General features: G+C 72.6%; 54 protein-coding genes (1 of these 54 running past the window's edge). 21 read left to right on the forward strand and 33 right to left on the reverse strand.

The window, feature by feature from the left end; genetic code table 11:
• Nucleotides 1-1,225: cell wall metabolism sensor histidine kinase WalK (locus KBY47_RS08895; protein WP_210920443.1), on the forward strand; the 1,225-nt coding region annotated here is incomplete at its 5' end.
• Nucleotides 1,226-1,323: 98 nt separating this feature from the next.
• Nucleotides 1,324-3,201, forward strand: coding sequence for a long-chain fatty acid--CoA ligase (locus KBY47_RS08900; protein WP_210920635.1), 1,878 nt, complete (start codon nucleotides 1,324-1,326; stop codon nucleotides 3,199-3,201).
• A gap of 90 nt (nucleotides 3,202-3,291) precedes the next feature.
• Here KBY47_RS08900 and KBY47_RS36995 read toward each other — a convergent pair whose 3' ends face one another.
• The gene (locus KBY47_RS36995) at nucleotides 3,292-3,972 is read right to left on the reverse strand and encodes a response regulator transcription factor (protein ID WP_210920444.1); all 681 of its coding nucleotides are present in this window, start codon (nucleotides 3,970-3,972) and stop codon (nucleotides 3,292-3,294) included.
• A 116-nt stretch (nucleotides 3,973-4,088) separates the two neighbouring features.
• Here KBY47_RS36995 and KBY47_RS08910 point away from each other — a divergent pair, with 116 nt between their 5' ends.
• On the forward strand, nucleotides 4,089-4,493 hold the full coding sequence (locus KBY47_RS08910) for a PaaI family thioesterase (RefSeq protein WP_210920445.1): 405 nt from the start codon (nucleotides 4,089-4,091) through the stop codon (nucleotides 4,491-4,493).
• Between the two features lie 13 nt (nucleotides 4,494-4,506).
• Nucleotides 4,507-5,193: a TetR/AcrR family transcriptional regulator gene (locus KBY47_RS08915; RefSeq protein WP_210920446.1), complete on the forward strand. Its 687-nt coding sequence runs from the start codon at nucleotides 4,507-4,509 to the stop codon at nucleotides 5,191-5,193.
• A 14-nt stretch (nucleotides 5,194-5,207) separates the two neighbouring features.
• Here the strand turns inward: KBY47_RS08915 and KBY47_RS08920 are convergent, their stop codons facing one another.
• The 4 genes from KBY47_RS08920 to KBY47_RS08935 all read right to left on the reverse strand — a co-directional run bounded on the left by KBY47_RS08920 (nucleotide 5,208) and on the right by KBY47_RS08935 (nucleotide 9,332).
• Nucleotides 5,208-6,233 (reverse strand): substrate-binding domain-containing protein, encoded by a 1,026-nt coding sequence (locus KBY47_RS08920; RefSeq protein WP_210920447.1) that lies wholly within the window; start codon nucleotides 6,231-6,233, stop codon nucleotides 5,208-5,210.
• Between the two features lie 111 nt (nucleotides 6,234-6,344).
• Nucleotides 6,345-7,223, reverse strand: a complete 879-nt coding sequence (locus KBY47_RS08925; RefSeq protein WP_308405093.1) for a potassium channel family protein — start codon at nucleotides 7,221-7,223, stop codon at nucleotides 6,345-6,347.
• A gap of 144 nt (nucleotides 7,224-7,367) precedes the next feature.
• Nucleotides 7,368-8,291: a nitroreductase family protein gene (locus tag KBY47_RS08930; protein WP_210920636.1), complete on the reverse strand. Its 924-nt coding sequence runs from the start codon at nucleotides 8,289-8,291 to the stop codon at nucleotides 7,368-7,370.
• Nucleotides 8,292-8,420: 129 nt separating this feature from the next.
• Complete coding sequence (locus KBY47_RS08935; RefSeq protein WP_210920449.1) at nucleotides 8,421-9,332, reverse strand: DUF1918 domain-containing protein; 912 nt, start codon at nucleotides 9,330-9,332, stop codon at nucleotides 8,421-8,423.
• Nucleotides 9,333-9,514: 182 nt separating this feature from the next.
• Between KBY47_RS08935 and KBY47_RS08940 the strand changes: the two genes are divergently transcribed.
• Nucleotides 9,515-10,750, forward strand: a complete 1,236-nt coding sequence (locus KBY47_RS08940; protein WP_210920450.1) for a PP2C family protein-serine/threonine phosphatase — start codon at nucleotides 9,515-9,517, stop codon at nucleotides 10,748-10,750.
• Nucleotides 10,751-10,758: 8 nt separating this feature from the next.
• Here the strand turns inward: KBY47_RS08940 and KBY47_RS08945 are convergent, their stop codons facing one another.
• The gene (locus KBY47_RS08945) at nucleotides 10,759-11,517 is read right to left on the reverse strand and encodes a restriction endonuclease (RefSeq protein ID WP_210920451.1); all 759 of its coding nucleotides are present in this window, start codon (nucleotides 11,515-11,517) and stop codon (nucleotides 10,759-10,761) included.
• Nucleotides 11,518-11,757: 240 nt separating this feature from the next.
• On the opposite strand from KBY47_RS08945, the gene KBY47_RS08950 reads away from it, so the two are divergent.
• Nucleotides 11,758-12,687 (forward strand): amidohydrolase family protein, encoded by a 930-nt coding sequence (locus tag KBY47_RS08950; RefSeq protein ID WP_210920452.1) that lies wholly within the window; start codon nucleotides 11,758-11,760, stop codon nucleotides 12,685-12,687.
• A 54-nt stretch (nucleotides 12,688-12,741) separates the two neighbouring features.
• Here the strand turns inward: KBY47_RS08950 and KBY47_RS08955 are convergent, their stop codons facing one another.
• Both KBY47_RS08955 and KBY47_RS08960 read right to left on the reverse strand, forming a co-directional pair.
• Nucleotides 12,742-13,413 carry a DUF2278 family protein gene (locus tag KBY47_RS08955; RefSeq protein ID WP_210920453.1) on the reverse strand — a complete coding sequence of 224 codons (672 nt, stop codon included), beginning with the start codon at nucleotides 13,411-13,413 and terminating at the stop codon, nucleotides 12,742-12,744.
• Nucleotides 13,414-13,534: 121 nt separating this feature from the next.
• The gene (locus KBY47_RS08960; protein ID WP_210920454.1) at nucleotides 13,535-13,681 is read right to left on the reverse strand and encodes a hypothetical protein; all 147 of its coding nucleotides are present in this window, start codon (nucleotides 13,679-13,681) and stop codon (nucleotides 13,535-13,537) included.
• Between the two features lie 165 nt (nucleotides 13,682-13,846).
• Here KBY47_RS08960 and KBY47_RS08965 point away from each other — a divergent pair, with 165 nt between their 5' ends.
• Nucleotides 13,847-14,539 (forward strand): ABC transporter ATP-binding protein, encoded by a 693-nt coding sequence (locus tag KBY47_RS08965; RefSeq protein ID WP_210920455.1) that lies wholly within the window; start codon nucleotides 13,847-13,849, stop codon nucleotides 14,537-14,539.
• Here KBY47_RS08965 and KBY47_RS08970 read toward each other — a convergent pair.
• From KBY47_RS08970 to KBY47_RS08980, 3 genes are all read right to left on the reverse strand, one after another.
• Nucleotides 14,536-15,501, reverse strand: coding sequence for an ABC transporter ATP-binding protein (locus tag KBY47_RS08970; protein WP_210920456.1), 966 nt, complete (start codon nucleotides 15,499-15,501; stop codon nucleotides 14,536-14,538). The genes KBY47_RS08965 and KBY47_RS08970 overlap by 4 nt on opposite strands.
• A gap of 62 nt (nucleotides 15,502-15,563) precedes the next feature.
• On the reverse strand, nucleotides 15,564-18,284 hold the full coding sequence (locus KBY47_RS08975) for an FtsX-like permease family protein (protein WP_308405094.1): 2,721 nt from the start codon (nucleotides 18,282-18,284) through the stop codon (nucleotides 15,564-15,566).
• Complete coding sequence (locus KBY47_RS08980) at nucleotides 18,281-21,541, reverse strand: ABC transporter permease (protein ID WP_308405095.1); 3,261 nt, start codon at nucleotides 21,539-21,541, stop codon at nucleotides 18,281-18,283. The genes KBY47_RS08975 and KBY47_RS08980 overlap by 4 nt, the downstream gene beginning before the upstream one ends.
• Nucleotides 21,542-21,825: 284 nt before the next feature.
• Between KBY47_RS08980 and rph the strand changes: the two genes are divergently transcribed.
• Nucleotides 21,826-24,423 carry a rifamycin-inactivating phosphotransferase gene (rph, locus tag KBY47_RS08985; protein WP_210920457.1) on the forward strand — a complete coding sequence of 866 codons (2,598 nt, stop codon included), beginning with the start codon at nucleotides 21,826-21,828 and terminating at the stop codon, nucleotides 24,421-24,423.
• A gap of 73 nt (nucleotides 24,424-24,496) precedes the next feature.
• On the opposite strand, the gene KBY47_RS08990 is transcribed toward rph, so the two are convergent.
• Nucleotides 24,497-24,874: a hypothetical protein gene (locus KBY47_RS08990; RefSeq protein ID WP_210920458.1), complete on the reverse strand. Its 378-nt coding sequence runs from the start codon at nucleotides 24,872-24,874 to the stop codon at nucleotides 24,497-24,499.
• 177 nt (nucleotides 24,875-25,051) lie between these two features.
• Between KBY47_RS08990 and KBY47_RS08995 the strand changes: the two genes are divergently transcribed.
• The 3 genes from KBY47_RS08995 (at nucleotide 25,052) to KBY47_RS09005 (ending at nucleotide 26,604) form a co-directional block, all read left to right on the forward strand.
• Nucleotides 25,052-25,321, forward strand: a complete 270-nt coding sequence (locus KBY47_RS08995) for a hypothetical protein (RefSeq protein ID WP_247694437.1) — start codon at nucleotides 25,052-25,054, stop codon at nucleotides 25,319-25,321.
• Between the two features lie 55 nt (nucleotides 25,322-25,376).
• Complete coding sequence (locus KBY47_RS09000) at nucleotides 25,377-25,961, forward strand: dihydrofolate reductase family protein (RefSeq protein ID WP_210920459.1); 585 nt, start codon at nucleotides 25,377-25,379, stop codon at nucleotides 25,959-25,961.
• 145 nt (nucleotides 25,962-26,106) lie between these two features.
• The gene (locus tag KBY47_RS09005; RefSeq protein WP_210920460.1) at nucleotides 26,107-26,604 is read left to right on the forward strand and encodes a hypothetical protein; all 498 of its coding nucleotides are present in this window, start codon (nucleotides 26,107-26,109) and stop codon (nucleotides 26,602-26,604) included.
• Nucleotides 26,605-26,633: 29 nt separating this feature from the next.
• Here KBY47_RS09005 and KBY47_RS09010 read toward each other — a convergent pair whose 3' ends face one another.
• From KBY47_RS09010 to KBY47_RS09045, 8 genes are all read right to left on the reverse strand, one after another.
• A complete protein-coding gene (locus tag KBY47_RS09010; RefSeq protein ID WP_210920461.1) occupies nucleotides 26,634-26,984 on the reverse strand; it encodes a metalloregulator ArsR/SmtB family transcription factor in 351 nt (116 codons plus the stop codon).
• Between the two features lie 75 nt (nucleotides 26,985-27,059).
• On the reverse strand, nucleotides 27,060-27,413 hold the full coding sequence (locus KBY47_RS09015; protein WP_210920462.1) for a zinc ribbon domain-containing protein YjdM: 354 nt from the start codon (nucleotides 27,411-27,413) through the stop codon (nucleotides 27,060-27,062).
• Between the two features lie 51 nt (nucleotides 27,414-27,464).
• The gene (locus tag KBY47_RS09020; protein ID WP_247694438.1) at nucleotides 27,465-27,923 is read right to left on the reverse strand and encodes an ATP-binding protein; all 459 of its coding nucleotides are present in this window, start codon (nucleotides 27,921-27,923) and stop codon (nucleotides 27,465-27,467) included.
• Entirely contained in the window at nucleotides 27,920-29,602 is a 1,683-nt protein-coding gene (locus KBY47_RS09025) for a SulP family inorganic anion transporter (protein WP_210920640.1), read from the reverse strand. Before KBY47_RS09025 ends, KBY47_RS09020 begins: the two co-directional genes overlap by 4 nt.
• Nucleotides 29,603-29,855: 253 nt before the next feature.
• Nucleotides 29,856-30,044 carry a hypothetical protein gene (locus tag KBY47_RS09030; RefSeq protein ID WP_210920641.1) on the reverse strand — a complete coding sequence of 63 codons (189 nt, stop codon included), beginning with the start codon at nucleotides 30,042-30,044 and terminating at the stop codon, nucleotides 29,856-29,858.
• Between the two features lie 14 nt (nucleotides 30,045-30,058).
• Nucleotides 30,059-30,652: a transcriptional regulator gene (locus tag KBY47_RS09035; RefSeq protein ID WP_210920463.1), complete on the reverse strand. Its 594-nt coding sequence runs from the start codon at nucleotides 30,650-30,652 to the stop codon at nucleotides 30,059-30,061.
• A gap of 131 nt (nucleotides 30,653-30,783) precedes the next feature.
• A complete protein-coding gene (locus KBY47_RS09040; protein ID WP_210920464.1) occupies nucleotides 30,784-31,047 on the reverse strand; it encodes a DUF2630 family protein in 264 nt (87 codons plus the stop codon).
• A 121-nt stretch (nucleotides 31,048-31,168) separates the two neighbouring features.
• A complete protein-coding gene (locus tag KBY47_RS09045) occupies nucleotides 31,169-34,183 on the reverse strand; it encodes a glycosyl hydrolase (RefSeq protein WP_210920465.1) in 3,015 nt (1,004 codons plus the stop codon).
• 253 nt (nucleotides 34,184-34,436) lie between these two features.
• Between KBY47_RS09045 and KBY47_RS09050 the strand changes: the two genes are divergently transcribed.
• Nucleotides 34,437-35,054 carry a DUF998 domain-containing protein gene (locus KBY47_RS09050; RefSeq protein WP_210920466.1) on the forward strand — a complete coding sequence of 206 codons (618 nt, stop codon included), beginning with the start codon at nucleotides 34,437-34,439 and terminating at the stop codon, nucleotides 35,052-35,054.
• Nucleotides 35,055-35,097: 43 nt separating this feature from the next.
• On the opposite strand, the gene KBY47_RS09055 is transcribed toward KBY47_RS09050, so the two are convergent.
• On the reverse strand, nucleotides 35,098-35,556 hold the full coding sequence (locus KBY47_RS09055) for a DUF6234 family protein (RefSeq protein ID WP_210920467.1): 459 nt from the start codon (nucleotides 35,554-35,556) through the stop codon (nucleotides 35,098-35,100).
• Nucleotides 35,557-35,671: 115 nt separating this feature from the next.
• Nucleotides 35,672-36,232: a TetR/AcrR family transcriptional regulator gene (locus KBY47_RS09060; protein WP_210920468.1), complete on the reverse strand. Its 561-nt coding sequence runs from the start codon at nucleotides 36,230-36,232 to the stop codon at nucleotides 35,672-35,674.
• A gap of 113 nt (nucleotides 36,233-36,345) precedes the next feature.
• Between KBY47_RS09060 and KBY47_RS09065 the strand changes: the two genes are divergently transcribed.
• From KBY47_RS09065 to KBY47_RS09085, 5 genes are all read left to right on the forward strand, one after another.
• Entirely contained in the window at nucleotides 36,346-37,029 is a 684-nt protein-coding gene (locus KBY47_RS09065) for an SDR family oxidoreductase (protein ID WP_210920469.1), read from the forward strand.
• Between the two features lie 315 nt (nucleotides 37,030-37,344).
• A complete protein-coding gene (locus KBY47_RS09070; protein WP_210920470.1) occupies nucleotides 37,345-39,003 on the forward strand; it encodes a PP2C family protein-serine/threonine phosphatase in 1,659 nt (552 codons plus the stop codon).
• A 47-nt stretch (nucleotides 39,004-39,050) separates the two neighbouring features.
• On the forward strand, nucleotides 39,051-40,133 hold the full coding sequence (locus KBY47_RS09075; protein ID WP_308405111.1) for a cobalamin B12-binding domain-containing protein: 1,083 nt from the start codon (nucleotides 39,051-39,053) through the stop codon (nucleotides 40,131-40,133).
• Entirely contained in the window at nucleotides 40,130-40,498 is a 369-nt protein-coding gene (locus tag KBY47_RS09080; protein ID WP_210920471.1) for an STAS domain-containing protein, read from the forward strand. Before KBY47_RS09075 ends, KBY47_RS09080 begins: the two co-directional genes overlap by 4 nt.
• A gap of 114 nt (nucleotides 40,499-40,612) precedes the next feature.
• On the forward strand, nucleotides 40,613-41,440 hold the full coding sequence (locus KBY47_RS09085; RefSeq protein WP_210920472.1) for a DUF1206 domain-containing protein: 828 nt from the start codon (nucleotides 40,613-40,615) through the stop codon (nucleotides 41,438-41,440).
• Nucleotides 41,441-41,522: 82 nt separating this feature from the next.
• Here the strand turns inward: KBY47_RS09085 and KBY47_RS09090 are convergent, their stop codons facing one another.
• Both KBY47_RS09090 and KBY47_RS09095 read right to left on the reverse strand, forming a co-directional pair.
• On the reverse strand, nucleotides 41,523-42,974 hold the full coding sequence (locus KBY47_RS09090) for an NAD(P)/FAD-dependent oxidoreductase (protein WP_210920473.1): 1,452 nt from the start codon (nucleotides 42,972-42,974) through the stop codon (nucleotides 41,523-41,525).
• 27 nt (nucleotides 42,975-43,001) lie between these two features.
• A complete protein-coding gene (locus KBY47_RS09095; RefSeq protein WP_210920643.1) occupies nucleotides 43,002-43,475 on the reverse strand; it encodes a VOC family protein in 474 nt (157 codons plus the stop codon).
• A 151-nt stretch (nucleotides 43,476-43,626) separates the two neighbouring features.
• Here KBY47_RS09095 and KBY47_RS09100 point away from each other — a divergent pair, with 151 nt between their 5' ends.
• On the forward strand, nucleotides 43,627-44,622 hold the full coding sequence (locus KBY47_RS09100) for a D-cysteine desulfhydrase family protein (RefSeq protein ID WP_210920474.1): 996 nt from the start codon (nucleotides 43,627-43,629) through the stop codon (nucleotides 44,620-44,622).
• Nucleotides 44,623-44,766: 144 nt separating this feature from the next.
• Here the strand turns inward: KBY47_RS09100 and msrA are convergent, their stop codons facing one another.
• The 3 genes from msrA to KBY47_RS09115 form a co-directional block, all read right to left on the reverse strand.
• On the reverse strand, nucleotides 44,767-45,279 hold the full coding sequence (gene msrA, locus KBY47_RS09105) for a peptide-methionine (S)-S-oxide reductase MsrA (protein ID WP_210920475.1): 513 nt from the start codon (nucleotides 45,277-45,279) through the stop codon (nucleotides 44,767-44,769).
• A 408-nt stretch (nucleotides 45,280-45,687) separates the two neighbouring features.
• Nucleotides 45,688-45,867, reverse strand: coding sequence for a hypothetical protein (locus KBY47_RS09110; protein WP_210920476.1), 180 nt, complete (start codon nucleotides 45,865-45,867; stop codon nucleotides 45,688-45,690).
• 169 nt (nucleotides 45,868-46,036) lie between these two features.
• Nucleotides 46,037-46,609 carry a TetR/AcrR family transcriptional regulator gene (locus tag KBY47_RS09115; protein WP_210920477.1) on the reverse strand — a complete coding sequence of 191 codons (573 nt, stop codon included), beginning with the start codon at nucleotides 46,607-46,609 and terminating at the stop codon, nucleotides 46,037-46,039.
• A 218-nt stretch (nucleotides 46,610-46,827) separates the two neighbouring features.
• Here KBY47_RS09115 and KBY47_RS09120 point away from each other — a divergent pair, with 218 nt between their 5' ends.
• A complete protein-coding gene (locus KBY47_RS09120) occupies nucleotides 46,828-47,547 on the forward strand; it encodes a hypothetical protein (RefSeq protein ID WP_210920478.1) in 720 nt (239 codons plus the stop codon).
• Between the two features lie 271 nt (nucleotides 47,548-47,818).
• On the opposite strand, the gene KBY47_RS09125 is transcribed toward KBY47_RS09120, so the two are convergent.
• The 3 genes from KBY47_RS09125 to KBY47_RS09135 all read right to left on the reverse strand — a co-directional run bounded on the left by KBY47_RS09125 (nucleotide 47,819) and on the right by KBY47_RS09135 (nucleotide 50,161).
• Entirely contained in the window at nucleotides 47,819-48,391 is a 573-nt protein-coding gene (locus tag KBY47_RS09125) for an ABATE domain-containing protein (protein WP_210920479.1), read from the reverse strand.
• Nucleotides 48,392-48,476: 85 nt separating this feature from the next.
• Entirely contained in the window at nucleotides 48,477-49,502 is a 1,026-nt protein-coding gene (locus tag KBY47_RS09130) for an alcohol dehydrogenase (protein ID WP_210920480.1), read from the reverse strand.
• A gap of 140 nt (nucleotides 49,503-49,642) precedes the next feature.
• Nucleotides 49,643-50,161, reverse strand: coding sequence for a helix-turn-helix domain-containing protein (locus KBY47_RS09135; RefSeq protein WP_210920481.1), 519 nt, complete (start codon nucleotides 50,159-50,161; stop codon nucleotides 49,643-49,645).
• A 143-nt stretch (nucleotides 50,162-50,304) separates the two neighbouring features.
• Here KBY47_RS09135 and KBY47_RS09140 point away from each other — a divergent pair, with 143 nt between their 5' ends.
• Nucleotides 50,305-51,699, forward strand: coding sequence for an MFS transporter (locus KBY47_RS09140; protein WP_210920482.1), 1,395 nt, complete (start codon nucleotides 50,305-50,307; stop codon nucleotides 51,697-51,699).
• Between the two features lie 243 nt (nucleotides 51,700-51,942).
• Here KBY47_RS09140 and KBY47_RS09145 read toward each other — a convergent pair whose 3' ends face one another.
• On the reverse strand, nucleotides 51,943-52,602 hold the full coding sequence (locus tag KBY47_RS09145; RefSeq protein ID WP_210920483.1) for a 1,4-alpha-glucan branching protein: 660 nt from the start codon (nucleotides 52,600-52,602) through the stop codon (nucleotides 51,943-51,945).
• A gap of 50 nt (nucleotides 52,603-52,652) precedes the next feature.
• Nucleotides 52,653-53,210, reverse strand: coding sequence for a hypothetical protein (locus KBY47_RS09150; protein WP_210920484.1), 558 nt, complete (start codon nucleotides 53,208-53,210; stop codon nucleotides 52,653-52,655).
• A 165-nt stretch (nucleotides 53,211-53,375) separates the two neighbouring features.
• On the opposite strand from KBY47_RS09150, the gene KBY47_RS09155 reads away from it, so the two are divergent.
• On the forward strand, nucleotides 53,376-54,170 hold the full coding sequence (locus tag KBY47_RS09155) for an SDR family NAD(P)-dependent oxidoreductase (protein ID WP_210920485.1): 795 nt from the start codon (nucleotides 53,376-53,378) through the stop codon (nucleotides 54,168-54,170).
• Between the two features lie 180 nt (nucleotides 54,171-54,350).
• Here the strand turns inward: KBY47_RS09155 and KBY47_RS09160 are convergent, their stop codons facing one another.
• Nucleotides 54,351-54,992, reverse strand: the 3' portion of a protein-coding gene (locus KBY47_RS09160; protein ID WP_210920486.1) for an oxidoreductase. It continues 282 nt past the right edge of the window; only the last 642 of its 924 coding nucleotides appear in the window; its start codon lies off the right edge, out of view; its stop codon occupies nucleotides 54,351-54,353.

A 54,992-nucleotide genomic window follows, 5' to 3' on the forward strand; every position in this document is an offset into this window, starting at 1 on the left:
GCTCGGCGCCCTCCTCGGCACACCCCTGGGCACGGTCGCCGTCGACGCGGACAACAGGGTTCTCCTGAGCACCGGTTCCGCCTCCCGGGCCGCCGACGAGCTGGCCGCGCTCAGCCTGACCTCGCCGGCGGGCAGCGTCGTCACACTGGAGGGGGGCGACCTGAGCGCCGTACGCATTCCCAGCCCCGGCCTGAGCATCGACCGCGGACCCGGCCAGAACACGGTCGAACCGGCCGCCGTCATCCTCTCGATCGACACCTCGGTGGACGACGCGACCACGGCTACGCTGATCAAGCGTCAACTCGCCCTGGTTGGCGCCGCGTTACTGGCCCTGCTGGGCCTGTCCGTCGTCGTGCTGCGGCTCGGGATGCTCCCGCTGGTCCGCATGGCCCGCAGCGCCGACGCCATCGCCGCGGGCTCCCTGACCGAACGCCTTCCCACGCACCGCAACGGCAGCGAAGCCGACCTGCTCGCCAAGGCCGTGAACCGGGCCTTCGACGCCCAGGCCCGCGCGGAAGCGACCGTCCGCTCCCTGGCCGCCGACACCTCCCACGAACTGCGCACCCCCCTGTCCACGATCTCCGGCTGGCTCGACCTGCACCGCCAGGGCGGCCTCTCCGGCCCCGGCCTGGAGACCGCGCTCGAGCACATCGAGAACGAGGTGGGACGCATGCGCCTGCTCGTGGAGGACCTCGCGCTGCTCGCCCGCCTGGACGCGGGCCGCCCCGTCGAACAGGACAACGTCGACCTCACCACCCTGGCCACCAGCGTCGTCGAGGACGCCCAGATCATCTACCCCCAACGCGACATCACCCTGGCACCCGCACCCCCCGCCATCGTCACCGGGGACGCCAACCGCCTCCAACAGGTCCTGCGCAACCTCGTCGGCAACGCCGTCCAGCACACCCCCACCCAGACCTCCGTACGCGTCGAGGTCACCCTCGACCGTGAGCATGTGCAGCTGAGCGTCATCGACAACGGCCCCGGCATCTCCCCCGAAGACCTGCCCCGCGTCTTCGAACGGTTCTGGCGCGCCGAGGCCAGCCGCAGCCGCACCTACGGCGGCTCCGGCCTCGGCCTGGCCATCGTCGAGGCCATCGTCCACGCCCACCACGGGCAGGTGACCGTCCGGTCGGACCTGGGCGTCGGCACCACGGTCGTCATCCGGCTCCCCGTGGCGATCGCCCGCACTAGCCCGTACGGCGCTCAGTCACCGCCGGACTGATCCGCCGCCCCCTCACCACAACCCGTCGTGTGCCGCGGTCCCAGCGCGAGGGCCGCGGCCCTCACCCCTATCCGGAGGATGTCGTGTACGAGGATGTCATGTACGAGGTACGGAAACTGATCGAGAACCGTCCGCAGTCGGTCGCCCGTCTCTTCCTGGAACGCGTGGCGGGCACACCGGACGCCGAGGCCTACCGCTACCCGGTGCCCGCAGCGTCCGGCGAAGGCCCCGACGACTGGCGGTCGTTGACCTGGGCGGGGGCCGCCGAACGGGTCTTCGACATCGCGGCCGGTCTGATCGAGCTGGGGGTACGGCCCGAGGAACGGGTGGCGCTGGCGTCCTCGACGCGGATCGAGTGGATCCTCGCCGACCTCGGCATCATGTGCGCGGGCGCGGCGACCACCACGGTCTACCCGCAGACCAACGCGGACGAATCGGCGTACATCCTGTCGGACTCCGGGAGCCGGGTGCTCATCGCGGAGAACGCCGCACAGGTGGCCAAGGCGGTCGAGAAGCGCGCCGGGCTGCCCGAACTCGCCCGTGTCGTCGTCATCGACCCTGCGGGCTCCGGCACGGGCGAGGACTGGGTCATCGGCCTGACCGAACTGGAGGCCCTGGGCAGGGAACGCCGGAGGCGTGACCCGCGGCTGATCGACGACCGGGTCGGCGCGATCACCAAGGACCAGCTGGCGACCCTCATCTACACCTCCGGCACCACCGGCCGTCCCAAGGGTGTCCGGCTGCCGCACGACAACTGGTCGTACATCGCGAAGGCGACCGCCGCGACGGGGCTGATCCTCGCGACCGACGTGGAGTACCTGTGGCTGCCGCTCTCCCATGTCTTCGGCAAGGCGCTGACCTCCACCCACATCGAGGTCGGCCATGTCGTCGCCGTCGACGGCCGCGCCGAGAGGATCACCGAGAACCTTCCGGTCGTACGGCCGACGTACATGGCGGCCGTGCCGCGCGTCTTCGAGAAGGTCTACAACGGCGTCGCCGCCCGGGCGCGGGCCTCCGGCGCCGCGAAGTACGCGGTCTTCCGGTGGGCGGCCCGAGTGGGACGCGAGTACGCCCGGACCCGGCAGGACGGCCTCCGCCGCACCGGCACGGCATCCGTGCCGTTCTCCCTGTCCGCCGCACACCGGGTCGCGGACGCCCTGGTGTTCGCCAGGATCCGCGAGGCGTTCGGTGGCCGGTTGCGCATCTGTGTGTCCGGCTCCGCGGCGCTTGCCCCGGAGATCGGCTACTTCTTCTCCGGTGCGGGCATCCACATCCTGGAGGGCTACGGGCTCACCGAGTCCTCCGCCGCGTCCTTCGTCAACCCGGGCGAGGCGTACCGCACGGGGACGGTGGGCAAGCCGCTGCCCGGCACGGAGGTCCGGATCGCCGACGACGGCGAGATCCTGCTGCGCGGCCCCGGCATCATGGAGGGCTACCACAAGCTGCCCGAGAAGACCGCCGAGGTGCTGGAGCCGGACGGCTGGTTCCACACCGGCGACATCGGCGAGCTGTCGCCCGACGGCTACCTGCGCATCACCGACCGCAAGAAGGACCTCATCAAGACCTCCGGCGGCAAGTACATCGCGCCCGCCGAGGTCGAGGGACAGTTCAAGGCGGTGTGCCCCTACGTCTCCAACATCCTCGTGCACGGCGCCGACCGGAACTTCTGCACCGCCCTGATCGCGCTCGACGAACCGTCGATCCTCCAGTGGGCGGGCGAGAACGGCCTGGAGGGCAAGTCGTACGAGGAGGTCGTCGCCGCGCCCGCCACGGTCGAACTGATCGACGGGTACGTGCGGCAGCTCAACGCCGGGTTGCAGCGCTGGCAGACCATCAAGAAGTTCCGGCTGCTGCCCCGCGACCTGGACGTGGACCGTGGTGAGATCACGCCGAGCCTGAAGCTGAAGCGGTCGGTGATCGAGGGCGCGTACGGGCATCTGATCGAGGAGATGTACGCGGGGGCGCGGGAGGCGTAGGCACGGGGGTGGCGGGGGACTCGCGGCGGCCGGTCGCGCAGTTCCCCGCGCCCCTTGTGCGTCGGCCCGCGCCCCGTCCTTGAAAGGGCCTCAGGACGCTGTGCGCAGGGCGTTCGCGATGAAGCTGGTGTGGGTGATGCCGGGGACGACGAGTCCGCTCTCGTAGGCGAAGGCGATCAGGTGTCCGCGCTGGCGGATTCCCAGCTTGCTGAGCATGTGCGTGATGTGGGTCTTCACGGTGAGCGGGCTCAGGCCCAGGTCGCGGGCGATGGAGGCGCTGTCCTGACCGCTCGACAGCATGGTGAGTATCTCGCGTTCGCGGCGGGAGAGGTCCCGGGTGAGTTCGGGTGTGACCCGTGGCTGCGCCTTGCTGACGGCCGGGGCCGTTCCCAGGGCGACGACGAGTCCGCCCCGGCTCACGGTCTCCAGGGCCGCGATGAGCTGCGCCGCGCTGATGTCGGCGGCGACGATGCCGGTCGCGCCGGCGCGTACCTGGGCGTCGACCTCCTGCGCGTTGGGCGCGCCGAAGACGACGGTACGGGCCGCCGCGCGGACCTCGCGGATCAGGGCGGTGAACTCGTGCGGTTCCGCCGGGTGGAGGGAGTGGTCGAGCAGGACGATGTCGGCAGCCGCGCCGACGTCGAGGAGGTCCCTGAGGTCCTCGCTGTGCGCGACGGTGCCGGTGACCCTCATGGCGTCGCTCGAGTCGATCACCTTGGCGAGGGCGGCCCGTACCAGGGTCGGCCCACCAGCGACGATTACCTTCTTCACGGTCTCATCCTTCACACCGCACTTGACGGTCGGCCCGCGGTCAGCCTGAGCGTTTCTTGACGGTTGTGTGTTAACGCCGATAAGTTATCGCCACTAACCTGAATGGGGGGCAACCAGTGCTCACACTTGCGGCGGAAGACGTCTACGCGCTGGCGCCGTACGCCAAGACGCTCGGGGTCCAGTTCGACGAGATCACCGCCGACGGCGTGCGAGCCACGTTGGCGCACGACCACTCCCTCTCCACGGTGGGCGGTGGCCTGCACGGCGGAGCCCTGATGGGGCTCGCCGATGTGAGTGCCGCCGTGTGCGCCGCTCTGAACGGCCCGGACGGCGCCGCACCGGCCACCGTGGAGTCGACGACGCATTTCCTTCGCCCGGCACACACCGATGTCGTGGCGACGGCCCGGCCCTTGCGGGTGGGGCGCAACACCGTCATCGAGGTCGATGTGCACGACTCCCACGGGGGACTGTGCGCCCGGGTGACCCAGATGGTCACTGCCGTGAAGGCGCGGACGTCTTGACGGACGGCCTTCTGTGACCGGCCCCAGAGCCCGCGCCGCCAAGGGCCAGGGCGGGCTGCTTCGCGAGCAACTCCTCGACATCGCGGCCCAGTTGCTGGAGAACGACGGAGCCGAGGCGGTGACGATCCGCGCGGTGGCGACGCGTGCGGGAGTAAGCCCGCCAGCCGTCTACCTCCACTTCGCGTCGAAGAGGGAACTCGTCCACGCGACCTGCCTACGGGTATGGAGTTCCCTCTTCGTCGAGTTGGAGGCGGTGTCCCGGGAAGTCCCGGACCCGGTGACGGCGCTCCATGAGACCTGCGTCGCCTACATCTCGTTCGGGCTTCGGCATCCCTCCCAGTACCGCCTGGTGATGGACGGCGAGGCCAGCGAGGCCAGCCGCCAGAACGAAGACGCCTGCTTCCGCTACTTCCGCGACAAGGTCGACGCCTGCCGCGACGCTGGAGTACGGATCGAGAGCAGAACGGAAACCACCAGACTCCTGTGCGCCGGCGTGCACGGAGCGGTCTCCCTGCTGATCCACCAGGACCGTGAAGCCTGGCCCCCGGACCCCACCCGCTACGTCGAACAAGCGGCCTCCGCAGCCGTCCACGGCACCCTCCTCACGGCGTCTCGGGCACCCAAGCCGTCGATGACCTCCCTGACCCGGCCGCGCCGAACCTCAGCTGCCGGCAAGCGCCGGAACCCCTCCCCCGGGTAAGGCGTCCGCCCGCTTCACCGGGGCGGTGCGGCCGTGGAGCCCCGTTGCACCAGGGTGGTGCGCAGGAGTGTTCGTTTGCGGGTGCCACCGGCGATGCGGTCCAGGAGCATGGCGGCGGCCTGGCGGCCCTTCTCCACGATCGGCTGGTGGATCGTGGAGAGGTCGGCCAGGGCGGCCACGGGGGCGTCGTCGTAGCCGATCACCGAGAGGTCGTGCGGCACCGCCATGCCCCGTTCGCGCGCGACGCGCGTCGCCGCGGCGGCGTGCACGTCGGAGAGCGCGACGACCGCCGTCACGTCCGCGTGGTCGAAGAGGGTCATCGCCGCCTGGGCGCCCGCCGCGTCGTCGATGCCCGCCGCGTCCACGATCCGCAGGTCCGACAGTTGCAGACCGGCGTCGCGCCAGGCCTTGAAATGACCGGCCAGCCGTTCTCTCGCGTTGCGCTCGGTCGCCCTGCGCGCCTCGGCCAGGCTCACCAGGCCGCCCTCGCCGTGGACGAACAGCTTGTCCACGAGGATGCCCACCCTGCGGTGACCGAGCCCCAGCAGGTGCTCCATCTGGAGCCGGGCACCACGCCGGTCGTCGATGCCGACGTACGGCAGGCCACTGCCGCGCGGCGAGTCCACCGACACCGCCGGCATCCCCGAGGCGGCCAGCGCGTCGGCCAGCGGGTGCTCCTCGGGCATGTTGTGGAGCACGATCCCGTCGACCAAGCCGCGCAACGCCCTGGAGTTGCGCACGTCCTCACCCGCCGACAGCAGCGTCAGGGCCACGTCCTCGAGGTCGCCCACCTCCGCGATCCCCTTCATCAGCAGGATCGTCGACGGGTCCTCCAGCGCGTCGGCCACCGAGTCCATGACCACGACACCCACCGCGCCCACGCGCCCGGAGCGCAGACTGCTGCCCACGGCGTTGGGCCCGGCGTACCCGAGCTGGGCGGCCACGGCGTAGACATGCTCGCGCTGGGCCTGCGAGACCCGGCCCAGGTTGTTGTAGACGTACGACACGGTCGCCTGCGAGACCCCCGCCGCACGTGCCACGTCCTTCATGGTCACCAACGCGCTGCCCAGCCCTCCGACGATGCCGCGGGCCTCCGCTGCCCGGCCCGGCCCCATCCTAAATTCGCCCCCGTGGCGGGCGACCCCGTCACCTCAGGGCTTTGCCAGGTCGCGCCCGTGGTCGGCGGCGTACGCGGCGAAGACTTCCGTCGTCGTGCCGCCGGTGTGCAGGAAACGCTCGTCGAGCAGCTCGGCGAAGTCATTCAGCGCACCGGCGAGCAGGTCACCGGCCAATCGGACGTCCGGCCGCTGGGACGCCTGGCCCCGCCGGGCGAGGGTGACGGCGAAGCCGACGGTGGACGCCAGCGACGACCGGTCCTCACCGTCGTGGAAGTAGTAGGCCTCGGCGTACTGGGTGTAGTCGATCCGGACGCGTACGACCTCGGTGGCCAGACCGTCCAGCAGCAACGCCCCCGCCGTGCAGTCGATCTGCTCCGGTGCCGGGTCCGAGTCGCGCAGCAGGGCCAGCCGGATCGCCAGGACCCTTCTGCGGGTCAGCGCCGGGTACACCTCCAGCACCCAGGAGACGGTGGCCGTCAGGAGGACGAAGCCGACCAGGGCCTCCAGCGGCGAGACCACACGAAGCCAGCCGTCGCCGGGAGCGATGTCTCCCAGCCCCAGCGTGGCCACCGTGACGAGCGACAGGTACAGGGAGTCCAGCAGCGCGGGCTCCTGCGCCGCCTCGGAGCCGGGTGAGAAGGCGAACGCATCCGGCATGTGCGGCCAGTACACGATGGCCCAGCCGATGACGATCGTGAAGGCCCACATGCACACCACGGTGACCATGGCGAGCGGGCCGACGAGGCCGACCACCCGCCTGCGGCTGCGGGAACGCCGCGCCAGGCGCCACATCGCCGTCATGACGAGACGGCTCAGGCCGCCGTGGTGGGTGGGGTGCCAGAGGGTGTGGAAGAGGTCCCGCAGGGTGAGCATGACGAGCCCGGCACCGATCGACGAGACCAACCACTCCACCGATCTCTCCCACGCCTCGCCCTCCCGACCCGAACCCCCGCGACTGAGCCTATGGCCTGACCGGCGCATCCGGCCGCAGAGGCAGGGCGTGGACGACCGTGGCGTCCACGCCTCCTCACCGGCGGTGGGTGACGACCGAACCGGTCACGGCAGGACCTCGAGTACGTCGGAGGCGGGGCGGCGTGGTGTGCCGGGGCCCTCGGGGCCGTATCCCAGGCGCAGGATCAGCTGGACGTGGCCCGTGCCGGACACCGGGTCGCGCAGTGCCCAGCGCAGGTCCGTCCATTCGACGGGCTGGGTGGCGATGGAGCTGGACAGGCCCTCGAGGGTGGCCAGCAGCAGGACGCGTTCCACCGCCTGACCGGCGCGGAGCCAGTCCTCCGGGTGGTCGCGGGGGGTGCTGAGCAGAGCCAGCTGGGGGTTCTGCTCGAAGTCCGCGGCGTCGCGGCCCGCCACCTCGCGGAGGCCCGCGAGATCGCGCATGGGGGACTTTCCGCCGCGTTTGCGCGGCCCGAAGGCGTAGTACGGGACTCCGTCGTCGGCGGTGTCCGCCGACGCGGCGTCGAGACGGGTCCACCGGGCCAGGTCGGTGTCTCCGCCGGGGTCGGTCATGTTGCGTGCCTCGGACTCCCGGGCCAGTTCCAGCACCTCGTCCAGATGCCATGAGGCCGGGAAGGTCAGCGCCGCTCCCTCGGCGCGCGCGGCCTCGCCGAGGGCCTCCCGCAGGGGCTGCGGGATCTCCCTGTCGTCGAACGGGAAGCGGCTGCTGTGACGCTGCCGGATCGCCGGATACAGCGCGCCCAGGCCGCTGTCGTCGGCGGCGGCGCCGGTCAGCCGTACGCTCGCGACCAGCGCCCGGTCGGTGGGGTCCGGCAACAGCAGGGTCTCCGGGTGCAGGCCCTCGTGGACCGCGGCGACCCTCAGGTTCAGCAGGGCGGCCCCGCAGCCGATGTGCAGGCCACGGGCGTCGGGGTCGGCGTGGGGCATGGTGCGCCCGAGGTCGGCACGGATCTCGAAGGTGCGGCTGCCGCGGTGGTAGCGGAAGCGCCAGGGCTGCGCGTTGTGCATCGACGGAGCCGCCGCCGCGGCGTCGGCGAGAGCCGTCACCTGGGCGTCGGACGGTGCTGGTCGGCTCACCGGAGCCTCCCCTCGAAGTGGTGGCGGCGGGACGGGCCCTCCTCGGTGGCCCGCGGCCGTCTACTGGTCGGCCGGGACGATACGGCGGCCCGTGAGGCTCTCGGGCCGGATGGAGACCCACATCTCGCGGTCGCCGCCCGGCCAGGGCGTGGAGTGGGCACGCAGGGCGAGCGTGCGTACGGCGTCGGGGTCGGTGACGGCCTCGGCGAGGCCGACGGCGAGCACGCTCCAGCCCTGGCTCATCGCCTCGTCCACGTGGTCGACCTCGAAGGCGACCTCCGTTCCGACAGCCGCCGCGGGCACGTGGCCGGGCGCGGTCCTGAAGACGATCGCCTCGTCCACCACCTCGTAGTTGACCGGGACGACCGCGGGGCGGCCGTCGGACGCCGACACCGCGATGCGCCCCACACCGTAGGAGGACAGCAGGTGGCGGCACTCCTCCGGTCCCATGTCCCGCAGTCGAGGGCGCAACAACGCCTGGCCCTGGCCCGGCGGCAGGTCCGTGCCTCCGCCGCGCAGAACCGCGGCGGTGGTGCCCAGTACGTCGGCCAGTCTGATGAGCGTCGCCACGCTGGGGTCGGCGGGCTGCTCCTCCAGGTAGGCCAGGTAACCGAGCGACATACGGGCCCGGTGGGCGGTCTCCTCCCGGCTGAGCCCCCGCCTGGCGCGGGCGACGGCCACGCGTCGGCCGATGTCGCCGGGGTTGGACGTCCCGGTCGGCGGGGCAGCCGCGGGCACGGCTCCCGCCTCGCCGAGATCCGAGGCAGGAGCAGCGCGCCGGTGGTGCTCCACGGGGCGGATGCGCGCGTCGGGCCCGGGGAACACGAGCGTCACCTCGTCCGTGTCCGACCAGCGCACGTCGTAGGGCGGAGTGCCGTCCTCGTGGTGGAGCCCGACGATCTCGCCGTCGCGCCTGGTGGCACCGGTCGTCGTGCTCTCGATGACGAGTTGGTCCCCCAGGTGAGCTCGCATGGTCGCCGCCCTCTCCGCGGAATGGTGCTGTATCCAACGTGCCACGCGCGCCCTTCCACCGCACGGAATGCCTGACTGCAACCCCTACGGGTGAAGGAACTCGGACGAACGAGCCCGGGCACTGGATCGCCCGTAGATTGGGAAGTCCAGGCAGTCGCGCTCGCGGCGACGGAGAGCGCGTGATGACAGCAGACATCGATTTCACGGCGTTCTTCGACGCCGCACCAAGCCCGTACCTGGTGCTGGACGCGGACCTGGTGATCCGCTACGTCAACCCGGCGTGCCTGCGGACCGCGGGCCGGACCGAGGACGAGCTGATCGGGAAGTTCTTCTTCGACGCCCTGCCGGAGAACCCCGGCTGCCTCGACAACGCGGAACGAAACCTCGAAGCCTCCCTGCGTCGGATGCTGGACACCGGGAATCCGGGAACCGCGGTGCTCCAGCGATACGACGTTCCCGCCGCCGATCAGCAGGACAAGCTGGAGGAGCGATGGTGGTCCGTGAGCCACACCCCCCTCTGCGGACCTGACGGCGCGGTGAGCTGGATCATCCAACAGGTCACGGACGTCACCGCCTTCGTCCACTCACGCCGGGCACGTCAGCTCAGCGAGGAGTCGGCCGAGCGAGCCGAGAGCCTGACGGCCGAGCTGTACGCGCGCGCCCGCGAGCTGCACCGGCTGAACCAGGAACTGCGCCAGGCCCACGCCCGCGAGCAGCAGATCGCCGTGGCCCTGCAAGAAGCCATGCTCTCCGTCCCCGACCTGGACCGGCACAGCAACATCGCCGTGCGTTACCTGCCCGCGACCGCGTCACTGAACGTGTGCGGCGACTGGTACGACGTCGTCGACCTGCCACCCGACCGCTACGCCGTGGCGGTCGGAGACGTCGTCGGTCACGGCCTGCACGCCGCGGCCATCATGGGCATGCTCCGCAGCGCCCTGAGCGCCGTCATCCGCGCCATTCCCAGCCCCGCCCAGGCCCTGGAAGTCCTCGGCCTCTACGCCCGCTCCGTGGACGGCGCCATGGCCGCGACCGCGGTCAAGGTACTCATCGACACGCGCAGCAGACTGATCATCTACAGCAACGCCGGACATCCACCGCCGGTCCTGCTGCACCCCGACGGAACCTGCGACCTGCTGGACCAGGCCACCGACCCACCACTCGGCGCGCGCGAGCACCATGTCCCCCGCCCTCAGGCCGGGCTCTCCTACAACCGGGGCGACATCCTCGTGCTGTACACCGACGGCCTCATCGAGCGCCGCGGCGAGGACATCGACGTCGGCCTGGATCGCCTGACCACTGCCCTGGCCCAGGACCGAATCCTCGCCCCTGACCCGCTGGCCGACGCGCTGCTGACCCGGCTCGACGTCGCCGGGGGCGTCTCCGACGACATCGCTCTCGTCGTCATCCGCCTGTAGCCCCGCACTCAGCCGGCGGGAACCTCCTGCCAGGGTGACGGTGCCGTGCCCGTCACCCATGCGTGCAGCGCCTCCTCGTCGACGCACACGATGCCGCACTGCTCCGCGTACTCCAACGCGGGCAGGGTGAAGCCGCTGGTCGTGACGACAAGGGCGAGGTCGGCCCCATGGACCGCGAAGCAGGTACCGCCGAAACGCTGGAGGTCCTGGGAGCCGACCTTGTTCCCGTCGCCGTACCACTTGCACTGGACCACCAGCCGTCGTCCGTCGGGTGTGGAGGCCACCACGTCGGCGCCCAGGTCCCCGGCCCCGCCCACGACTTCGACGTCGGTGCAGCCGTCACGCCGGCACAGGGCGGCTATCTCCGCCTCGAACTCCGCGGGGTCCTCGGCCGGACACGGTTCCTCATCGACCGTCAGGCAGGGCTCCTCAGCGACACCGATCCCTCTTCCGTCCCGCACAGGCGGCGCGTCGAGGGCGTCCACGGTCGTCCGTGCCGCCCGCTCCAGCGTCTCGGTGGCCTCACGTGCGAGACGGGCGGCGGAGAGCCTGCGACGGCGGTGCGCCCAGCGCAGCAGGACGGCGACGCCCACGCCCGCGAGCGCGAGGATCCACTCGGGCCGGTGGTCGAAGGCCCTCGCCACCGCTCGCGCGACGGTTCCGGTCAGCACCACGAGGAGGGCGAGCAGCACGAAGAAGGCGGTCGTGACACGCAGACTGAATCGCCGTTCACGCTTGCGTCCCGTGGGATGGACGGGCGGGGTCATCGTGGTGGTACCTCCCGGGAGCCGCCGACACCTGCGACAACCCGTCTGCCCAAGATCGCAAACTTCAACGCGGCACGGCGAAAGGGCTGTTCGCGGCCCTCGGCGTACACCGGCGTCGCACGACCGGCTCCGCACGGTCAGCGCCCCCGGGCCCGAAGCTCGCGGCGTGACACATCCCTCACCCGCCGCACGCGGTCAGGGGCTGGACCCGGCCCCCGTCCGGAGCCGATCGTGGACGCCATGGAGGATCACGGCAGGTCACCCGTCGACCAGGCAGGCACCGCCCAGTCCGGTACTGAGGAGGCCGACGAGGTACGCCGCTTCTGGACCCGGCTCGGCCTGCCCGGACTGGTCGACGTGCACACGCACTTCATGCCGGAGCGCGTGCTGCGGAAGGTCTGGGACTACTTCGACGGGCTCGGCCCGCTCACCGGCGGCATCGAGTGGCCGATCACCTACCGGGCCGAGGAGGAACAACGGGCGGCCCTGCTGCGGGACTTCGGCGTCCGTGCCTTCACGGCGATGCTCTATCCGCACAAGCCGGGCATGGCCCGGTGGCTGAACGACTGGGCCGTCGACTTCGCCCGCCGCACCCCCGGCACGCTGCACACCGCCACCCTCTTCCCCGAGCCGGACGTACGGGCGTACGTCGGCGAGGCCGTCGAGGCGGGTGCCCATGTGTTCAAGGCGCACGTGCAGGTGGGGGCGTACGACCCGGCCGACGAGCGCCTCGACGGCGCGTGGGGCCTGCTGGCCGAGGCCGGGGTTCCCGTGGTCATCCACTGCGGCTCCGGGCCCGCCCCCGGCAAGCACACCGGCCCCGAGCCGATCGCCCGGGTGCTGGCACGCCACCCGCGGCTCCGGCTGATCGTGGCCCACATGGGGATGCCCGAGTACGAGGACTTCCTGGACCTGGCCGAACGGTACGAGGAGGTGCGGCTGGACACGACCATGGCGTTCACCGACTTCACCGAGCGGCTGGCGCCCTTCCCCCGCCGGTCCCTGCCCCGGCTCACCCACCTCGCCGACCGTGTCCTGCTGGGCTCGGACTTTCCCAACATCCCCTACCCGTACCTCCACCAACTCCGGGCCCTTGAGCGCCTGGGCCTGGGAGACGACTGGCTCCGCATGGTGTGTCACGACAACGGGGCGCGGCTGTTCGGAGTGTGAGGGCGCGGGAGCGGCCGGAGCGATGACCGGCGCGATGGTGTTGCGGGCGGTGGCTCACGTGAAGGGGTGTCCATCACCGTCGGTGTGGCCTGCCTGGCTGGAGAACTTGTTGAGGAAGACGTCATAGCGGCCGTCGGGGCGGTGGGTGATCGTGGCCCCGTCCTGCCAGATGCCGTTCTCCGGCCACCACTGGGAGCCCGCCGGGTCGCCCTGGTTCTGGTGGATGTTGTGCATGCCGATGTCTCCGTGGGCCCCCGGGCCGAAGGGCTCGCCGAAGACGAGGATGCGCTGTCCGGGGGCGAGGATGCCCTCCAGCGCGGTGGCGGCGTCGGTGTTGCTGCCCGCGTGCCACGGCCGGGAGCCGAACAGGTCGAGCAGCTCCTGGAGCCAGGACGGCGGGCGCCGCTCGAACAGGACGCCGGACCGGTCCACCAGCGCGGGATGACGCAGGTAGTCCAGGGCACCGGACATCGGCTGACGATCCAGCTCGTGGTAGCCGGGGGGCAGCGTCACGGCCGGTTCCAGGGCGGCGGCGTCCAGGGTGAACGTCTTCCACCGCACCCCCACGGTGGACTTGTGGCTGTCGACGTCGACAGCACAGTGGTAACGCCCGTCGGGCGCGTCCACCTCCAGGTTGACGTGGAACCAGCGGCCCTGGTCGTCCGGCTGGTCGCGATGGTGTCCGTGCAGGGTTCCCGAGAGCACGCCGTAGCGGTCGAAAGGCATGCCGTCAGTGAATCACCACGCACACGTCACGTCATTCTGTGGTGACGCTCCGTGCCGCACGAGCGCGGCGCCGGGCGGGGTGCCGTCGTGCCGTGGGACCGGCGGCGGCACCCCCGCCCCGTCACCGGTGGGTGCGCAGCTTGCTCATGAGCCGCTGGGCCTGGGCGCGGCGGCGCGGATCGGCCGCGCTGCGACGGGCCTGGCCCATCGCGCGCCGACCCTGCGGGCTCCTCGCGAACCGCTTGATCCGTTCGAGTATCGCGGACACGTCACTCCTCCCCTCAGGGTGCCCGGCCCCGCACCGGGCTGCATGGGTTCCCGGATACCCCGGGACGGGCGTTCCAGGCCGGGGCGGGCCCGTGCTTGGCCGCTCCCCGCCCCGGATGAGACACTGGCGCGCCGCGGAATCAGCGCGATCACAACGGGGGGCGGGATGAGCCGGGCGGGGACCGCGACCATGCTCGAGGTGGCGGACGTACACAAGTCGTACGGTCATGGCGCGAACGCCGTGCACGCGCTGCGGGGCGTCTCCTTCGAGGTCCCGCGGGGGGAACTCGTCGCCCTCAAGGGACGCTCGGGCTCCGGCAAGACCACCCTGCTCAACATCGTCGGCGGTCTGGACGAGCCGGACAGCGGACGCGTCACCGTCGACGGGCTGAACCTGCGGGACCAGGGCGAGGACGCCCTCCTCGCCCTGCGCCGGGAACGCATCGGCTTCGTGTTCCAGTCGTTCGGGCTGATCCCCATCCTCACGGCCGCCGAGAACGTGGGTGTGCCGCTGCGGTTGCGCAGGGCGGATCCGGACGAGCGGCGGGAGCGTGTCGAGCTGCTGCTGTCCCTGGTCGGGCTCACGGACCATGCCGCGCAGCGTCCGGGCGAGCTGTCAGGTGGACAGCGGCAACGCGTCGCCATCGCCCGCGCCCTGGCCAACAGCCCCTCGATCCTCATCGCCGACGAGCCGACCGGCCAGCTGGACGCGGAGACCGGCCACTCCGTGATGGAACTGCTGCGTGCGGTCGTCCGCAGCGAGAGCATCACCGCGCTCGTCGCCACCCACGACACGACCCTCCTCGACCTCGCAGACCGTGTGCTGGAGCTGAGGGACGGCGAGATCACCGAGTCCTAGGGCCGGCGGTCGCTCTCCGCGTCGTCCGGACGGACGGCGATGTGGTCGGGTTCCAGTTCCAGGGCGACGCGGTCGCGCATGCCGAGGGCGCGGGTGTACTCGGCGGGCAGCTGGAGGCGTCCGGCCCGGTCGAGCATGGCGTACTCGCGGGCGACCACGTTCTCCTGGCCGGTGGCCGAGTCGACCTCGCTGCGTCGCAGCACCTCCGTCGATGTACGGCCGTCGCGGATGGCAACCGTGCGGCGGACCTCACCGGCGACGGACTGGTCGTGGGTGACGATCACGATGGTGGTGCCGAGTTCCTCGTTGGCGGTGCGGAACGCGGCGAAGACCTGTTCGGCGGTGTGGGAGTCGAGTTCACCGGTGGGTTCGTCGGCGAGCAGGACCGCGGGGTCGTTGGCGAGTGCGACGGCAAGGGCGACACGCTGCTGCTGGCCGCCGGACATCTGGTGCGGGCGGCGGTCGCGGCAGTCGGCCACGTCCAGCAGGCCGAGGAGTTCCATGGCGCGCTCGGCGCGGGCCCGGCGTCCCCCGCGGGCGCGGGCGAGTTGCAGGGGCAGGGCGACGTTCTGCGCGGCGGTGAGGTACGGCAGGAGGTTGCGGGAGGTCTGCTGCCAGACGAAGCCGACGGTCCGGCGGCGGTAGGCGAGGCGTTCCCGGGCGGAGATGGTGAGCAGGTCGTGGCCCGCGACGCGGGCGGCTCCGGCGGTGGGCTTGTCCAGTCCGGCGAGGATGTTCATGAGGGTGGACTTGCCGCTGCCGGAGGCACCGACGAGGGCCATCAGTTCGCCCTCGCGCACCAGCAGGTCGAGGCCTTGCAGGGCCTGGACCTCCACGCCGTCGGCGGAGAAGATCCGTACCAGTCGGTCGCAGCTGATCAGGGCGTCGTGACCGTAGGCGGCGGCGTCGCGCGCGGCGAGGGCGCGGTCGGCCAGCTCGTGGAAGGTGGGGCTGCTGGTCATCGGCTGCTCCTGGGCTGACGGAGGGACTCGGGCCGGTGCGGTGTAGGGGTTTTGTGCACGGTCTAGCGGTCACCCAGCCTCAGTTCGCGCACCGAGCCACGTCGGCTGGTCCACCAGGCCTGCCCGGCGGGCACACCGAGGGACAGCAGCAGCACGGTGAGCGCCGGGACCGCCAGGGAGAGCGGGTCGGTGCGCAGCGCGGCCCCGTCGAGGGCGGACGGGGAGGCCAGGGCGAGGGTGGTGAGGTCGACGCCGGGCGCCAGCAGGTGGATGGCGGCCCAGCCGGTCAGCATGCCGCCCGCGGCGGCGAGGAGCGCCTGCGGGAGGGCCGTGAGGATCAGCAGTCGGCGGCCCTGGGAGCGGCTCATGCCCATCGTGCGCAGCCGGGCGAGCAGGGCCCTGCGTTCGGGTGCGGTGCGCAGCACCGTCAGTACCAGGGCGAGGACGGCGTAGCCGCCGCCCGCGACGACGGCGGCGCCGTACAGGCGTTCCGCGCCGGACTGCAGGGGTGAGTCGACGTGCCCGGCGCGTTCCTCGGCGCGCAGCCGGACGGTTCCCGCGCCGCCGTCCGCAACCGCGCGCAGTTCCCGGCCGTTCAGGGCGTCCCCTGTCAGCAGCAGGGCCGTCGGGCGGGCCGCTTCGCGGGGAAGTCCGGCGCGGTCGACGATCAGGAAGTCGTCGCCGATGACGGCCGGAGTGTGCCGCCGGACCTCGGCGATGCGTACGGTGACGGAGGTGCCGTCCGGGAACAGGACGGCGTAGGGGCCGGTGCCGTACTCCTCGGCGACCCGCGGCGAGGCCAGGGCGGGCAGCGGCCCGTCGGTGTCCCCCTGCCGCAGGCGCGCCGCGTCGAACGGGCCGAGGCCCGTGTGCCGCGCCAGGCGGGCGTACGCGTCGGGGTCCACCCCGGCCAGCGGCACCGGCTGGCTGCCCTGCTCCGGCCTCGCCTCGTAGGCGACGCTCGCTTGCGCCGTGTCGTGTACGCCGGGCAGTCGGCGGACGCGGTCGGGCAGGTCCGGGGGCAGCGCGCCGGTGGCGTTCTCGACGCGGGCGTCGGCGCCGACGGCGACGAGCGCGGCCTGGTCGCGGGCCTCCGTGACGCCCGCGAGGACGGAGCCGCCGAACGCGGCCGTGGTCAGGGCGCTGAGCAGGGCGAGCAGTGGCAGCACGGCGAAGCCGGAGGCGCGGGCCGCCTGCGCCAGCGACAGCGGGATGACCACGCCGCGCATCCGTGCCGTCGCCTTGCCCAGCGCGCGCAGGGGCAGGGGGTGGAGGCGGGCCAGCAGCAGCGCGGCGACGACGCCGGTCAGCAGCGGGGCGGCGGCCACCAGACCGGTGCCGCCGGAGCCCTGGCGGCGCAAGGCGACGACGGCGCCGCACGCGATCACCAGCACGGTGAGTTCCGCGACCGTTCGGCGCCGCGACGGGCGAGCGGTGGTGAGGTCGTCCCGGCCGTCGTGCATCCGGACCGTGCGGTGCGCCACGACCGCGCGCACGGGGAGCGCGACGCAGGCGAGCAGGGTGACGGCGAGGGCGGCGGCGACGGCGGGCGCGGTGCGGGCGCCGGGCAGCAGGAGCAGTGCGGCGGTCAGTCCGAGGGCACCGGCCGGTACGGCGACCACCGCCGTCTCCGCCAGCAGCCGGAGGGCGAGGCCGGGCAGCGCGGCGCCGCGGGCGCGCAGCAGGGCCAGCTCGGCGCGGCGGCGGTCGGCCGCCACGCCACCGGCCATGGCCAGGACGATCACGGCGAGGCTGCCGGTGCCGACGGCGGCGAGGAGCAGCAGGGGTTCGATCCCGGACCGTAGTCCGGAATGGTTGGTGAGGACCTCGTCGAGGGACGTCTGGGACTCCAGGCGCTCGTCGACGGCCTCCCGCAGGCGCTGCACTCCCGGGCCCGATTCCAGCGTGGCGACGGCGGCGGCCAGCCGATCGATGTCGTGGCCGCGCAGGGCGGTGACGTCGGGGGCCACCTGCCAGTAGCGGTGGGGGCGGCCGGGGGTGCCCAACAGGGCCGGGCCCGCGTCGGGGGCGAGGAGCAGACCGCCGAGCCAGTAGACCTCCGACGGCGCGCTGCCGGGGCGGCGGGCCAGCGCGGGGGCGCGCAGCACCGGCACGGTCGACCAGTAGGCGCCCGCCGGGGAGCGCGGGACGACGATGCCGGTGATCCGGACGGCGAGCGGGCCGCGGCCCGAGCCGGGTACGTGGATCACCGAGCCGACCCGGATGTTCAGCGTCCGGGCGGTGTCCTTGGTGACGGCGGCCTCGACCCGCGGGGTCGCTGCGGTGACGGGTCCGCCCGTGGTGCGCGGCAAGCGGCCCTCGCTGAGCCGGGCGTGGGCGGCCAGGTCCTGCTGGGCGGCGAGCACCAGTTGGGCGGGCATCCCGGCGGGCTGGGGCAGCCAGGGGTCCGGCACCTCCAGGTTGACGGTGGTGCGGACGCCGTACGACGACTGCGCGGGGTCGGCGACCAGCGGCGCCCGCACGGTGGCGAGGACCTCGGCGCGGGCCTCGGCGAGCGGACCGGGGCGCAGGACGGCCTCGGCCTCCTCGATCGTGTCCACCCAGGGCGGCGGGGCCTGCACCTGCACGCTCGTCCGGTCGGGCAGGGCCTGCTCGACCGCCCGGCGCAGTCCCGCGTCGCCGTACCGGTCGACGGCGAGCGGGTACGCGGCGGCGAGCGCGGCGGTCACGGCCACCAGCAGCGCGAGCGCCAGGGACGTACCGGCGAAGGCTCTGAGCCGGGACGGCAACCCGGCGTGTGCGTGCGGGGGCCGCGCGGTCACTGCGTCACCTCTTCCCTGAGCGTCACCACGGGTCTGGCCCGCCGCGGTGCGAGGGCGGCGGTCACCAGGGCCGGGCCCGCGGCGAGGGCCGCCAGCAGCGCGGCGAGGGGCGGCAGCGGGAGTTCCACCAGGACCGGCGGGAGCGGCCGGGTGGCCTGACCGGTCAGGACGACGAGGGGGACCAGCGCGTACGTCAGCACCGCGCCCAGGGCGGTGCCGACCAGCAGCGCCAGGGCCACCAGCACGCCGTGCTCCATGGCGACCAGCCGGGCCAGCCGGCGGCGGGGTGTCCCCAGGGCGCGCAGCACGGCGAACTCGCCGTCGCGGGCCCGCATCGCCCCCGCCGCGCTCACCGCGAAGCCGAGCGAGGCGAACAGCACGGTCACCGCCGCCGCCGCGAGCAGCGCGGTCTCGGGGGCCGCCCCGAACGGGTCGTCGCGCAGCTCCGCCGCTATCTCGTCGCGCACCACCACCTGCTCCGGTGCGATGTCGGGCAGTCCCCGCACGGCCGCCGCCGCGGCAGCGGGCGCCGTCGTGCGCAGCCACCACTCGGTGGGCTTCAGACCGGTTCCGTAGCGGGCTTGCAGCACCCGGTCGACGGACCGGAGATCGACGAGGAGGGCGCCGCCGTCCTGGGCGGTGGCCTGCGTCGTGGGCAGGGCACCGGCGGTGCGGGCGATGCGCACGGGTACGGCATGGCCGTCGAACCGCACCTCCACGCGCTGCCCTTCACGCGCCCCCGACGCGGTGAGGAACTGGTCGGTGGCGACCGCGGCGATCTCGGGAGCGGCGGGCTGGGCGACCTCCAGGCGGACCGTCAGCACCGAGGCGGGCCACGAGACGTCCGCGGGCAGATAGCCGGTGCCGTACGTCATGGTGACGGGCGCCGTCGAGGTGATGCGGGGGCGGGTCGGCCGGGCGTCGCCGTCGGGGGCGAAGGCGGCCGAGTCGGCCTCGATCGCGGTCGACCACCTCGTCGGCAGGGTCAGCCGCCGGACGTCGCCGTCGGCCGAGGTCGCCGTGAGCGCGTCGAGGACGAGGCGGTGCCGGTCGGCCCGGCCGGTCGGCTGCGACGTGCTCAGGCTGAGCCCGGTCAGGGCCAACGGGCCCCGGGCGCCGCCCAGTTCCGGGGCCAGGCGATGGGAGCGGCCGTCGGCGGCGAGGGTCCCGGACGGCAGTTCGTAGGTGGTGCCGTGCCGGTCCCGCACGGTCAGCGTGACGTCCGCGTCGGGTCCCGGCGCGGTGCCGTGCAGGGCGGCGGTCAGCGTGAGCCGGGTGGTGCCCGCCGGTATCTGGATGCCCGCGGGTGTGCCGCGCGGCGCGAGTCCGGCGAGCAGCGGACCGTCCGTCAGGTCGGGCCGCGCCAGCACTCCCCCGGCCGCCTCCTCCGTGTTCAGGGCCACGACGGTCGCGGTACGGCCGCCGGAGAGGGAGACCGTGCCCCGGGCCGCGGGGGCGGCCCCGTCGACGTGGGGGAGGCCGGCGTAGACGTCGGTGCGGCCCACACCGCCGCTCCCGGCGGCCAGGACGCGCACCTCGGCACCGGCGCGGAAGTCCGCCTGGTCGTCCTGGGAGCGCTGCCAGGACGCGCCCTGCCCGATCGCGACCACGCCCAGCGCCACGGAGATGACCAGCAGCAGCACCGGGCCCGCGCCCCGCATCGGCCGACGGCTGAACTGCCAGCCGACCATGGCCCCGGTCAGCCCGCGTCCCCGGACGAGGAGGCGCTCACCGATCCGCGCCAGCAACGGCAGCAGCCGTAGCACCAGGACCGTTCCGGCGAGCAGCACCAGAGCGGGCGCCACCACCAGCAGCGGGTCGACGCCGAGGGCCCCCTCGCGGTCGGCGGTGACGGCGCCGGAGTCCTGGCTGCCGAGCAGCCAGAAGGCGACACCGGCCACCGCGAGCAGCCCGATGTCCGCCCCGGCGCGCAGCGGTGCGGGCAGCGCCCCCGCCCGGACGCCGAGGGCGAGGGACGCCCGCAACGCCGGTACCGCCACCGCCAGCGCGCACAGCGCGGCCACGCCCGCGGCGACCGCCCACACCTCGGGCCGGCCCCAGCCCGGCACGTCGAGGCGCACCCCGGTCCGGCGCAGCGCCCCCTGTCCGGCCAGCAGCCGCGTCAACGGCCCGGCCAGCAGTGGCGCCACCAGCACCGCGGGGGCGGAGATCAGCAGGGCCTCCAGCGCGGCCAGGCCCGCCAGCCGGGTGCGGGTGGCGCCGCGTGCCCGCAGCAGGCGGGTCTCGGCCGCGCGTTCGGTGCTGAGCGTCCGCGCGACGAGCAACAGGGCGCAGGCCGCGAGCAGTCCGAGCTGACCGGCGACGATCAGCATGCTGGAACGGGTGACGAGCAGGGAACGTTCGACGCGGTCCAGCACCTCGGGCAGCCCGGTGGCCGCGACGGTCGTACCGCTGAGCGCGGGCTGCTCGCGCAGCGCCGCGCTCCCCGAGCGGGCGGCCTCGCGCAGTGCGTCGATCCGGTCCGTCGTCAGCGAGGAGTAGTCGGCCGACACCAGCCAGCCCGAGGCGCCGACGCTCACCCGTCCCGACGTCGGCTCGGCCGGGGCGGTGAGCAGGGGCCCGTACGTGGTGAAGCTGGACGCCTTCACTCCGCGTCCGCCCAGGTCGTCCAACTGCCAGTAGGGCGCCCGCACGTTCACCGGCCGGTACACGCCGGTGATCAGCACGCGTACCGGCGGGCCGTCCAGCCGGTCGGTGACGGTGAGCCGGTCACCGGGCGTCACCCCGAGGCGTCGGGCGGCACTCTGCGGCAGCGCCGCCTCGACGTCCCCGGTGGTCGCGGCCTCGCGCGGGAGTCGACCGGCGACGGCCCTCACCTGTGTGCGGTCCAGGGCCGCGAAGTAGGCGAGGTCGGGGTTCTCGTCGTCCCGCGCGGAGTCCGGCCGCAGGTCCGGGGGCAGGGCGTAGGGGCCGGACCGCAGCAGGGTGCGCACCCGTACAGGCAGGCCGTCGAAGACGGTGCGGGCCCCCGCCCGCACGGCGTCGTCGGCCGCCTGCCGGTCCTCCTCCGGCACGTTGGCCTTGACCACCAGGGCTGCCTCGGCGGCGGCGCGCTGTTCGGCGAGCGACCGGCGCAGTGCCGCGTCGCCGATCGCGCCCGAGTAGGCGGTGAGCGCGGCCAGCACGGACGTCGTCAGCAGGACGGTCAGCAGCGCGGCGCCGAGGAGCGTGCGGTACACCCACGCCCGCCGCACGGTGAACCGCCACACGCCCGCCGACACCGCTCGTTCCCCCACCAAGCCCCCCGTTTCCCGCCGCACGGAACCGGAACGCGTCGCGGCGTCACTGCCGTGCGGGTGCGAGAGGGCATTGTAGAACTGACGAGCGAGTTCCTGTGGGCTGCCCGAAAACAGCAAAGGCAAGGAGAACGATCTCCTTGCCACTCTCAACTTATAGCGCACCGGGGGGCTTGCGGCAAGGCCCGGGTCAGGGCGCAGAATCGGCGGCCGAAGCCACCACCTGCACGAACGCGGGGCAGGGGGTGGCGCACGGAAACTACGGGTGCCTCGGAAGGGTCGCGATGAGTGAGCGTTACGTGCTCGGTCTCCAGGAGATCGACGAGACCCAGGTCGCGGTCGTCGGCGGCAAGGGCGCGCAGTTGGGCGCGCTGACCAGGATCGAGGGCGTCCGCGTGCCGGACGGCTTCTGTGTGACGACGGACGCCTTCCGGCGGATCATGGCGCAGGCGCCGTCGATCGGCGACCGGCTCGACCGGTTGTCGTGTGTGGACCCGGACGACCGGGAGGCGATCCGCACGCTCAGCGCGGAGGTCCGCCGCGCCGTCGAGGAGGTTCCCGTCCCGGACGACCTCGCGACGGCGATCGGCCGCGCGCTCGCCCGGTTCGGTGAGCGGGCGGCCTACGCCGTCCGTTCCAGCGCGACGGCGGAGGACCTGCCGACGGCCTCCTTCGCGGGCCAGCAGGACACCTACCTGAACGTCATGGGGCTTACGGCGGTGCTGCGGCACATCAGCCGGTGCTGGGCCTCGCTGTTCACCGAACGGGCGGTGACGTACCGTCAGCGCCAGGGCATCGACCACCGTACGGTCCACATGGCCGTGGTCGTGCAGCGGATGGTCTTCCCGCGGGCGTCGGGGATCCTGTTCACCGCCGATCCCGTCACGGGCGATCGGAAGGCCGCCACCGTGGACGCCGGTTTCGGCCTCGGTGAGGCACTGGTCTCCGGTCTGGTGAACCCGGACGTCTTCAAGGTGCGGGACGGCGCAGTGGTCGCCAGGACGATCGCGGCCAAACAGCGGGCCGTCCACGCCCTGCCGGCCGGCGGCACCCGGGAGGTCGCGGTCGACGAACGGCGGCAGGATCAGCCGTCGCTGACGGATGCTCAGGTCGTGGGGCTCGTGGAGCTGGGTCGGCGGATCGAGGCGCGTTTCGGGCGACCGCAGGACATCGAGTGGTGCCTGGCCGACGACGGCTTCCAGATCGTCCAGAGTCGGCCGATCACGACGCTGTTCCCCGTCCCCGAGGCGGGCGACCAGGAGAACCACGTCTACGTCTCCGTCGGTCACGGGCAGATGATGACCGACGCCATGAAGCCCCTGGGGCTGTCCATGTGGCGGCTGACGGCGCTGGTGCCGATGCTGGAGGCCGGTGGGCGGCTGTTCGTCGACGTCACTCCCCGTCTGGCCTCGCCCACGACCCGCGCGGGCCTCCTGGAGGCCATGGGGAAGGGCGATCCGCTGATCAGGGACGCGCTGGAGACGGTCCTCGACCGCGGCGACTTCGTCCCGTCGCTGCCGGACACGGGCCCCGGCGGGCTGCCCGCCCATGCCGCGCCCGCCCCCGTCGAAACCGATCCGGCCGTCGTCACCGAGTTGATCGAACGCGGCCGGGCGTCCGTCGCCGCCCTGGAGCGCGACATCCGGACGAAGACCGGAGCGGAGCTGTTCGACTTCCTGCTGGAGGCCTTCGAGGACCACAAGCGAGAAGTCAGTGACCCGCTGCTCCATCAGGCGATCATGGCGGGCATGGAGGCCACCTGGTGGCTCAACGACAGGCTGGAGGAGTGGCTCGGCGAGAAGAACGCGGCCGACACGCTCACCCTGTCCGCCCCCGGCAACGTCACCTCGGAGATGGGGCTGGCGCTGCTCGACGTCGCCGACGTGATCCGCCCGTACCCCGAGGTGGTGGCGTTCCTCCAGGGCGTCGAGGACGACGACTTCCTGGAGGACCTGCCCAAGCTCCCCGGCGGGACGGAGGCGCGCGCCGCCATCGAGGCCTACCTCGACCGGTACGGCATGCGCTGCGTCGGCGAGATCGACATCACGAGACCGCGGTGGCGCGAGCGGCCCGGCACGGTCCTGCCCGCGATCCTCGACAACGTCCGGAACTTCGAACCGGGCGCCGCCGCACGGCGGTTCGAGCAGGGGCGGCAGACAGCGCTGAGGAAGGCCGAGGACGTGCTGGCGCGCCTGCGGGCCCTGCCGGACGGGGAGCGGCGAGCCGACGAGACCAAGCGGATGATCGACCGGGTCCGGACCTTCATCGGCTACCGGGAGTACCCCAAGTACCACATCGTCAGCCGGTACTTCCTCTACAAGCAGGCCCTCCTGGAGGAGGCCGAGCGCCTCGTACGGGCCGGGGTGCTCGCGGAGCGGGAGGACGTCTTCCACCTCACGTTCGAGGAGTTCCACGAGGCGGTGCGCTCGCACCGGGTGGACCACCGGCTCATCCAGCGGCGCAAGGAGGACTTCCGGTCGTACCAGGCGCTCACCCCGCCCAGGGTCCTCACCTCGGACGGAGAGGCCGTCACCGGCGCGTACCGGCGTGACGACGTGCCGGCCGGTGCCCTGGCCGGTCTCCCCGTCTCCGCCGGGACCGTCGAGGGCAGGGCCCGTGTCGTCCTCGACATGGCGGAGGCCGACCTCGAGGCGGGCGACATCCTCGTCACGGCCTACACCGACCCCAGCTGGTCCCCGCTGTTCCTCGGGATCACCGGCCTGGTGACCGAGGTGGGCGGCCTGATGACCCATGGCGCGGTGATCGCCCGCGAGTACGGCCTCCCTGCCGTCGTGGGCGTCGAGGGTGCGACCCGGCTGATCCATGACGGCCAGCGAATCCGTGTGCACGGGACCGACGGCTACGTCGAGATCCTGTCCTGAGCGACCGCACCGGACCGGCCGGTCACGCGAAGCCGCCGCTTGGCGTGACCGGCTGGTTCCCGGCGCCGCGACGTCAGTTGGGCAGTACGCGGTAACTCAGCGCGGGGAAGGGGAAGTCGCCCCCGTTGAACGTGCCGGTGAGGAAGTACCAGTCACCGGGGAACTCCGGAGTCCCCTTCTCGCAGCCCGGGTTGAAGAAGACCTCGGTGTTGTGGCTGGTGATCGCGGTGTACGACAGCGCAGGAGTGGTCAGCTCGTGGCAGACGCCGACGTCGTTCTCGTCGGCCAGGAGTTCCGTGCCGGTGCGGTCGGCCCCGGTGTAGAAGCGCAGCCCGGGGCCCGGGAAGTCCGCCGCACCCGCCGGGGTGGCGACGCCGATCGTCAGGAGCGCCGCACCCGCCGCCGAGGCCGCGAGCAGGGCGAGTCTGGATCGGGACGAGGACTGGGACACGCGAACCACCTCACAGGGTTGCCGAGTACGGACCTACCCAAGATTCTTGATGCTTCAACTAGAGGGAAGACGAAAACCGGCCGACGATAACGATGTCAACGCCTGATGCCTTCCGGGTATCACAGGCGCCACAAGATGTCGGCGGCGCGGGGCACACCGACGCTGACCGTCGGCTTCATGCCCGGCATCACCGTCACGCCCGCCACCGTCGCCTTCACCGCGCGGCACCCCGGTGTGACGGTGCGGCTGCCGCGCACCACGTGGTTCGACCAGGTGGAGGTGTTGCGGGACGGCAGGGCCGATCTGATCGGGCCGGGCGAGGTGGCCCTGGCCTGGGTGGCGACCCGCCGCTCCCGCCTCGTCCGGGACTTCGCGCGGGCGGCGCAGGACACGCTCGCCGACGCCCACGCGGTGAACCGCCCCAGGGAATTCCGCGAGCCGCGATGAGTTCCGCGGACTTTGGCAGTCTCATCTTCCAACCCGGTACGGAGGAGGTCTTCTGATGCGCAGCGTGACCTATTCGATGAGCGTCTCGCTCGACGGCTACATCGTCGGGCCGGACGGCGACTTCGGCTGGGGGGTGCCCGACGACGAGATCTTCCGCTTCTGGATCGACGACATCCGCCAGGTCGACGTCCACCTGATGGGGCGACGGCTGTACGAGACGATGCTGTACTGGGAGACCGCCGACGAGGATCCCTCACTCGACGAGGCCCAGCTCGAGTGGACCGCGCTCTGGAACCCGCTGCCGAAGGTGGTGTTCTCCCGCACGCTGTCGGCGGTGCGGGGCAACGCACGGCTGGCGTCCGGCAGCGTGGCGGAGGAGATCGAGCGGCTGCGGGCCGAGCCGGGTGAGGGTGAGATCGCGATCGGCGGCGCGACGCTCGCCGCGGAAGCCGCCGCGGCGGGGCTGATCGACGAGTACCGGACCATGGTCTATCCGGTGCTGGTCGGCGGTGGCATCCCGTTCTTCCCCCGGGACGAGCGCCGGGAGGATCTCGAACTCGTCGAGAGCCGCACCTTCGGCTCGAGAGTCGTCTACCTCGGCTACCGCGTGGCGCGCTCGCGGGGCGCGTCCGCCGAGTGATCCCGGTCTGACGGAAGGCCCCTTGGGAAGGGCCGACCGGCCCAAGCCTCGACACCGATCGGCTCTCGCGGCCCCGCCCGAGCCTGGAAATGATCAGTGACCGTCGTGTCCGGTCATGACCCGGTGATGAGGAGGGGACGGCAGAGTGATCGCTGTTGTGGGGCATCCCGATCTCAGCGCGTCGACGCTCGCGCTGCTGGAGGAGGAACTGTGTTCCCGGCTGGCCGACTTCGCCAAGGCGGGCCGGGCCGGACTGGTCCGCGCGGGCAAGGGGCTGCCGGTGGCGTTCGGGCGGGCGGCCCGCAGGGCGGGGCTGGCCCTGGTGACGGTACTGCCGTCGTACCACGGCGTGCCCGCGCCGCTGGCCGAGGCCGACCGGAAGGCGGCGGGCGAGCTGCTGCTGCTCTCCGAGCAGGTACGGCTGGTGGAGTACGAGCCCGGCGACCGCGACGCCTGCGTCAACGCGGACGAGAGCCTGCTGCGCGCGTGCGGCCGTCTGCTGGCCGTGTGGGACGGCTCCCCCTCCAACGGCCGGGACGCGACGGCCCACCTGGTGGCGTACGCCCGCAGCCACGGGATCGACGTCGAGGTGCTGTGGCCCTCGGGCGCCGGGCACGAGCCCTTCCGCAGGGAACCGTCCTGACCCCTCGGCCGCGCGCCCGGCCGCCGTCGCTACGACGGCGGCCTCACCTCGCCCTGCGCGGACTGGAGGTCGGCCAGCAGGTCGGCCTGCCCGGCGAGCACCCCGGACAGGATGCTCCGCGCGACCCGCAGCAGGTCCGCGACCTGCGGGCTGGTCAGTGAGTAGTACACGTTCGAGCCCTCCTTGCGGGTCCTGACCAGGTTCGCGCGGCGCAGCACGGCCAGTTGCTGGGACAGGTGCGCGGGCTCGATGCCCACCTCGGGCAGCATCTCCGCCACCGCGTGCTCGCGCTCGCTCAGCAGTTCCAGGACCCGGATGCGGGCCGGATGACCCAGCGTCTTGAAGAACTCGGCCTTCAGCTGGTACAGCGGCGTACTCATCGCACCCACCCACCCATCAAGAACATGTGGCCCATAAAAACACGTGACCCGTCTTCGCCTTCGACGAGGCCTGGCTCAGGCCTTCTTGACGACGCTGGACTTCAGCTGCATGGCACCGAACCCGTCCACCTTGCAGTCGATGTCGTGGCCGTCCGTGCCGTCGACCAGGCGGATGTTGCGCACCTTGGTGCCCGCCTTGATCCCGGTCGGGCTGCCCTTGACCTTCAGCGTCTTCACCACGGTCACGGTGTCGCCGTCGGCGAGCACGTTGCCCACGGCGTCCCGGACGACCTTGCCCCCGGAGGCACCGTCCGTGGACTCCTCGGACGGCGACCACTCGTGCCCGCACTCGGGGCACACCAGCAGCGCGCCCATCTCGTAGGCGTAGGAACCGGAGCAGGCGGGGCAGACGGGGAGGTTGTCACTCATGGCACAGGGGTCTTTCGGTAGGTGAGCGGATGCGCGGGTGGTGGGAGGGGTTCAGAGGGGCAGTGTGATCCAGATGCTCTTGCCCTGGCCGTCGGCGTCCGGCCGGACGACCGCGCTGCCGCCGAGGCCCAGGGTCAGCTCCATCACGGTGGCCAGACCGCCGGTCCCGCCGCCGTACGCGCCGTACAGCGGGGGCCGGTAGGGGTGCCGGTCGTGCACGGCGAAGACCAGGGAGTCCGGCCCCGCGGCGTAGATCACGGTCAGCTGCGGGGAGCGGACGGCGGCGTGCCGGACGCTGTTGGTCACCAGCTCGCCGAGGATCAGCAGGGCGGGGTCCACGGTGGGGTGCCGCAGGCCGATCCCCCATTCCGTCAGCGCCTGCTCGGCGGTCTCGCGGGCCAGGCGCACGGCGCCCGGCATCGTCGGCAGGGTGAGGACGTGCCGGTAGGGCAGGGTCTCCCGGTGCCGCAGCGCCTCCGCCGTGCCGGGGGCGGGCGAGGGCTGGTTCATCGCACGGACTCCTCACTCGTTTCGGGAGACCCGGCGGGGTTCGGCAGCGCCCGCTGCTTGTGCCGGTCGGCAGCCGCGGGCAGTACGCCCGCCGACTCCAGGTGGTCGTGGGCGGCCCTGATCGCCTCCGGTGTGGTGGCGTGGTCCCGGTCCTCGGGCCGCAGCGCCTCCAGGGCTCCGACGGAGTCCAGGACCTGGCGCTGTCCGGGGCGGATCCCGGACACCAGGACGAGGATGCCGCGCCGCGTCAGCTTCTCCACGGCGTCCTTCAGGACCAGCGCGCCGGTGGCGTCCAGGGTCGACACCCGGGACATGCGCAGGATGACCACCCGTACATCGGCGACCTCGGTCAGCTCCAGCAGGAAGCGGTGCGCGGCGGCGAAGAACAGCGGGCCGTCGATGCGGTAGGCGACGATGTGCTCCGCGAGCAGGGCGTGCTCCTCGGCGCTGTGGTCACCGCGGTCGAGGGGGACCTCCTCGAGGCGGGCCTGCTTGGCCACGGCACGCAGGGCGAGGGCGCCCGCGACGGCCAGGCCGATGATCACCGCGTAGACGAGGTCCAGGGCCAGCGTCGCCGCCGCGGTGAGGGCGAGGATCACGGCGTCCGAGCGGGTGGCCCTCGCCATCGCGCGGAGCGAGCCGACCTCGACCATGCGGACGGCGGTGGCCAGCAGCACACCGGCGAGGGCGGCGAGCGGGATCTTCGACACCAGGGGGGCCGCGGCGAAGACGATCCCGGCGAGGATCGCGGCGTGGGTGAGGGCGGCCAGCCGGGAACCGGCACCGGTACGCACGTTGACCGCCGTCCGGGCGATCGCGCCGGTCGCGGGCACGCCGCCGAACAGCGGGGCCGCGATGTTGGCCAGCCCCTGGCCGAACAGTTCCCGGTCGGGGTCGTGGCGCTGCCCCACCGTCATCCCGTCCGCCACCGACGCGGACAGCAGGGACTCCAGGGCCGCGAGCGCCGCCACCGCCACGGCCGGGGCCAGCAGGGTGCCGAGCGCACCGGGGTCCAGGAAGCCGAGCGAGGGAGGGGCCAGCCCGGACGGCAGGTCACCGATCGGCGTCGCCGCGTCCAGGCCCGCGACCTGGGCCACGACCGTGGCCGCGATCACCGCGAGGATGGAGAACGGCACGGCCGGCCGTCGGCGGGCCCCGATCAGCATGACCGCGGCCACCGCCCCCGCGCACCCGAGAGCCGTCCAGTTCGGCTGCCGCGCGAACTCCTCGACGGCCCGCCAGGTGACGACGAGCACGCGGTCGCCCTCCGGCTTGTCCACCCCGAGGGCGTTCGGGATCTGCTGGAGGCCGATCACACAGGCGATGCCGAGGGTGAACCCCTCGACCACCGGGGCGGGCACGTACCGCATGTACTTTCCCGCCCTGAGCAGGGCCAGCGCGACGAGCATCACGCCCGCCATCAGCCCGACGGTCAGTACCGCGCCCGGCCCGTACTCGCCGACGATGGGTACCAGTACGACGGCCATGGCGCCGGTGGGACCGGACACCTGGAGGTTGGACCCGCCGAACACGGCGGCCACCGCACCGGCGATCACGGCGGTGGCCAGGCCCGCCTCGGCGCCGAGCCCGGAGGACACGCCGAAACCGAGCGCCAGGGGCAGGGCCACGATCGCCACGGTCAGTCCGGCGAGCAGGTCCCGCCGGGGCGCGCGCCGCATCTCCGCGAGGTCGGCGCGGCCGGGCAGAAGCGCCGTGAGCAGCGCCGCCGCCCGGCTGATCCCCGATGTCCTCACGCGCCCGACCTCGACTTCCCTCACCACACCCCGCCCGTCCGGGCGGACACGACCGCGCTGCGCCCGCGGCTACCGGTGGAGCGGGCGCAGCTCCCCCAGCATGTATGGACTTGCGAAATTTTGCAATTCACACATTCATCAGAACCGCACAGGACCGCTGACGTCAGCCGCCGGGGCGCTAAGAGAGGGCGGCTGCCGCCTTCGGTGTGGCGGCCAGCCGCAGACCGACTTCCACGAGGGTCCAGCCGACACGAGTACGGAGGCCCTGGGGGCGTCGGGCCGCGGCGGCGAGGCGGTACTCGTCGGCTTCGGCACGGAGGTCGGCGGTACGGGTGCGGTGCGGGGCGAGGTGGGTCTCGGGGCGCATCGGGCTGTGGCCTCTCATTCCGTTCGTTCCGTGGTGAGGGGGAAGGCGTGGGTGTGGATGCGCACCTGGGCGGTGTCGGTGTCGTCCTCGTCGGCGGCGCGGTCGCGGTAGGTGTCGATGAGCGCGTGCATCTTCTCGACCAGTTCCCGGGTCAGGTCGGGCGTCAGCCGCAGCGTCGCGCTGCTCATGTCCCAGGTGCGGTTCCACTCCTCCGGCCATGCCTGGCGGTTGCCGAGCCAGTTCGACAGGTCGCGGGTCTGGGTGGTGGCGACCTCGTGGAGATACATGTCGGCGGCCCCGCGCACGTCCGGGTTGGCGTCGGTGAGCAGGGCGTCGTCGAAGCGCAGCCCCTTGTGGACCGCCTTCCACCACCGCTCGCGACCCTTGCCGCGCTCCGGGGCGTCCTCGATGAAGCCGTGCGCGGCGAGCTGCCGCAGGTGGTAGCTGGTCGCACCGCTCGACTCGCCCAGTCTTTCGGCGAGTTGGGACGCGGTGGCGGGGCCGCCGAAGCGCAGGGCGTCGAGCAGCCGCATGCGCAAGGGGTGCGCGAGCCCGCGCAGCGAGCGGGCATCGAGATCACGGACGGGCGAGTCCTGGGGCTCGTTCATGGTTACAAAGATAGCTATGCAAAGGAAAGCTTGCAACGAGTTCTTTGCAACTTGGACTTGAGGGCGGCCACCCCACCATCGGGGTGGCCGCCCTCTTCGCTCCGGTCAGCCTTCGGCTTCCCGATTTCGGCTCAGGAGAGGTACCCCTCCACCTGCGATGTCGGCCGCGCGTGCGCCTCCTCCGGGTCCTGACCCGCGGCGACGCGGGCCCGGCGCTGCCGCAGCAGGTCCCAGCACTGGTCCAGTTCGGCCTCCAGCCGCGCCAGGCGCCCGTGTTCGGCCGACTCGTCGATGCCCTGCTTGGCCAGGCGGTCACGCAGGTCCTTCTCCTGGTTGATCATTTCGGTGATGCGTCCCAGGATCTCCTTCTCGGCCTCGGCCTCGGATCCCGTCATGGTTGCCTCCCTGGACTACGTGGGCCTTCCCGGCGGCCGTGGCGCATCGGCCGGTGCCACCAGGAAGACTCTCGCGCACCAGGCCGCGCGCCGCATCAGTAGGAGTGTGACGACCGGTGGCTCAGGAGACGACGGCCTCCCGGTACGGCACCAGGCGCACCGGGCCGACCAGGCCGTGGTCCTGCCGGGCGACGGCGCCGAAGACCGCGGGCTGGGCGACCCGGAGGCGGTTGATGAGCGGGGTCGCCACCTCCACCTCGATGACGTTCGTGCCGCGCCGCAGGGCGGGGCCGAGGTCGACGACGGGGTGGATGCGGTCGACGGGAGGCATCGGGGTGCCGTTGACGGTCACCCGGCAGGTGTCGCTGACCTGGCCAAGCTCCAGCAGGGCGCCGTGGGAGGCGTCCCAGCCGCCGGGCAGGTGGACCGTGGTGCGGTACCGGCCGACGCCCGCGCTGTCGGCCAGCTCGGGTATGCGGGACCAGGGCAGCAGGGTGTCCAGGGTCAGGGTGCGCCGGGTCCGCTCGGTGCGGGTGGCCGTCGCGCCGGGCTGCCAGTCCTCGGCCTCCAGCTCCCAGCGGGTCGGGGTGATCGGCTCGGGCACCGCCGGGACGGTGGTGGTGACGGTACGCCCCTGGGAGAGCCGGGTGGTGTAGGTGCCCGCGGTGGTGGCCCGCAGGGTCAGGCCCCGGCTGGTGAACAGCAGCCGCTCGGCGTCGGTGGCGACGGCGTACGGCCGGTTGCCGTGCCGGTCCCCGAAGAGTCCTGGCCGGCCGAGGGCGACGATGGTCGCCTGGCCCGGCTGGAGCGCGACACGCACGGTGAAGTCGTCGCCGTCCCGGGTGTAGCGGGCGATCCGGACGGCCTCCCCCGTCCAGGGGTCGAGGAGGTACGGGACGGTCGCGCCGCCGTTGGTGCGGCGCAGGGTGACGTCGTGGTCGATGGCCGCGACCGGCGGCTTGACGGTCTCGGCGTGCTTGCCGTTGCAGAAGTAGTAGAAGTCCGCCTCGGGCGTGGCGCGGTGGGCGTTGAGGAGGGTGGACGCGGTGGCGTGCCGCACGTCCGGGACGATGCCGAGGCGGGCCAGCGCGTCGCCGACGGCGGTCTTGTCGGTGATGTGCTCGACGTGCGGAAGGGCGAGCAGGCGGGCGACGATCGCGCGCAGCCGGTCGGTGTCCCCCGCCGCGGGCACGCCCGGGGTGAGCGCCTCGTCGAACGCGCCCAGCACGACGACGGGCAGTCCGGCCCCGGCGAGGGCGAGGATCTTGCGGGCGTCGTCGATGGTGAGGGTGGGCGTGGAGCCGTAGAAGAAGTCGGTCTCGACGAACAGGGCCTTGTAGGCGGGGCCGTCGGGGGCCAGGCGGCCACCGGCGACGGTCGCGCTGGGCAGGTCGAGCAGCGGGCCGCTGAGGAACTGGTGGGTCCAGCCGAGCGGGATGCCGGTCGAGGTGAACCAGGACGCGCCGATGCCGGTCGCGCAGTAGCCGGTCTGCCGGAAGACGGCGACGTCGGCGCGGACGGTGCCGGTCTGGAGCACGCGGTGCACCCGGCCCAGGTAACCGGCGATGTCCGGCATGTGGTCCCAGGTCGGCTGGCGGGGCCCCCATGACTCGCCGTAGCCGGAGGCGCCGTTGTAAGGGCTGAAGGCGGCGAAGCCGGGCCAGGCGACGCCCGGGACGGTGGCGTACGAGAAGCCGTGTACGACGGTCTGGTTGACCCCGGCCGCGTACGCGCCGCCCATGGTGCGCAGGAAGCGGTCCCAAGTGGTGCTGTAGGCCGAGCCGTTGTAGGCGCCCGCCTCGCAGGACAGGACCGTGTTGCCCGCCATGTCCCGGCCGCCCGCCAGGCAGCGGTAGTCGTCGAGGTTCTTGAAGCCGAGGGACTCGCCCTCGGGGATGTCCAGGACGGCGGCCGAGGCGATGGCGTCGGTCTGGAGGCCGTAGGGCTGGGAGCGCAGGGACATGCCGAGGGAGTGCGACCAGTCCCGCAGGGCGCGCAGGTGGTGACGGTTGAACAGGTCGGAGACGGTGTCCCAGAAGTCCTTGCGGATCTGCCGGGTCAGCTGCGCCTCGAAGGCGAACACCTGGTTGCTGTTGTCCAGCACGAGGACCGGCAGGTACGGCAGCAGGGGGCGGCCGGTGCGCTTCTCGAACGCCTCGGGCAGCCCGGGCGTCCAGTTGAGGCCGTCGGTCTCCAGCTCGACGGAGTCCTCGAAGAAGGCGCCGCCCGCGGCCCGCAGCAGCTGCCGCAGGGCGGGGGTGAGCAGCTCGCGCTCCCAGTAGCGGGTCACGGCTTCGGTGCCGGTGGGGCTGAGGTGGTCGACGACGTAGGCGGCGGGCGCCGAGTGCGGACCGGACTCCGGCTGCTGGCCGGAACCGCGCTGCCAGTACGCGAGCAGGACCCAGTCGCCGTCCGGGGGCGCCGTCCAGGTCAGGCTGCCGTCCGTGACGGTGGCGGTGAGGTCGCGGACGCTGGCGGGGTCGAGTCCGGTCTCCTTGCGGGTGGAGTTGGCGGTGTCGACGCGGACGGCCTGGACGGCGAGGAGGCGCTGCCGGGTGACACCGGGGGCGGGCGCGTGGGCGGGCGGCGGGACCGGTCCCTCGTAGGCGGCACCGGGGGTCAGCGCCACCCGGCCGTACATCAGCTCCTGGGCCGCCTGCTCGTCGTCGGGGGTGACTCCGGGTACGGCGACGGGCCAGCTGGGGCCGAGGGTGAGGTCGACGGTGACGCCGCGTCTCGCGGCCCGGCGCAGGGCGGCCTCCACACCGTCCCGCCAGGGGCGGCTGCCCCAGCCGTGGCGCGCGGTGTCCAGCACGAACTTGTCCTTGACACTGTGGTGGACCGCGGCGATCTCCACGCCGCCGAACCCGGCGTCCGCGATCTGGTCGATCTCGCGGGTGATCTCGTCCGCGTCGACCAGACCGTCGGGCCACCACCAACGGAACCTGGGACGCACGGAGCGGGGCGGATGGGCGAACCAGTCGGCGCCCGGAAGCTGCCCGGCGGCGGTGGCCGCGGGGGACGCGAGGGCGCCGGGGGACGCGGAGAGGAGGACCGTGGCGGCGCCGACGGACAGTCCGGCGGCGAGGACGGTACGGCGGGTCGTCCCGCGACGCTGCGAGAGGTTTTCATGCATGGGTGTGCCCCAGGTGAGGTGTCGTGACGAGGCGATTGAATCGTTTCAATCAATGTCAAGCGACGGAACGCTAACCCCGGCGTCAGGGAGGGTCAAGATCCCTGCACGGTCTGCCGGGTGGCGACGGGGTGGGGCGGAGGGCTGCCGCGCGGCCAGGTGCGCCGACCGGAGGGCGGCTGTCCTGACGCGAAGCCGGGCGGGACGGGCCGGAGCCATGCCGGGATCCATTCGCTGTCTGGTTTATGGTGACTTGATGCCAGTTGTACCAAGATGGGCCCTGCTCACCTCAGGCTGCGCACCGGTTCTGCTCATCGCGGGCTGGTTGATCGCGGGGCGGCTCGAAGGGCCCGCCTACGATCCCGTCAGCCAGACCATCAGCGTGCTGGCCGCCTACGGGGCCGCCGGGTTCTGGGTGATGACCGGCGCGTTGTTCGCCCTGGGTGTCTGCCACCTCCTGACCGCCTGGGGGTTGCGCGCGGCCGCGACCGCCGGACGGGTGGCGCTCGGTGGGGGCGGAGTGGCGGCCCTCATGGTGGCCCTGCTTCCGACGCCGAGCAGCGGGGGATCGCTGCGCCATGGGTCGATCGCCGCGATCGGCTTCGCACTGCTCGCCATGTGGCCGGTCCTCGCCGCCCACCGCGGCCGGTCCGCGCCCTGGGCCCTGCGTCCGCTGCCGTCCCTGTGGGCGACGGCTCTCATGACGGCCGGTGCGATCTGGTTCCTGGTCGAGGCACACCAGCAGGGCGCCATGGGTATCGCCGAGCGTTTTGTGACGTTCGCCCAGTCGGTATGGCCCTTCGTGGTCGTGGCTTCCTGCCTGCGTCATCCGCGGCGCACGGAATGCCCGAGTCCCGCGGGGACGGAGACGTGACGTCGGACTGGCTTGCCTTGCCCTGACGGTCGGTCGCGTCGCCTTACCGGTCGGTTGCGGGGTCCGCTGCGGAGCACGGCGTTCCGGCCCTTGCCGGGCACGTCGGCAGCGGAGCTGGGTGGGCACGCTCGTACTCCCCGTGCCAGGCAGCCATCGCGAAGATCAGCGCCATGGCCGTGATGAGCAGTTGGACGACTCCGGCCCAGGGGTGGGCCGAACACAGGAAGAACACGGCGACCACGAGCGTGCCCAGCGCGAACCCGCCGAGCCAGAGGACCGGGACCCAGTCCATCGTGGGCGTCCCCGTCCGCTCCTCCGCGCGGCCCCATCCGCGGAGGGCCAACCCCAGCCCGAGCAGGACGGCGACCGGTATCTCGATGAGCAGCACGATCAGGCTGATGCAACCACCCGCGAACCCGTCGCCTCGCGAAACGGCGGACGCACCGGGCGGGGAATCGGTCGTCGGCAGGCGCGGCGGCTGCGGACCCGGCCCGAAGCTCACGGTCACACGCTCGTAGGTCACGCCGTGTGCCGCATTGAGGTTCACCAGCTCGCAATCGAGTCGTGTCCGAGGTGATCTGGCGCGACGGCGGAGCCAATCCGAGCACCCTCCCGGCTCAGGCCGTGCCCGTCAGGGCGGAGCGTGCCGCGGTCAGGATCTCCTCGGAGAGGGGGGAACCGTTGGTGGCCCGGGCCAGCACCAGGGCGCCGACCATGGTGGCCAGCCGGGTGAGGCCGTCGGTGTCGTCGGTGTCGAGCCAGCGGGCGAAGTCGCGCACGCCCTCGGTGTAGACGCGGCGCGCCTCGCCCTCGCCGGGCTCGCGGGCCATGTCGGAGGCGAGGGCTGCGGCCGGGCAGCCGTCCGCGGGGCTGTCGCGGTGCGCGGTGGAGAGGTAGACGTCGATCAGCGCCTTCTGGGCTGCCGCCCGCTCCCCGCCCGACTCGTCGAGCCGGGCGCCACGGCCCTCGGTGAGTTCGTCGAAGGCATGCGCGGTGGCCTCGCCGATGAGCGCCTCCTTGGAGGAGAACCGCTTGTAGAAGCCGCCATGGGTGAGACCGGCCGCCTTCATCAGGTCGGCGACGCTGACCTGGGTCCCCTGCTCCCGGAACAGCCGGGAGGCGCTCTCCACGACCCGCTTGCGGTTCTCCTCGGCCTGCGCCTGTGACACGCGCCCCATGGGCACCTCCCGATTGGATGTCGACTGGCATCTATCTTAGTCCGGTGCTTAGATTGTCACCGTAATCTAATCAGCACGGGGCGCCCTGGGCGCCCTCAATGCCGGGAGCGGACATGGAACTGAAGAACGCGGTCGCCGTGGTGACCGGAGCCAACCGGGGACTCGGCCGTCAGCTGGCCGCACAGCTCGTGGAGCGCGGCGCGAAGGTGTACGCCGCCGCCCGGCGCCCCGAGGCGGTGGACCTGGACGGTGTCGTCCCCCTGCGGCTGGACGTGACGGACGCGGAGTCGATCCGTGCCGCCGCCCGCATCGCCTCCGATGCGACGCTGCTGGTCAACAACGCGGGCGTCGCCACCGGCGCACCGCTGATCGCGGGCAGCACGGACGCGGTGCGGCTGGAGATGGAGACCAACTACTTCGGCACCCTCGCCATGACCCGAGCCTTCGCCCCGGTGATCGAGGGCAACGGCGGCGGCGCCGTGCTCAACGTGCTGTCCGTGCTGTCCTGGCTGCACCCGGCCCCCCTCGGCTCCTACGCGGCGACCAAGGCCGCCGCCTGGGCCCTGACCAGTGCGACCCGTGAGGAACTGGCGCCGCTGGGCATCACCGTCTCCGCGCTGCACGTCGCGTACATGGACACCGACATGGCCAGCGGCATCCCCGCCGACCAGAAGACCGACCCCGCCGTGGTCGCGGCCCAGGCCCTGGACGGCGTCGAGTCGGGTCTGCCGGAGATCCTCGCGGACGACATCACCCGTCAGGTCAAGCAGGCTCTGGCGGCTCCGCCGGCTTCCTGAGGGGTGGAGCGGCGGCTGGGACCGCCATGACCCCGGACCCCCGTACGGGGCCCTCTCCCCCGCCGTGTCGTCGGGCTCTCGGATCGCCCTTCGCCCAGGCGGGTTTGGGAGAGCGTCACGGCGGTACCCGGCATGACGCGGTTCAGCGCGAGCGCACCACCCGTCGTTCGGATGAACCGGTTTCCGCCGGCACCGCCGGGTCCCTTCGGCCCCGTACCGAGCACGGTTGATGGGGAGGGGCCTCGTGGGGGATGGTGGGAGCAACTGCTTTCTCATGAAGGGCGATCGAGTCCGCGCCATGCGGATATGAGCGGCATGACGACTTTCGACGGCTCTTCGCCCGGCACCCGACGTCTGCCCCCGCACGTGGGCGCCGCGTGGCTGCGCGCGCCCTGTCCGGCCCTGGTCGCCGGTGCCGACGGGTCCGTGATGGAGGTCAACACGGCGGCCGACGCCCTGTTTCCCGACGCTCGGTGCGGGGCCCCGCTGGCCGGGACGGTGCCCGACTGGCTGGTGGACGCGCACCTGCGGGTGACCGGCGGCACCGGCGTCGGGGCCCCCGGCGCGCGCGGCCCGCACCGTGAGCTGACGCTGGAAGCCCACCCGACCGTGACGGAGAACGGGGACGTGGTGTGGTGGCTGGTCGACGACACCGACCGGCTGCTGGCAAAGGCGGCGCTGCGCCGTGAGCGGGAGCGCACCGCGTTCCTCGCCGATGCGTCCTCCCGGCTGCTGGCCTCGCTCAACACCAGGCGGTGCATGGAGGTCACCGTCGAACTGGCCGCCCAGCACCTGGCGGACGCGGCCGTCCTGGTGGCGCCGCGTACGGGCCGTCGCCACGCCCTCGCCCTCTGCGCCGCTCAGATGCCCGTGACGCACGCGACGGCACAGGTCGACGCCGACGCCGTACCGGGGCTGGCCGAGGCGTTGCAGGGCTTTCCGCCCGTGCCGTCCCGCTGGATCGATCCGGCCGCGCTGCCGCAGTGGGCCGTGCCCGATGCCTTCGAGCGCCCGGTGGGTTCGGTGGTGGTGACTCCGCTGCCGGGACACGGTGTTCCGGCCGGAGCGCTGATCCTGTTGCGCCGCAGCGACCACGCCGCGTTCGACCCGTCCGAGGAGGTCTTCGCCCGCATCTTCTCCGCGCGCGCCGGGGCCGCCCTGTCGGCGGCTCGCCTCTACACGGAACAGGCCGGCATCACCGCGACCCTGATGGAGGAGTTGCTGCCGCCGACGCTACGTCAGGTGGACGGCGTGGAGTTCGCGGGCACCTACCGGGCGTCGCGGGACACCGAGCGCGTCGGGGGCGACTTCTACGACGTCCACCCGATGTCCGGCCCGGACGGCGAGACCCTCGCCGTGCTGGGCGACGTCTGCGGGAAGGGCCTGGACGCGGCCGTACTGACGGGCAAGATCCGCAACACGCTCCAGGCGCTGCTGCCCATGGCCGACGACCACGCGAACATGCTGCGGCTGCTCAACGGCGCGCTGCTCAACGGGCGGCACACCCGCTTCGCCTCGCTGGTGCTGGTCTCGGTACGGCGTGAGGGGCACCTCACCCGGCTGCGGGTGACCAGTGCGGGACATCCCAGACCGCTGATCGTGCGCAACACGGGCGTGGTGGAGGAGACGGCGACCTCGGGCACGATCGTCGGGGCGTTGCCCGACATCAAGGCGACCACCGTCGGCGTCGAACTCGCGCCGGGTGAGACCTGTCTGCTGTTCACCGACGGCATCACCGAGGCCAGGGGCGGCCCGCTGCGGAACGCCTTCTTCGGCGGGCGGCGGCTCGGCAGCGCCCTGGCCGAATGCGCCGGGATGCCCGCCGAGGCCGTCGTGGAGCACATCCGGATGCTCGCGAGCGAGTGGGTCGGCGACAACTCCCACGACGACATGGCCCTGATGGCCATCACCACACCCCGCAACACCCATCTGACAGCCGTGGACGGACACACTCCGGGCAGGTACACCGCGTGACACGCACCCCTTCCCCCGCCGCCCCCTCTCCCGCCTCCGACTATGACGTGGGCGCGGTGCTGGCCCGTGCCCGGGAGGAGCTGTGGCGGGCGGTCCTCGAACGCGACGACTACGCGGCGGGCCGGGTCGTCGACGCCGCGCTGGCGGCCGGTGCGAGCGGTGAGCAAGTCCTGCTGGAGGTCATCGCCCGGGTGCAGGGCAAGGTCGGTGCCGCGTGGGCGGCGGGCCGTATGACGGTGGCTCAGGAGCACGCGGCCACCGCCATCCACGAACGCGTCATCGCGGCCACGGTCCACCACCCTTCGGCCAGGCAGGCAGTGACGCCGGGAGCGGCGGGCACGGTGACCGTCGCCTGCGTGGACGGTGAGTGGCACGCGCTGCCCGCCCGGATCCTCGCCGAGGTGCTGCGGCTGCGCGGTCACCGGGTCGACTTCCTCGGGGCCCAGGTCCCCACTCCGCACCTGATCGCCCATCTGCACCAGACGGCGCCGGACACGGTCGCCCTGTCCTCCACGCTGCCCACCCGGCTGCCCACGGCACACACCGCGATCACGGCGATCCAGGCGATCGGCATCCCCGTGCTCGTCGGCGGTGCCGCGTTCGGCGCGGACGGGCACCGGGCCCGGTTGCTGGGCGCCGACGCCTGGGCTCCCGACGCCCGCGCGGCGGCGGACCTGCTGGCCGGTGGCATGCCCCGGCCCGGTCCCGGCAACGCCCGGCAGGCCATCGACGACCTGCCCCATCTGGGCGACCAGGAGTACACGATGGTCTCCCGGAGCAGGGGGCAGCTGGTGAAGAACACCCTCGCCGGACTGGAGCGACGGCTGCCCGCCATGCGTTCCTACACCGACGCGCAGCACGAGCGCACGGCCGAGGACGTGGCACACGTCGTCGACTTCCTCCGCGCGGCCCTCTACACCGACGACGTCGGCCTGTTCACCGGTTTCCTGGACTGGACCGGCGACATCCTGGAGGCACGCGGGGTGTCCGCCCGCGTCCTCGACCCGGCCCTCACCCTGCTGCGGGAGGAACTCAAGGACTTCCCCCGCGCCGTCACCCTGCTCACCGAGGGGAGCGGCGTCCTGCGCGGACGCGCCACTCCTCCCACGACGCCCGGTACGAAGTCATGACACTCCAGCTGCCCGACGGCTTCCGCCTCAAGACGGTCCCGACCGAGGCCGGTGACCTGTGCGTCCGCGTCATCGGCGACCTGGACTGGGACACCGCGGACGAACTGACCAAGGTGGCACGGGGACACCTGGAGTCCGGCACCCCCTCGCGCGCGCTGCGGCTGGACTTCACGGACCTGGCGACCTGCGACTCCACCGGCCTGGCCGCCCTCCTCATGATCCACCGGTGCGCGGTCGCCACCGGCCGACGGCTGTACCTGGACCACATGCCGGACCGTCTCGTACGCCTGCTGGAGCTGACCGGAACGCTGGCCCACCTCACCGGCGCGGAGGAGGGCGCGGGGCGCGGGACCGAGGAACGTTAGGCGACAGGCCGGGCCGAACTCCCGCTCAGCGCCCCTGCCCGACGGCGGCCCGCTGTTTTCGCCCGGTCCGCCGGGGCATTCGATGCGCGGAGGTGGACCGTGAACTCATCGACCATGTTGCTCCCCCGCGGACGGTCCGGGGCACGTAAGGCGGCCGACAGTCAGGTCGTCGAGGCGGCGGCGCGCTGGGGACTCGCCGCTCGTGGCGTCATCTACGTCCTGGTCGGCGTCATCGCCCTGCGGATCGCCCTCGACGGCTCCCGGGAACAGGCGGACCGAGGGGGTGCGCTGGCAGAGCTGTCCGAGCGCCCCTTCGGGTCGCTGCTGTTGTGGGCCGTCGGGGTCGGCCTGGCGGGCATGGCGCTCTGGCGGCTGAGCGAGGCCCTGTTCGGGGCGTCCGGGCCGGACGGGCACAAGACCGGCAAGCGGCTGCTGTCGGGGGCCCGCGCCCTGTTCTACGGCTTCATCGCGATCTCCGTGCTGGCCATGGCCAGCGGCTCCTCGTCGTCGGACGGCGGCTCCAGCGACCGGCAGTCCCGGGACGTGACCGCCCGGGCCCTGGAGATGCCCGCGGGCCGCTGGCTCGTCGGCGCGGCGGGCGTGGTGGCCGTCGGCGCGGGGCTGTGGATGGCGGGCCGGGCGGTCACCCGCCGCTACCGCAAGCACCTGCGCAGCGGGCAGACGCCCCGCTGGGCGCGGCGGTTCACGGACGTGTGCGGGGTCGGCGGGGGCGTGGCGAGGGGCATGGTGTTCGCCGCCGCCGGTGTCTTCCTCGTCCGGGCCGCGACCGAGGCGCGGCCGGGCGAGGCGAAGGGCTTCGACGACACGCTGCGCTCGTTCGCCACCACGCCCGCCGGGCCGTGGCTGCTGGTGGCGGTGGCCGTTGGTCTCGTGCTGTTCGGTCTGTTCTCCTTCGCCATGGCGCGCTGGCGCCGGGTGTGACCGGCGCCGTGGGCGGGCGGCCGGGGCCGTTCGCAGGGCTGGCATCGGCCCTGCGAACGGCCCCGGCCGGTCCGTCGCGGTGTCAGCCCCGGTACGTCTCCAGGAGCCGCAGCCACACCTCACCGATCGTCGGGAAGGCGGGCACCGCGTGCCAGAGCCGTTCCAGCGGGATCTCCCCCGCCACGGCGAAGGTCGCCGAGTGGACCAGCTCACCGACACCCGGGCCGGCGAAGGTGACACCGACCACGGTGCCGCGCTCCGGATCGACCAGCATCCGTGCCTTGCCGCGGTAGCCCTCGCCGTACTGGTGGGCTCCGGCGACGCGCGCGAGGTCGTAGTCGACGACGTCGACCCGTCGCCCGGTGCGCTCGGCCTCCTGTGTGGTGAGGCCGACCGACGCCACCTCCGGCACGGTGAAGACGACCTGCGGTACGGCCGCACTGTCGGCGGTCGCGGCATGCGCGCCCCACCGCGAGTCGTCGACGGGCTCGCCCTTGGCCCGGGCCCCGATGACCGCACCGGCGATGCGGGCCTGGTACTTGCCCTGGTGGGTGAGGAGAGCCCGCCCGTTGACGTCACCGACGGCGTAGAGCCAGCCGTCCGGGACTGCGGTCACCCGGAAGGTGTCGTCGACGCTGAGCCAGTCACCCGGCGTCAGACCGACCGTCTCCAGGCCGACGTCCCAGGTCGCCGGGGTGCGACCGGTGGCCAACAGGATCTCGTCCGCCGCCAGTTCCGCGCCGTCGGCGAGCGTGATCCGCACCTCACCGTCCTCGCGGCTCAGGGACGCCACCGAGGTGTCGTAGCGGATGTCCACCCCTGCCTCGCGCAGGCCGTCGGCGACCAGTTCGCCGGCGAACGGCTCCATGCCCCGAAGGAGGCGGTCCTCGCGGACCAGCAGGGTCACCTGGGACCCGAGCGCCTGCCAGGCCGTGGCCATCTCGACGGCGACCACACCGCCGCCGACCACGGCCAGCCGGCCGGGCGCGCGGTCGGCGCTGGTGGCCTCACGGCTGGTCCAGGGCCGTACGGCGTCGAGGCCGGGGATCGCGGGCAGGGCCGCGCCGGTGCCCGTGCTGACGACGACGGCGTGGCGGGCGGTCAGCCGGACGAGGTCGCCGTCCTGCGTGTGCACCGTCACCCGGCGCGGGCCGTCGAGTCGGCCGTGGCCGCGGATCAGGTCCACGTCGACCGAGTCCAGCCAGTCGACCTGGCTCTCGTCCTTCCAGTACGACGCCATCCTGTCGCGGTGCGCCAGGACCGCGTCGACGTCCAGCGGACCGGCCGCCGCCTCGCGCAGCCCGGGGACGCGGAGCGCGTCGGCCCGTGCCACCACGGGTCGTAGCAGCGCCTTGCTCGGCTCGCACGCCCAGAACGAGCACTCGCCGCCCAGCAGTTCGCGCTCGACGATCACCGCGGTGAGACCGGCGGCGCGTACGCGGTCGGCGACGTTCTCACCGACGGGGCCCGCGCCGATGACGACCACGTCGTAGTCACGGTCGCGGACGGCGGCTCCGGCCGCTGATGCGTTCATCACTGCTCCTGGGGTTCCGGGGTGGTCTCAGCGGCCGGGGAGCCGCTCGGTGATCTCCTGGAGGACCCAGCCGTTGCCGTCGGGGTCGCTGAAGGTGGCGTAGGAGGCGTAGGAGGTGCCCTCGGGGTGGCGGCCGGTGAGCCGTCCCTGACCCGGCAGGTCGTGGGTCACCTCGCCACCCTCGTGGCCGTGGAACAGCACCCCTCCGGCGTCGTGGAACACCTCGCTCACCTCGATGCCACGGCCGAGCAGCTCCTCGCGGGCGGCCTCGATGTCGGAGACGATCAGGTACAGGCCCTGTACGGAGCCGGGTGCGGCCGGGGTGAGGCCCTTGCCGAAGATGATCGACGCCTGGGAGCCGGGCGGCGTGAGGTGCACCGCGCGCCAGTCCCCGGTGGGGGCCTTGTCGACGTCGAGGCGGAAGCCCGCCTTCTCGTAGAAGGCCCTGGCCCGGTCGACGTCGGAGACGGGCAGAACGATGAGTTCGAGCTTCAGGTCCATCTTCTTCATTCGCTTTCCGTGCACGGGAGATCCGGGACGGCGAAACCGTCACCGGTTGAACTGGTGACGAGAATGCCACGCGACACATCACCTGCCAAGCAGGTGATGAAGTGATGGGAGAACGGACGCCGACGGGTGCGATCATGCGGTCATGACCTCCGCAAGTGACGGCCCACAGCCCGTCCCGCTGGGCACCTGGCCCACTCCCCTGGAGCCCCTGCCCCGGCTCGCCCGGCACCTCGGACTCGGCGCGGACGACCTCTGGATCAAGCGCGACGACCTCACCGGCACGGGCGGTGGCGGCAACAAGATCCGCAAGCTCGAGTGGCTGTGCGCGGCGGCGCTCGCCGAAGGGGCCACCCATCTCGTGACCACCGGCGCCCCGCAGAGCAACCACGCCCGGCTGACCGCCGCCGCGGGCGCCCGGCTGGGGCTGAGGACCGTGCTGGTCCTGGCGGGCACGCCCGGCGGCGCGGCACCTGGCAACCTCGCCCTGGACGCCCTGTTCGACGCCACCGTCGTATGGGCCGGCGACGTGCGCGCCGAGGCCCTCGCCGCGGCCGCCGCCGACGTCGCCGCGGGACTGCGGGCCGAGGGCGCCGTACCGGCCCTGATCCCCTTCGGCGGCTCCAGCGCGCTGGGCGCCCGCGGCTACACCGCCTGCGCCCAGGAACTGCTCACCCAGGCCCCCGACCTGGACACCGTCGTGGTGGCCGTCGGGTCAGGCGGCACGATGGCCGGTCTGGTCCACACGCTCGGCGCGGACCGGGTCCTGGGCGTCCACTGCGGCGCCGTGACCGATCCGGCGGGAGTGGTGACCGCGCTGCTGTCCGGCCTTTCCGGTACGGCTCCCGCACCGGAAAGGCTGAGGCTGCGGCTGGACCAGGTCGGCGAGGGCTACGGCGCCCTGACCGAACCGGTCGTGGCCGCCCTGAACCGGACGGCCCGCACCGAGGGCATCGTGCTCGACCCCGTCTACACGGGTCGGGCCATGGCCGGTCTGATCGCGGCGGTGGAGGACGGGCACATCACGCGCGGTCGCCGCACCGTCTTCCTCCACACCGGCGGTCTGCCCGGCCTCTTCGGCCACCGGGCCGCACTGGAGGAGGCCGCGTCGGACCTCGCCACGAGGAGCCGGAGCCTCTGAGACCGGAGAAGCACAGAGCGGGTCGACCCCGCCGCACCTCGAAGGCACGGCGGGGTCGACCCGCTCTCGCACGGCGCTTCCCCAGGGCCGTGGCGCTTCCTGGATCAGGGGCGGGCGCCCGGCCCGGCCCCTGTCATCCAGCGGTCAGGACGCCTGCCGCTGCGGCAGCCGCCAGCCGGGACGGGGGAAGTGGCAGGTGTATCCGTCCGGGTAGCGCTGGAGGTAGTCCTGGTGCTCGGGCTCGGCGTCCCAGAACGGCCCGGCGGGCACGACCTCGGTGACGACCGGTCCCGGCCACAGTCCCGACGCGTCCACGTCCGCAATCGTGTCCTCCGCGACGCGCCGCTGCTCGTCGTCGAGGTAGAAGATGGCGGACCGGTAGCTCGAGCCGATGTCGTTGCCCTGGCGGTTCCTGGTGGTCGGGTCGTGGATCTGGAAGAAGTACTCCAGGATCGTCCGGTAGTCGGTCACGCCCGGGTCGAAGACGATCTCGATGGACTCGGCGTGGCCCTCGTGGTTGCGGTACGTCGGGCGCTCGACGGCGCCGCCGCTGTACCCCACCCGCGTGGACAGGACGCCGGGGAGCGTCCGGATCAGCTCTTGCATCCCCCAGAAGCAGCCGCCCGCGAGCAGAGCCCTCTGCTGGGTGTCAGCCATGTTGTGTCACCTGTCCTCCGTGTCGACGCCGAAGCCGCCTGCTCACCATGGTGCCGCTACGGCACCGCAAGCACCGCCGGTTCGACCAGCGGGCACACGGCACCGGCCGTACGGCCCGGCAGTCACCAGTCTGACTGGTGACGACCCATCTGGCAAGATCACATCACCGCCTCGGACGGTGACGCTCGTCACCCTCTCCGCCCCCACGGCGCGGGGCCGCCGCCCTGCTCGGGGTGGCGGCCCGGTTGGCCTCCTCCTCCGGCCGGGCCGTCAGCACCCGGCCGTCAGAAGACCTGGAGGAAGCAGCCGCAGGCGATCACCACGGCGGCCGACACCGACACGACGGCGGTCAGGGTTCTCTGGATTCTCACTGTGACTCCCCGGGGAGGGTGGTTCACTCCTGGCCGCTCAGAGGCAGACACGCACGAGCCACTCGTCCGGGTTGAAGGCGTCCCTCGCCGGGTCGCGCGCCACCGCGGGCCGCTCCTCGACCATGTCCTCCGGGAGGATGCGCTCCGGCAGCTTGCCGAACCGCAGATGCCGGGCCTCCCTGGCGGCGGGGGTCTGTGTCCTGGCTTCGTGTCCCACTTCGACATCTCCTCCGTGCGATGAGGCACCACGGCGGGTGGCGGCCGTTGCCGCTCGATCGTCACACGGCACGCATCACCTGTCAAGGCGGTGACGCACGACAACTTCGGCCGCCTGGGGCCTGTTGGAGCGCACGCTCCATGGACGGCCTCGGCCGCCGCGCCGCGGCTCAGCGCAGCAGCACCCCGAAGACAACCGTGAAGAACGCCTCGAACGACCGGGCCGAACGGTCGGCGCGGGCACTGATCAGCGCCCCTTCCCACGCGCTCAGCACGAACCGCGCCAAGGTCGACGCGTCCAGCGTCTTCGCCACCTCGCCCGCCTCCTGAGCGTCCTTGACGGCGAAGGCGAGGGCGTCCGTCCAGGCCTGGAAACTGTCGTGCACCGTCGCGCGCACCGCGTCACTGTGGTCAGCGACCTCGACGGCGAGGTCCCCCACCAGGCAGCCGCGGTTGAACTCCGCCTTGATGTTCTCGTCACGCAGGAACTCGAAGTGCCGGCGCAAGCGGGTCAACGGCGCGACCGACCCGTCGCGCAGGGACTCCAGCCGCATGGTGGCGCCGTACCTGTCGAGCGCGACGACCGCCAGGGCCTCCTTGCTCGGGAAGTGGTTGTAGAAGGACCCCTTTGGCGCACCGGCGGCGTCGGTGATGTCCTTCACGCCCGTGGCCGCGTAGCCGTGGGCGTGGAACTTCTCGACCGCGGCGGCGATGAGGTTCTCACGCAGGCTGGCTCTGGGCATCGCTGGACCTCCGGGCTTCCGATGCAGCGCTCAAGACGATCGGTCACATTCAAAGTACCAGATTCGCTCGTCGGGGCACGCCCCTCTGCAAGCGGTTGCGGCTGTTCGTACGTTCAGAGCATGAGCCGCGACACAGCCGATCTCCGTTTGGAATTCTTAAGACGACCGGTCATTATCAGTAGGACAGTCACCATCACACAGACCAGAAGGACAGGGACATGACTGATCTAACGGCCAAGGTCATCGAGGCGCACGGCAGCCTGGACCGCTACGCCCGGTACGAGTCGGCCACCGTCGACTTCCGCTCGGGAGGTGCCCTGTGGGCGCTCAAGGGGCAGGAAGGCGTGTTCGAGCGGGCGGCCGTACGCGTGGACCTGCGCCGGCAGCACGCGAGCCACTTCCCCTTCACCGCGCCCGGCCTGCGCACCTCGTTCACCCCCGAGCGGGTGGCCGTGGAGAACGACCGCGGCGAGACGCAGTCGGAGCGCCGCGCGCCCCGGGACGCCTTCGCGGGCCACACCCTGGAGACCCCCTGGGACGACCTGCACGTCGCCTACTTCGCCGGTTACGCGATGTGGACGTATCTGACGTCCCCCTTCACCTTCGTCTCCCCCGGCTTCCGCACCGAGGAACTGCCGGCCGTCAGGGAGGGGGACGAGACGTGGAGCCGCCTGAAGGTCACCTTCCCCGAGAGGGTGGCCACGCACAGCCGGGAGCAGATCTTCTACTTCGACGAGAACGGGCTGCTCCGCAGGCACGACTACACGGCGGAGGTCATCAACGCCGGACCCGCGGCGCACTACTCCTACGACCACATCGAGTTCGGCGGGATCATGGTGCCCACCAGGCGCGTGGTCCACCCGCTCGGGGACGACGGCGCGGCGGTGCGCGACATCGAGCTGGTCACGATCGACATCATGGACGTCGAGTTCGTGTGAGCCACCCTGCGGCCAAGGGGCGTCGAGTTGGGCGGTGTTGTCGCAGAGCTTCGAGAACAGCACCTGCCCCGCTGCACTTCGGCGCGCCCGCCGTCCTGCCCGGCGCTGAGGCTCCTGGTCCTGGGCGACGGCGAGCGGCCTCCACGTCATGTGCGACAGCGCGGCGATGCGGCGGCGCGAGCGCCTGACAGCGGTGCCGTCTCGTTGAGATGGCCACGTTGTACGGGGCCGTGGCGAGCCTCGTGAGGCCAAGGCCTCCGTGGTCGCTCACTCAGCGCGTGCGGCCCGCGAGCGCCTTGCGTTCGGCGGCCCGCTTGCGGGCCCGGTAGGCGGCGGCCTTGACCTTGTTGCCGCACGGGTCCATGGCACACCATTCCCGTCGCCCGCCCTGGGAGCGGTCGAGGAAGATCTGCGAACACTCGGGGTTGCTGCACTCCTTGAACAGGGAAGCGTCCGAGCCGCTCAGCACCGTGACCGCGTCCTGTGCGACAGCCGCGAGCGCCTGCTCGGCGGTGGCCTCCACCTGGCGGCCCTCGGCGGTGAGCTGTGGCACCGGGGTCGGCTTGCGGGCGTACTCGTTCACCAGTGCCAGTGCGTCGCTGTCGTACGGCTCGTCCGCCATTCTGGCAAGGACGAGCCGGTAGACGGCCTCCCGCAGCCGCAGGGCCGCGTCGAGGTCCGCCGGCCCGAGCGGGATCTCGTCCTGGGTGACCCCGGCCTGCTGGAACCACTCGCTGAGCCGCTGCGGAGTACTGAGGTCCTCCCGGGGCTCTGAGCGGTGTCTGAAGCGCAGGGTGCCGGGGAAGTCGAGCGCCAGAGCGCCACCAGGGAATGGATGGAGCATGTCACCAGTCTAACCGGTGACGGCTGGCGGGGGCAAGTGCTCCCGCGGCACACCGCCCCGGCCCCCGGGGCGATCGTCGATGGGATCAGCCCGTGGTGAGCACCATACGGAAGCGCGCGCTGCCGTCCAGCATCTTCCGGTAGGCGGCGTCGGCCTCGTCCAGGGGCACGGTCTCCACCATGGGCCGGATGCCGTGCAGGGCACTGAACGCCATGGTTTCCTGCACGTCCTGTGCGGTGCCGGACGGGTGGCCGCGCACGGTCCTGCCCCGCATGATCAGCTGGAACGGGCTGATACCCATCGGCTCGGCGCTCGCGCCGACGACGATGAGTTCGCCCCGGTGCGTCATGCCGTCGACCGTCGCCGCGATGGCCTCGGAGTCACCGGCGGTGGCCAGGACGGCCCGCGCGCCGCCGAGGGAGAGCAGGGCCTCCGAGACCGGCGTCCCCGCCGTGCTGTCGACGTAGTGATGGGCGCCCAACTGCTTGGCGAACTCGGCCTTCTCCGCTCCCCGGGCGATGGCGACGGTCTCGAAGCCCATCGCCACGGCGTACTGCACGCCCAGGTGACCGAGGCCGCCGATGCCCAGCACGGCGACCAGATCGCCGGGCCGGGCGGAGCCGCGCCGCAGACCGTTGTACGTCGTGACGCCCGCGCAGGCCATGGGTCCGGCGTGGGCCGACGTCAGGGCGTCGGGAATCCGGGCCAGCGCGTCGATCGGCGCGATCATCGCGTCGGCGAAGCCTCCGTCGTAGGCGTAGCCGGGGATCTTGAGGCTGTCACAGACGATGAAGTCGCCCTGGCGGCAGGGGGTGCAGTGACCGCAGCTGCCCCCGAACCAGCCCACCGTCACGCGGTCCCCCACCTGCCAGCCGCTGTCCTGCGCCCCCTCGCCGAGTTCGTCGATGCGTCCGGCGACCTCATGACCGGGCACCAGGGGGAAGCGCACCCCGGGCATTCCGGCGCCGACGAAGAAGGCGTCGCTGTGGCAGATGCCGCAGGCCTCGACGGCGATCCGGACGTGACGCGGTCCCGGGCGGGGCAGCTCGCGCTCGACGACTTCGAAGGTCCCGTTCGCGGTGGCTACCTGGGCGACTCGACAGGTGTTCATACGCGGCTCTCCGGAGACGGGCGGCGACCCGGACGGGGTGCGCCCGGCGGTCATTTCCTCTCACGGTCGGGACGTGAGAGCACCTCCATCGCACCACTCACCGGTGGGGTCGGCAACACGTGCCCGCGGGCCGGGTCTCCTCAGACCGAGAGGGGTTCCAGCAGCCTCTTCGGCGTGAGCAGGGCGCGGCTCACCGGGTCCGTGGGGTTCGTGTCCAGCGCGGGTCCCGGCTCCATCAGCACGTCCTCGACCGGTACGACCACGCCGCAGGCCGGGCACTCCCCGTACGCCCCCAGTTCGGTACGGCAGTCGGCGTGCCGGAAGCTGCGCAGTTGGGCGCCGGTCACATGCGCGCGGCCCCAGAGCCCGAGCGAGCGCAGGGTGGGCCAGAGCGCGATGCCGCGTGCGGTGATGACGTACTCGTCGCGCGGGGGTGACTGCTGGTACCGGCGCTTCTCCAGGAGGCCCTGCTCCGTCAGCTTCTGTAGCCGGGCGGAGAGCACGGCGCGCGGGATGCCGAGGTGGACCAGGAAGTCGTTGTAGCGGCGCACGCCGAACAGCGCGTCCCGGACGACGAGCAGCGTCCACCGCTCGCCGACGATCTCCAGTGCGTCCGCGATGGAGCACTCCTGCGTCGCATAGTCCTTGCCAAGCGCCATGCCGTCCAGGCTACCAAGTCGGTTCAGTGATTGAACTCACAAGGGAAGCCGGGATCGATGACCTGACCCCTGGCGCTACTGTGACCAACCACGTCGGTTCAATGACCGAACCTTCTCGTACCGCTTCCGGAGGCCCCGACCCCATGTCCCTGGACACCCCAGCCACGACATCAGCGAGAAACGGCGTTCGGACACGCGCCGACCGGGCCCCGAGGCCCCGTGCCACCCTGGCGCTGACCAGCGCGGCGACGGCCGTGACGCTGATGACGTACACCACGCCGCTCGTCACGCTCCCCGACACGGCCGCCGCCCTCCACACCCCGCTCTCCGCGCAGGCATGGCTGATCAACGGCACACCCCTGGGCCTGGCCGCGCTCCTGCTGGTCGCGGGCAGCCTCGCCGACGACTACGGCCGCCGCCGGATCTTCCTCCTGGGCACCCTCACCCTGGGCATCACCACGGCACTCGGCGGTCTGGCCTCCTCGACCCTGCTGTTCACGCTGGCCCGCATCGCGCAGGGCGCGGCCAGCGCCGCGATCCTCGCCAGCAGCCTCGGCCTCCTCGTCCACGCCTTCCCGAGCCCACGCGGCCGACTGCACGCGACCGGAGTCTGGGGCGCCTTCGTCAGCGGCGGCATCGCCGTCGGCCCCCTGGTGGCGGGCGCGATACCGAACTGGCGGGTGGCGTACGGCGTCCTGGGCGCGGCGCTGCTGGTCGTGGCGGCCCTGTCGGCGCGTACGTTGTCGGAGTCCCGTTCCCCGAGGGACGGACGTCCTGACATCCTCGGCGCGCTGGCCTTCGGACTGGCGCTGGTCGCGCTGGTCGCCGCGCTCACCCTGGGCAGGGACGGCTGGCTGCGCGCACCGGTGGGCCTGCTGTTCCTCGCGGCCGTCGTGCTGCTCGGCCTGTTCGTGCTCGTGGAGCGCCGCGCCAAGAGCCCGATGATCGAGCTGGGCCTGCTGCGCCGCAGAGGCTTCCTCGCGTCCTCCGTCGGCGGCCTGTTCACGGGCCTGGCGGTGATCGGCCTGTTCAGCTTCCTGCCCTTCATCCTCCAGCAGACGCTCGGCCTGTCCCCCCTCGAGACGGCGTGGCTCTTCCTGCTCTGGTCGGGTCTCTCCTTCGGTGTGGCGCTCCAGGCGAAGCGGCTGGCGGGCCGGGTGCCACCGCGTCATCAGCTGGCCCTCGGTTTCGTCCTGCACGCCGCGGGCGCGCTGACGATGCTCGGTGCGATCAACGCCGACTCCTGGCAGCGGCTCCTTCCCGGTCTGGTCGTCAGCGGTGTCGGCAGCGGCCTGCTGAACGCCGCGCTGCCACTGCTCTCGGTGGAGTCGGTTCCGGCCGCGAGGGCGGCCATGGGCTCGGGTGCCCAGCAGACCCTGCGCTACATCGGCTCCTCGGCCGGGGTGGCGCTCGCGATCGCCGTGGTCACGTCGGCGGGCGGCGGCCTGGGCGACGGCACGAACATCGCGCTGCTCGGCGGGGCGGGGCTGTCGGTCCTGGCGGCCGGGGCGGTACTGGCGCTGCGGGACCGCTCCTGAGCGGAGGTGATTGGGACGGGGAGCGCCGTGGCCATGGCCCGGCTCACCCCGTGTTCACCGTCCCCTCGGCAAGCGTCATCGGCGTTCCTCAGGCACCGCTGGGCTGCGCACCGCGTACCGGAAGCCGTGGAAGACGGTCCGTTCCAAGTCGCCCTAGTCATCCTCCAGTACCGACGCGTACAGAGGACGGCGCCCACCGGTCGCGTCGACGGGGCCACGGCTCACCGGTGCGGGCCGTCGCGGCTATGCCCCGCCGTCGGCGTGCAGTACGGCGAACACCGCCCTGGCGCGGGTGCCGTTCGGCGTCTGCCAGCAGCCCGTGACATGGCCGACGGTGTCCTGCGGCGCGAGCAGCGGGGTGGTGTCCGCGGGTCGCAGGACGCGGTGCAGGCGGAGGGCGGGGCCGTGCGGCGTGGCCAGGACGGTGCCGTCCGGATCGTCGGTGACGGTGACTGGCTCCCGGAGGGGGCCCGCACCCGTGCAGGAGGCGGTGACCTCCCGGTCCGGTACGTCGCTCAGGTTCTGGTCCTGGGCCTGTGCCCGCCCCTCGATCAGGGCCAGCAACTGCGCCATGGCCACCCGGTCGTGGCAGGCGTCGTAGGCCCACCGCCGACCCAGCACGCCGTGGTCCATGGTGCCGACGAGCGCGTGTGCCGCCCCGGCGAGCGGGGCGCCGCGGTAGGTGAGCGGGACGAGGTAGGTGGTCGGGTCGGCACTCGAGGTGTCCGTGACGACCATGAACTCGATGCCCACCTCGCCCTCCGGGTCGTCCAGCCGGAACCCGCCCGCCTTGGCCAACTGGGGCCCGGCCGCGCCGCGTTGGTACCAGGGGCGGGTCGGGAGCCAGGAGGTGAGCAGTTCCAGCTTGGTCGGTCGGAGCGTGGTGTCGTGGATGACGGCCATGTCTCGGGTTTCCCTCCGGTGGTGATCCTGGTCGGGCCCCGCACCCTGCGTCAGTGGGTGAGGGCGGGCGGTGTGGGCAGTCCGGGAGGCGCTGTCTCGGAGGCCGCGGGCGGGGTGGGGAGGGGGACGCCGCAGGCGGTACCGGAGAGGCTCACGACCATCGCGGGGCCCTCAGGCGAATCACCGGCGCCCAGGAACCCGGCCCAGCGGTTCTTCTCCAGGTGCCAGCCGACGGCGTCATCCTCGCTCGGCGGCTGCCAGTCCGACCGCCAGCCCCGCTCCTCAAGGACGGTCAGCACCGGGCGGACGGCCTCGCGATCCAGTGGTTCCGCGGTCCGCAGGAAAGCCACGACCCTGCACGGGTTGCCTGTCACCTTCCCGGCCTCCGCCATGTCGGCGAACCGGACCCGCCCCTGGCCCACCGCCTCGAACGCCGCCCGGACATCGCGGCGCACCTGAGCGACGGTCAGTTCGTCCTCGGCCCGTGCCGCCGTCGCACTCGCGGTGGCCGCCTCCCCGTCCGTCGCACGGCCCCCGCCGCCCTCGCCACACCCCGTCAGCGCCGCCGCCAGTGCCAGCACCGTGACAGCCCGTCCCACCCCGCGCATGCGTCATGCCTCCGTCATCACAGTCGTGCGGGGAAGTCTCGCACGCACGCGTGCGGCCTCCTCCGTGGCGTCGGGGTGACACGTTCGCAGCAACCCCGGTGAGACCGGACTCCTCGCGGGAACGGTGAGCCGAAAGGACCGAGAAGCAGGGGAAGGGTACGACGCATGCACATCGACCTGAAGGGGCGCACCGCTCTGGTCACCGGCTCCACCCAGGGCATCGGGGCGGCGATCGCGGCGGGGCTGGCGCGGTCCGGGGCCCGGGTGGCCGTCAACGGGCGCAGTGAGGAACGGGTGGAGGAGAGCATCACCCGGCTGCGCGCGGAGGTACCGGGAGCGGAGTTCGTCGCCGCGGTCGCCGATGTGGGTACGGCGGAGGGGGCCGACCGGGTCGCCGAGGCGGTGCCCGAGCCCGATGTCCTGGTCAACAACCTCGGGATCTTCGGCTCCGCCGAACCGCTGGAGATCGACGACGACGAGTGGCGGCGCTACTTCGAGGTCAACGTGCTGGCGGCGGTGCGGCTGACCCGGATGTTCCTGCCGTCGATGATGGCGCGCGGCTGGGGCCGCGTGCAGTACATCGCCAGTGACTCGGCCGTCGCCATCCCCGCCGAGATGATCCACTACGGGATGTCGAAGACCTCGCTCCTCGCGGTGAGCCGCGGCTTCGCCAAGGCGGCCGCGGGCACCGGCGTCACGGTGAACTCGGTGCTCGCCGGGCCCACGCACACCGGCGGAGTGGAGGACTTCGTCTACGAACTGGTCGACCGTTCCCTGCCCTGGGACGAGGCACAGCGCGCGTTCATGCGCGCCCACCGGCCGCACTCCCTGCTGCAACGGCTGATCGAGCCGGAGGAGATCGCCCACATGGTCGTCTACCTGAGTTCGGACCAGGCGTCGGCCACGACGGGCGGTGCGTTGCGGGTCGATGGTGGTTACGTCGACTCGATCCTTCCGTGAGGCGGGGGCTGCCCCAGCTGGTCCGGACGCCAGGGCACCTGAAGTGGACAAGGGTTGTGGGGTGAGCGAAGAGGGTGAACCCGCACGGAGAACCCACGGGCGTCGCGGCACGCGCCGCGGTGCTCGTCGGTGAGGAAGGCCCGCCCCCTGACGGGGTGTGCGGCGCCCGCCGCCCAGGCCCTAGCGAGCGACCGGGAGCTGCTCCGCCGGCCAGTGGGCGTCCGTCAGTTCCTCCGACGCCGTCCACAGGCGTCGGGCCGCTGCCGCGTCGCTCGCCGCCGCCGACCGTCCGACCAGCGTGGGCCCGCCCCGCAACTCGCCGAGGCCGTCGGGGCCGACGAAGCTCGCGCCGGGCAGGTCCTGGGTCGCGGCGAACAGGGTGGGCAGGGCGCCTGCCGCGTCGTCCTGGGCGAGGAACCTGTTGCCGATCCTCAGGACTGCCCGCATGACGGGGTTCGCGGTGTGGCTCTGGAGGTTGGTGGCCGCGTAGCCGGGGTGGGCGGCGAGGGCGCGTACCGGGGAGCCGGACTCGGTCAGGCGGCGCTGGAGTTCCAGGGTGAACAGGAGGTTTGCCAGCTTCGACTGGGCGTACGCGCGCCGCGGGTCGTAGTCGGACGTCCAGTTGAGGTCCTCGAAGCGGATGCGGCCGTCCGCCCAGCGGTGGGCGCCGGAGGAGACGGTCACGACGCGGTCGGTGAGGTGCGGCAGCAGCAGGTTCGTCAGGGCGAAGTGGCCCAGGTGGTTGGTGCCGAACTGCATCTCGAAGCCGTCCGCCGTCCGTTGCCGCGGCAGCATCATCACACCGGCGTTGTTGATCAGCAG

It is taken from the genome of Streptomyces sp. B93 (genome assembly GCF_018070565.1).
Taxonomy (GTDB): Bacteria; Actinomycetota; Actinomycetes; order Streptomycetales; family Streptomycetaceae; genus Streptomyces.

Bases quoted from the DNA above. Each gene is read 5' to 3' on its own strand.
- KBY47_RS09015 (WP_210920462.1), bottom strand. From the start codon at position 27,413: ATGAGTGACAACCTCCCCGTCTGCCCCGCCTGCTCCGGTTCCTACGCC.
- KBY47_RS09050 (WP_210920466.1), top strand. From the start codon at position 34,437: ATGCCAGTTGTACCAAGATGGGCCCTGCTCACCTCAGGCTGCGCACCG.
- KBY47_RS09090 (WP_210920473.1), bottom strand. From the start codon at position 42,974: ATGAACGCATCAGCGGCCGGAGCCGCCGTCCGCGACCGTGACTACGAC.
- KBY47_RS09040 (WP_210920464.1), bottom strand. From the start codon at position 31,047: ATGACGGGATCCGAGGCCGAGGCCGAGAAGGAGATCCTGGGACGCATC.
- KBY47_RS09010 (WP_210920461.1), bottom strand. From the start codon at position 26,984: ATGAGTACGCCGCTGTACCAGCTGAAGGCCGAGTTCTTCAAGACGCTG.
- KBY47_RS09115 (WP_210920477.1), bottom strand. From the start codon at position 46,609: ATGCCCAGAGCCAGCCTGCGTGAGAACCTCATCGCCGCCGCGGTCGAG.
- KBY47_RS08900 (WP_210920635.1), top strand. From the start codon at position 1,324: ATGTACGAGGTACGGAAACTGATCGAGAACCGTCCGCAGTCGGTCGCC.
- KBY47_RS08970 (WP_210920456.1), bottom strand. From the start codon at position 15,501: ATGACCAGCAGCCCCACCTTCCACGAGCTGGCCGACCGCGCCCTCGCC.
- KBY47_RS08935 (WP_210920449.1), bottom strand. From the start codon at position 9,332: ATGCGAGCTCACCTGGGGGACCAACTCGTCATCGAGAGCACGACGACC.
- KBY47_RS09070 (WP_210920470.1), top strand. From the start codon at position 37,345: ATGACGACTTTCGACGGCTCTTCGCCCGGCACCCGACGTCTGCCCCCG.
- KBY47_RS08995 (WP_247694437.1), top strand. From the start codon at position 25,052: ATGCCCGGCATCACCGTCACGCCCGCCACCGTCGCCTTCACCGCGCGG.
- KBY47_RS09140 (WP_210920482.1), top strand. From the start codon at position 50,305: ATGTCCCTGGACACCCCAGCCACGACATCAGCGAGAAACGGCGTTCGG.
- KBY47_RS08965 (WP_210920455.1), top strand. From the start codon at position 13,847: ATGAGCCGGGCGGGGACCGCGACCATGCTCGAGGTGGCGGACGTACAC.
- KBY47_RS08945 (WP_210920451.1), bottom strand. From the start codon at position 11,517: ATGACCCCGCCCGTCCATCCCACGGGACGCAAGCGTGAACGGCGATTC.
- KBY47_RS09065 (WP_210920469.1), top strand. From the start codon at position 36,346: ATGGAACTGAAGAACGCGGTCGCCGTGGTGACCGGAGCCAACCGGGGA.
- KBY47_RS09080 (WP_210920471.1), top strand. From the start codon at position 40,130: ATGACACTCCAGCTGCCCGACGGCTTCCGCCTCAAGACGGTCCCGACC.
- KBY47_RS09000 (WP_210920459.1), top strand. From the start codon at position 25,377: ATGCGCAGCGTGACCTATTCGATGAGCGTCTCGCTCGACGGCTACATC.
- KBY47_RS09155 (WP_210920485.1), top strand. From the start codon at position 53,376: ATGCACATCGACCTGAAGGGGCGCACCGCTCTGGTCACCGGCTCCACC.
- KBY47_RS09035 (WP_210920463.1), bottom strand. From the start codon at position 30,652: ATGAACGAGCCCCAGGACTCGCCCGTCCGTGATCTCGATGCCCGCTCG.
- KBY47_RS08955 (WP_210920453.1), bottom strand. From the start codon at position 13,413: ATGCCTTTCGACCGCTACGGCGTGCTCTCGGGAACCCTGCACGGACAC.
- KBY47_RS09020 (WP_247694438.1), bottom strand. From the start codon at position 27,923: ATGAACCAGCCCTCGCCCGCCCCCGGCACGGCGGAGGCGCTGCGGCAC.
- KBY47_RS09060 (WP_210920468.1), bottom strand. From the start codon at position 36,232: ATGGGGCGCGTGTCACAGGCGCAGGCCGAGGAGAACCGCAAGCGGGTC.
- msrA (WP_210920475.1), bottom strand. From the start codon at position 45,279: ATGGCTGACACCCAGCAGAGGGCTCTGCTCGCGGGCGGCTGCTTCTGG.
- KBY47_RS09025 (WP_210920640.1), bottom strand. From the start codon at position 29,602: ATGCGGCGCGCGCCCCGGCGGGACCTGCTCGCCGGACTGACCGTGGCG.
- KBY47_RS09045 (WP_210920465.1), bottom strand. From the start codon at position 34,183: ATGCATGAAAACCTCTCGCAGCGTCGCGGGACGACCCGCCGTACCGTC.
- KBY47_RS09145 (WP_210920483.1), bottom strand. From the start codon at position 52,602: ATGGCCGTCATCCACGACACCACGCTCCGACCGACCAAGCTGGAACTG.
- KBY47_RS09095 (WP_210920643.1), bottom strand. From the start codon at position 43,475: ATGGACCTGAAGCTCGAACTCATCGTTCTGCCCGTCTCCGACGTCGAC.
- KBY47_RS09125 (WP_210920479.1), bottom strand. From the start codon at position 48,391: ATGCTCCATCCATTCCCTGGTGGCGCTCTGGCGCTCGACTTCCCCGGC.
- KBY47_RS09130 (WP_210920480.1), bottom strand. From the start codon at position 49,502: ATGAACACCTGTCGAGTCGCCCAGGTAGCCACCGCGAACGGGACCTTC.
- KBY47_RS09120 (WP_210920478.1), top strand. From the start codon at position 46,828: ATGACTGATCTAACGGCCAAGGTCATCGAGGCGCACGGCAGCCTGGAC.
- KBY47_RS08930 (WP_210920636.1), bottom strand. From the start codon at position 8,291: ATGCACAACGCGCAGCCCTGGCGCTTCCGCTACCACCGCGGCAGCCGC.
- rph (WP_210920457.1), top strand. From the start codon at position 21,826: ATGAGTGAGCGTTACGTGCTCGGTCTCCAGGAGATCGACGAGACCCAG.
- KBY47_RS09100 (WP_210920474.1), top strand. From the start codon at position 43,627: ATGACCTCCGCAAGTGACGGCCCACAGCCCGTCCCGCTGGGCACCTGG.
- KBY47_RS08950 (WP_210920452.1), top strand. From the start codon at position 11,758: ATGGAGGATCACGGCAGGTCACCCGTCGACCAGGCAGGCACCGCCCAG.
- KBY47_RS09030 (WP_210920641.1), bottom strand. From the start codon at position 30,044: ATGCGCCCCGAGACCCACCTCGCCCCGCACCGCACCCGTACCGCCGAC.
- KBY47_RS08940 (WP_210920450.1), top strand. From the start codon at position 9,515: ATGACAGCAGACATCGATTTCACGGCGTTCTTCGACGCCGCACCAAGC.
- KBY47_RS09135 (WP_210920481.1), bottom strand. From the start codon at position 50,161: ATGGCGCTTGGCAAGGACTATGCGACGCAGGAGTGCTCCATCGCGGAC.
- KBY47_RS09085 (WP_210920472.1), top strand. From the start codon at position 40,613: ATGTTGCTCCCCCGCGGACGGTCCGGGGCACGTAAGGCGGCCGACAGT.
- KBY47_RS09150 (WP_210920484.1), bottom strand. From the start codon at position 53,210: ATGCGCGGGGTGGGACGGGCTGTCACGGTGCTGGCACTGGCGGCGGCG.